The following is a 55,987-nucleotide window of genomic DNA, read 5'->3' as shown; positions in this document are numbered from 1 at the left end:
TCGGCCGCACGGCGGAACTGCAGCGCACGGCCTCCGATCCCGCGGGCTCCGCCTGGGTCTCGGCCAATGCCGGCTCCGGCAAGACCCATGTCCTGACCCAGCGCGTGATCCGGCTGCTGCTCGCCGGCGCCCGCCCCTCGGCGATCCTCTGCCTCACCTATACCAAGGCGGCGGCCTCGGAAATGTCGAACCGCGTCTTCGCCGAACTCGGTCGCTGGGTGACGCTGGACGACGAGGAACTGTCGCTGCGGATCGCGGCGATGGAGGGGAAGGCACCCGACGCGATCACGCTGCAGACGGCCCGGCGCCTGTTCACCAAGGCGCTCGAAACGCCGGGCGGCCTGAAGATCCAGACGATCCACGCCTTCTGCGAGGCGCTGCTGCACCAGTTTCCGCTGGAGGCCAATGTCGCCGGCCACTTCTCCGTTCTCGACGACCGCGCCTCCGCCGTGCTGCTCGCCGAGGCCCGCCGGCTGCTGCTGACGGCCGCGGCGAGCGAGGAGGACCCGGCGCTGGCGGCGGCCTTCGCCACGGTTCTCGACCTCGCCGACGACACAGGGCTCGAAAGGCTGCTGGCGGCGATCGTCGAGAAGCGGAGCGATCTCGGGCGTTTTCTCGATCATGCCCGGCGCGGTGCCGGCCTTGCGGCGACCCTGCGTGCCGGCCTCGGCATTGCGGTCTCGGAAACGCTGGACACGGCGCAGGCGCGCGCCTGGCCGCTGGACGGGCTCGAGGGGCCGGACTTCGACGCCTATGTCGCGATCGCGCGCGAGAAGGGCGGCAAGACCGTCCTCGATGTCGTCGAGACGCTCATGGCGGCGCGGCACGCCGCCACGCCGGCGGAGCGCTATCGCCTGCTGATCGCGGCCTTCTATTCCGGCGGCGACAGGCCGAAGCCGCGCGCCGACGGCGCCTTCTTCTCGAAGGCGATGCTGAAGGCCGATCCCGCGATCGAGGAGCGGCTCGGACGCGCCCGCGCCCGGATGGAGCGCTGCCGCCGCGCGGTCGATCTCTTCCATCTCTTCACCGCGACGGAAGCCGCGCTGACGCTCGCCGACCGTTTCCGGCACGACTACGAGGACCTGAAGAAGAGCCGAAGCCTGCTCGACTTCGACGACCTCGTCGAGCGCACCGCGCGTCTGCTCCTGCGCGGCGACGCCGGCGCCTGGGTGCACTACAAGCTCGACCAGGGCATAGACCACATCCTCGTCGACGAGGCGCAGGACACGAGCCCGGTGCAATGGGACATCATCGGCTCGCTCAGCGACGACTTCTTCGCCGGCGCCTCGGCCCGCCCCAGCCGGCGAACGATCTTCGCCGTCGGCGACGAGAAGCAGTCGATCTACTCCTTTCAGGGTGCGAGGCCGCAGCGTTTTCACGAGGAGCGCCTGGCGACGCAGGCGAAAGTCGCTGCCGCCGGGCTCGATTTCCACTCCGTCCGGCTGCAGCTGTCGTTCCGTTCCACCGAGGACGTTCTGTCGGCCGTCGATGCCGTCTTCGCCGATCCCGGCCATGCGCGCGGCGTCTCGGCCTCCGGCGAGCCGATCGTGCATGCCTCGAACCGGGTCCGCCAGCCGGGGCAGGTGGACCTCTGGGAGATGATCGCGCCCGCCCCGTCCTTGACGGACGAGGAGGACTGGACCGCCGCCTTCGACGCGATCCGCGAGAATGCGCCACCGAACCAGCTCGCCCAGCGCATCGCCGCCATCCTCGACCAGTGGATCGGCCGCGAGACGATCGCGACCCGCGACGGCGTGCGGCTGATCGAGCCGCGCGACGTCATCGTGCTGGTGCGCAAGCGCGACGCCTTCGTCAATGCGCTGACGCGGGCGTTGAAACGGCGCGGCACCATCCCCGTCGGCGGCGCCGACCGGCTGGTGCTGACGGGGCACATCGCCGTGCAGGACCTGATGGCGCTCGGCCGCTTCGCGCTGCTGCCGGAGGACGACCTGTCGCTCGCCGCCGCCTTGAAAAGCCCGCTCTTCCGCCTGAGCGAGGAGGAGGTCTTCACGCTTGCCGCCGGGCGGGGCGAGGGCGAAAGCCTCTGGGCCCATCTCGGACGCCAGGCGAGGGATGCGGACGGCCCGCTCGCGACGGTCCTGCAGCGTCTCGACGGCATCGTCGCCCTCGCACGCGACGCCGCGCCCTTCGATCTCTTCGCCGCGATCCTCGGCCCCGGCGGCGGCCGCGCGGCCTTCCTCGCCCGGCTCGGCAGCGAGGCGAGCGACATTCTCGACGAATTCCTCTCCTTCGCGCTCGCCCAGGAAAAGGCCGGCCTTCCCGGCCTGCAGGCCTTTCTTTCCGGGCTGGAGATGGAGGCGCCCTCGATCAAGCGCGAGCAGGACAAGGGCCGCAACGAGGTGCGCATCATGACGGTGCACGCGGCCAAGGGGCTCGAGGCGCCCGTCGTCTTCGTCGTCGACAGCGGCGGCAGGGCGCACGTGCCGCAGCACCAGCCCGGGCTGAGGCTGGTTCCGGGTGCAGGCAGCATCGACATTCCGGTCTGGCGCGCGCCCGGGGCACCGGCCGCGGAGCCGGTCGAGGCCGACACCGCCGCCCAGAAGCAGCGCGCCGAGGAGGAATATCGCCGTCTCCTCTATGTCGCCATGACCCGCGCCGCCGACCGTCTGGTGATCTGCGGCTATCGCGGCAAGACCGATCCCGGCGAAACCTGGCACGGCATGATCGGGGCCGGCCTTGGCGCCGACACGAAGGGTTTCCTCGCGCCGCACCGCTTTTCCGCCGGCGGGCTCGAATGGGACGGCGCGCGCTGGCGAAACCCGGCGCTCGGGCCGCAACCGGCGCCAGCCGAGAGGACGGTCCCCGATGCCTGCGCCGCCGCGCCGCTGCCCGCGCTTCTGTCCATCCCGCCCCGGGAGCCACCGCACCTGCCGCGACCGCTGGCCCCGTCGGGCGCCGGTGTCATGATCGACGACACCGATGCCGAGCGGATCGTGACGTCGCCGCTCTTCGGCGAACCGGAGCGACGCGGCCTGGCGCTGCAACGCGGCGCCATCCTCCACCGCTTCCTGCAGGTGCTGCCGACGCTTGCCCCCGAGGAGCGCCGGCCGGCGGCCGAACGCTATGTCGCCCGCTCGGTCCCCCATTGGCCGGAACGCGAGAGGCAGGCCGTCGTCCGCTCGGCGCTCGCCGTGCTCGACATGCCGGAGGCGCGCCCCCTTTTCGAAGGCCGCAGCCGCGCCGAGGTGTCGGTGATGGGCACGCTGACGCTCGGACGGCGCGCCTTCGCCGTTTCCGGCCGCATCGACAGGATCGCGGTGACCGCCGAAGCGGTAACAATCGCCGACTTCAAGACCGACCGCCACGTGCCCGCTTCGGCGGAAGCGGTGCCGGAGACGTACCGCGCCCAGCTCGCCATCTACCGGGCGCTGATGCAGCCCCTCTATCCGGGCCGCCGCGTCGACGCCCTTCTCGTCTTCACCGAGGGGCCCCTCGTCTGCGCCATTCCGGACGAACATCTCGACCGCAGCCTTGAAGCGCTTGCGACAAAGTGAGATACCCGGCATTGAAAAGGCCGGCCCCACCCCTCACATCTGATGAAACGTCGCCGCGCCGACATTGTCCGTCTTTCACCATCCCGCTTTCCAGGCAAGGAGCATGCCCATGGCCACCGTCAAAGTCGATGCCACCAATTTCAACGAGGAAGTGCTGAAGTCCGCCGAGCCCGTGGTCGTCGATTTCTGGGCCGAATGGTGCGGTCCGTGCAAGATGATCGCGCCGAGCCTCGAAGAGCTCGCCAACGAGTTCGCCGGCAAGGTCAAGGTCGCGAAGCTCAACATCGACGAAAATCCGGAGCTCGCCGCCCAGTACGGCGTCCGCTCGATTCCGACGCTGGCGATGTTCAAGGGCGGCGCCGTTGCCGACATCAAGGTTGGCGCCGCGCCGAAGACCGCGCTGACGAACTGGATTTCGACCGCAGCCGCGTAACGCCTGCGCCACTTAAAGCGTGTCGCGATCTTTCAGATTCGCTCTTACGCTTTAGGTTTTTGGTTTTACGCGTGTCTTTTCGCAAAGCCGCTGCACACCTTCGCGAGACACGCTCTAGATGAAAAGCCCGGCCGGATCCGTTCCCGCCGGGCTTTTCTTTGTCCCTGTTTTTCTTTGTCCGTGACGGAGAGCGTGTCAGGTGGGCGGCGTGCCGTTCAGCGCTAGCACCTCGCCGGCGAGATAGAGCGAGCCGCCGATCAGGATGCGCGGCGGCACCGTGTCGGCGCTGGTGAGCGCGGCGATCGTCGCAAGCGCATCCCCGACACTGTCGCAGGCGGTCGCCTCCAGCCCCGCGGTCGCCGCATCAAGGGCGAGCGCCGCCGGATCGAGCCCGGCATCGGACTGCTCAACCGGCACGGTGAAGACATGCTCGGCCAACCCCCGGAACGCCTCGAAATAGCCGACCGGTTCCTTTGTGTTGATCATGCCGGCAACGAGAAAGAGCGGGCGCGGCTCGCGCTCCTCGAGGTTCGCCATCGCCTCGGCGATGACCTGGCCGGCACCCGGATTGTGCCCGCCATCGAGCCAGAGTTCCGCGTTTCGCGGCGCCATGGCGATGAGATGGCCGCTGGTCAGCCGCTGCATGCGGGCCGGCCATTCGACGGTCGTCAGACCCTGTTCGATCGCGCGTTCCGAGACGTCGAAACCCGCCATCCGCACCGCGCGGATCGCGGCCGCGGCATTGGCATACTGGTGCCGGCCCGGCAGGCGCGGCAGCGGGAGGTCCATCAGGCCGGATTCATCCTGGTAGATCAGCCTGCCATGCTCCTCATACGCCAGATAATCCTGGCCGTAGACGGAGAGAGGGCATCCGAGCCGTTCCGCCGTGGAGACGAGCACGTCGCGCGCGCCGTCATACTCCTGATGGCCGATGACGACGGGGACGCCGCGCTTCATGATGCCTGCCTTCTCCGCCGCGATCAGTTCCACCCGGTCGCCGAGGAAGGCCTGGTGATCGAGCGAGATCGGCATCACCACGCTCACCGCCGGCCGGTCGATCACATTGGTGGAATCGAAACGTCCCCCGAGCCCGACCTCGATGATCGCGGCATCGGCGGGATGCTCGGAGAAAAGGACGAAGGCGACGGCGGTCAGGAGCTCGAAGACGGTGATCGCCTCGCCGGCATTCACATCGGCAACCCGGCGCACCGCCTCGGCCAGCACCGCGTCCGCCACCAGCAGGCCGCGCCCGCCGGCCCGGCCGAGGCGGTAGCGTTCGTGCCAGTTGACCAGATGCGGGGACGTGTCGACATGGACGGCAAGGCCCTCCGCCTCGAGAATCGCCCGGGAAAAGGCGGTGACCGATCCCTTGCCGTTGGTTCCGGCGACGTGGATCACCGGCGGCAGGCGGCGCTCGGGATGGCCGAGCGAAGCGAGAAGCCGTGTGATGCGTCCGAGGGAAAGGTCGAACCCTTTCGGATGCAGGCCGAGCAGCCGTTCGATCTCGCCCGCCGCCTCGCTGGATTTAAGGAGTGTCATCGGCTGCGTCTCCTGCGTCTCGGGCGGGCGGGGGCAGGCTCTCAGGCGGCCGGCACCAGCGCCTGCGATGCTTCGCCGGATTCGGAGACGACCATCGCTTCGCCGGCCGGCTCGCGCGTCAGGATCTTCAAGAGCCGGGCCAGCGTCGGAGCGATATCGTGGCGCTTGACGACCATGTCGACCATGCCGTGCTCCAGCAGGTATTCCGCAGTCTGGAACCCCTCCGGCAGCTTTTCGCGGATGGTCTGCTCGATCACCCGTTTGCCGGCAAAGCAGATCTCCGCCCCGGGTTCCGCGATGTGGATATCGCCGAGCATGGCGTAGGACGCGGTGACCCCGCCGGTCGTCGGATTGGTGAGGACGACGACATAGGGAAGGCCCGCCTCCTTCAGCATCTGCACGGCGACTGTGGTGCGCGGCAATTGCATCAGCGACAGGATGCCCTCCTGCATGCGGGCGCCGCCCGACGCCGGGAAGATCACCAGCGGGCAATGCTCCGCGATCGCGCGCTCGAAGGCCTTGACGATCGCCTCGCCCGCGGCGATGCCGAGCGAGCCGCCCATGAAATTGAACTCGTGCACCACGGCAACCAGCTTCAGCCCCTCGACGGTGCCGACGCCGGCGACGATCGTATCTTCCAGATCGGTCTTGACCCGGCTGTCGCGCAGGCGGTCGGTATATTTCTTCGAATCCCGGAACTTCAGCGGGTCCTGCGCCACCTTCGGCTGTGGCAGCGAATCGTAGGCGCCGTCATCGAACAGCGTCTTCAGCCGCGCCTTCGCCGGCATCTTCATATGGTAGCCGGATTGCGGGATGACCCAGAGGTTCTCCTCGAGATCCTTGTGGAAGACCATTTCGCCGGTTTCAGGGCACTTGATCCAGAGGTTTTCGGGAACCTCGCGCCGGCCGAGCATCGAGTTGATCTTCGGCCGGACATAATTGGTGATCCAGTTCATCGCAAGCTCCTCTGGCGCGCCCGGCGCCTGGACCGGGCGATCTCCATATGGGATCCCTATTCGGCCGCCTCAAGGCGAGCGGCGCGGACGCCGGCGGCAAGACTGCGCACCAGCGCCTCGACGCCGGGAATGGTGGCTTCCGTCGCCTTGCCGTCGGCGGCGAGGCTGGAGGCGATCTGGTTGACGATCGCCGTGCCGACGACGACACCGTCGGCCGCAGCGCCGATCGCCTGCGCATGCTCGGCCGTCTTGACGCCGAAACCGACGCAGACGGGCAGGTCGGTATGGGCCTTGATGCGGCCGACGGCGGCGCCGATCAGCGACGGATCCGGCAGCGCCGAACCGGTGATGCCGTTCATCGAGACGTAATAGACGAAGCCGGAGGTGTTCTGCAGCACCTTCGGCAGACGCTTCCCGTCCGTCGTCGGCGTGGCGAGACGGATGAAATTGACGCCCTTCCTCAGGGCGGGAAGGCAGAGTTCGTCGTCCATTTCCGGCGGCAGGTCGACGACGATCAGTCCGTCGATGCCGGAGGCCAAGGCATCGTCGAGGAAACGCTCGACGCCGTAGATGTAGATCGGGTTGTAATAGCCCATCAGCACGATCGGCGTATCCGCGTCGCTCTCGCGGAAGCGCCGCGCCATCTCCAGCGTCCGCTTCAGCGTCTGACCGGCCTTCAGCGAGCGCTGGCCGGCAAGCTGGATCGCCGGGCCGTCGGCCATCGGATCGGAAAAGGGCATGCCGAGCTCGATGACGTCGGCGCCGGACAGGGCCAGCGTCTTCATGATCGAAAGCGAGGTCTCGAATTCCGGATCGCCTGCCATGAAATAGGTGACGAGCGCCGGGCGGCCCTCGGCGCGCAGTGCCGCGAAACGTTGATCCATGCGTGCGGTCATCGGTTCAGAGCCCCATTCCGAGAATTTTGCCGACGGTGAAGATATCCTTGTCGCCGCGGCCGCAGAGATTCATGATGATGATCTGGTCCTTGCCCATGGTCGGCGCGCGCTTGATCACCTCGGCCAGCGCATGGCTGGGCTCCAGCGCCGGGATGATGCCCTCGACGCGGGTCAGGGTCTGGAAGGCGGCGAGCGCCTCGTCGTCCCTGATCGGCACATAGTCGACGCGGCCCGCATCCTTCAGCCAGGAATGCTCCGGACCGATGCCCGGATAATCGAGACCGGCCGAGATCGAGTGACCTTCCTTGATCTGGCCGTCGCCATCCTGCAGCAGATAGGTGCGGTTGCCATGCAGCACGCCGGGGGAACCGGCCGTCAGCGAGGCGCAGTGTTCCTCGCCGTCGAGCCCCTTGCCGCCCGCCTCGACGCCGACGATCCTCACGCTCTCGTCGTCGAGGAAGGGATGGAAGAGGCCGATGGCATTGGAGCCGCCGCCGACGGCGGCGATGATCAGATCCGGCAGCCGTCCCTCGGCCGCGAGAATCTGTTCACGCGCTTCCTTGCCGATGATCGACTGGAATTCGCGCACCATCTCCGGATAGGGATGCGGCCCCGCGGCCGTGCCGATCATGTAATAGGTGTCGTCGACATTGGTAACCCAGTCGCGCAGCGCCTCGTTCATCGCGTCCTTCAGCGTGCCCTGGCCTGCCGTTACCGGCTTTACCTCGGCGCCGAGCAGCTTCATGCGGAAGACGTTCGGTGCCTGCCGCTCGACGTCGGTCGCGCCCATGTAGACGACGCAGGGCAGGCCGAAGCGGGCGGCGACGGTCGCGGAAGCGACGCCATGCTGGCCTGCCCCGGTCTCGGCGATGATGCGCGTCTTGCCCATGCGCTTCGCCAGCAGGATCTGGCCGAGGCAGTTGTTGATCTTGTGCGAGCCGGTGTGGTTCAGCTCGTCGCGCTTGAAATAGATCTTCGCGCCGCCGAGTTCGGCCGTCAGCCGCTCGGCGAAGTAGAGCGGGCTCGGCCGGCCGGTGTAATGGGTGTTGAGATGTTCGAGTTCGGCGCGGAACAGCGGATCGGTCTTCGCCGCGTTCCACTTGTCCTCGAGATCGAGGATCAGCGGCATCAGGGTTTCCGCGACGAAGCGGCCGCCGAAAATGCCGAAACGGCCGTCCTCGTCCGGACCTTCACGGAAGGAATTCAGTTTTGGCGCCTGGTTCACCGCTCATCCCCTGTCGTGTCGATCGCCGCTTCCGCCCTGCGGAGCGCGGCGAAGAAATCCCGCATCAATGCCGGATCCTTGACGCCGGGGGCGGATTCGACGCCGGACGAGATGTCCACCGCCCTCGCCCGCGTCAAGGCCAGCGCCTCGGCGATATTGCCGGCGTTCAAGCCACCGGAAAGCATGTAATCGACGCCTTCGTCAAGCGCGGCCAAGAGCCGCCAGTCGAAGGCGACACCGTTGCCGCCGGGCAGATCCGCGCCCTTCGGCGGCTTGGCGTCGAAGAGAAACCGGTCGGCAATTCCGAGATAGGCGTCGATCCGCTTCAGATCGCCCGAATCGCTGACGGACAGGGCCTTGATCACCGGCAGGCCGTAGACGGCCTTTATGGTCAAAACGCGGTCGGGGCTTTCGGATCCGTGCAATTGCAGCATGTCGGGCGAAAGGCCGGAGACGATCTCGTCGAGCGCGTCATTGTCGGCGTCGACGGTGACGGCGACGATCTTCGCCCGGCCGCGTGCGGCCGCGGCGATCGCACCGGCATCGTCCGGCTCGATATGGCGCGGGCTCTTCGGAAAGAAGATGAAACCGGTGTGGCTCGCGCCGAGCGAGACCGCCGTCTCGACCGCTTCCCGCGTCTTCAGCCCGCAGATTTTCACGTCCGTCCTCATTCTTGCGACCTCGCATGAAACGGCGGTGAAGTCGAGCCGAAAAGCGCCTTGCGCCGGCCGATCGACGCCCCATATCTCCCCGAAAGAGAGATGATTTCGCGAGGTACGACCGGATGCGCCTTCTGCTTGCGCTGCTTCTTCCCTGGCTGCAATTCTTCACCATCGGCAGGCCTTTCGCCGGCATCATCTGCCTGATCCTGCAGGTAACGCTGATCGGCTGGATTCCGGCGGCGATCTGGTCCGTCTATGCGCTCAGCCAGTACAAGACCGACCGGAAGATCCGCGACGCGATCGGCGGCCGGTCGCTGCGCTGAAGGTGTTTCACGTGAAATCAATGGCATGCAGAAGCGTCCCATGACGCTTCAGCCAAGCCTGCGCCTCGTCCATGGCGGGGTGAAGGCTGCGGCAGAGCGCCCAGAAGCGCGGTCCATGGTTCATCTCGCGCAGATGCGCCACCTCATGGGCCGCGAGATAGTCAAGCACCATCGGCGGCGCCATCACGATGCGCCATGAGAAGCTCAGCGCACCCTCGGCTGAACAGGAGCCCCAGCGGCTGCGCGTATCCTTGATCGAGATCGACGCGACCCGGCGCCCGACCTTCGGTGCATGAACGGCAACGCGTGCCTCGAAATCACGCCTTGCCTCTTTTTTGAGGAAATCCGCGATCCGCCGGCGCAGATGTTCCGGCGCGCCGCCGACCTTCAGCACCGCTTCCCCCTCCTCCACCGCGCTTTCCGTCAGGCCACGCAGCCTGCCGGTGCGCACCACACGATGCGCTACACCGCGAAGGAGGATGGTCGATCCCTCCGCCAGCGGCCGGTCGTCGGCAAAGCGGGAAAGCTTCGTGGCGAGCCAGCCATGGTGGCGGTCGAGGAACGCGTTCACCTCGCGCTGCGCGAGGCCGATCGGCACCGTCATCTTCAGAGCCCGGCCGCCCGGCTCGATGCGCAGCGTCATGCGCGTCGACTGCGCGTGCTCGCGGATCGTCAGCGGGATCGGCCTGCCCTCCACGGTCAGAAGGCGCATCACCGGCGGCGCCGGCGCACGCGGCTTTCGGCGCGGTTTGCGAAGAAGCGAGATCATGGATCCTGATTAGCCGATTCGCCGCCGCGCGGCAGCAGACGTGAAAAGGCCGGCCCATGCTGTGATGGGCCGGCCGAGGGCGTATCGTCGCACGTTGCGTCAGACGGCCGGATAACCGGCGGGACCGTCCGTGCCGGAGGTCCGGCGCTCGCGCATGAAGCGATCGAATTCGTCCTGGTCCTTCGCCCGGCGCAGTTCGCGGACATAGGCGTCGAACTCCTCGCGCATCTCGTCCAGCTTGCGGCGCTCCTCGTCGAGGCGCTGAAGTTCCGCCTGGCGCCAGTCGTCAAAGGCGACGTTGCCGGTGTCTGCGGATCCGGTGCGCCAGGAAGGGCGGCGGCCACGGCCAAAGCCGCGGAAGGATGCGAATGTGCTGTCCATGACGTTGTTCGCCTCGCGCTTGAACGATTTGAGCCGCTCGCCGAAGAGGATATAGGCGAGGACGGCCAGGCCGAGCGGCCAGAAGACGACGAAACCCAGAACCATCAGTGCAATGGTCGCCGGCGTCCAGTCGGGTCGAATCAATGCATTTTGATGCATGGTGGCTTTCACCTCGTGTTGCAGAGGCCGCCACATGCGGCCTCATGCCCTCGATGTGGGAAATGCCGGGACGAACTACAAGAACAATCTCCAGTCAATCCTGCAAGCAATTGTTTGCAATCAGGAAAATCTGGAGGTTCCAGTCAGCCGGCCCGCCCGCCCCTGATGACGCCCTTGACCGGCCGGTTACGGCGCTGGTGGGCGCGCTGGAAGGCGGCGATGCGCGGCGCGATCTCGCGCCGGAAACGCGAACCGTTGAAGACACCGTAGTGGCCGACATCGGGCTGGACGTAATGCAGGCGCATCGCGTCGGGGATGCCGGTGCAGATCGTCTGCGCCGCCTCGGTCTGGCCGACACCGGAAATGTCGTCGTTCTCGCCCTCGACGGTCAGCAGCGCCACCTTGCGGATCGCCGTCGTATCGACACGGCGGTCGCGATGCATCATCTCGCCCTTCGGCAGGGCATGGTCCATGAAGACGGTGCGCACGGTCTGCAGATAGAATTCCGCCGTCAGGTCCATCACCGCCAGGTACTCGTCGTAGAAGTCGCGGTGCTTCTCGGCGGCGTCGCCATCGTTCTTGACCAGATGGGCGAAGAACTCCTTATGGGCGATTAGGTGCCGGTCGAGGTTCATCGACATGAAGCCGGAAAGCTGCAGGAATCCGGGATAGACCTCGCGCATAAAGCCCGGCTGCGGCCAGGGCACCGGCATGATGACATTGTCGCGGAACCAGTCGATCGGCCGTTCCTTGGCCAGCCGGTTGACGGCCGTCGGGTTGATGCGCGTGTCGATCGGCCCGCCCATCAGCGTCATCGTCGACGGCGAGAGCGGATCGTCGTCCGTCTCCATCAGCGCGACGGCGGCAAGTACCGGCACTGCGGGCTGGCAGACCGCGATCACATGGGTATCCGGCCCGATGAAGCGGATCATCTCGATCACGTAGTCGATATAGTCGTCGAGATCAAAGCCGCCTTCCGCGAGCGGCACCATGCGCGCATCGATCCAGTCGGTGATGTAGATGTCGGACGTCGGCAGCAGCGCCTCGACGGTTCCGCGCAGCAGCGTCGCGTAGTGTCCCGACATCGGCGCGACGATCAGCACCTTCGGGTCGGCGGCGCGCCCGCGCGGCAGCGAGCGCTCGAAATGAAGGAGGTTGCAGAAGGGCTGGCGCCAGACCACCCGTTCGGACACCGGAACAGTGACGCTGTCGATCATGGTCGAGGCGAGGCCGAATTCCGGCTTGCCGTAGCGGCGCGTCGCCCGCTCGAAGACCTCGAGGCCGGCGGCGGCGGTGCGGCCCAGATAGGTATGGGCCATCGGGTTCATGGGATTGCTGTAGGCGAGCCGCATCGCGTCCGCCGCCGCACGCCAGGGCGCCATCATCGCGTGATTGAGTTCGTAGAGCTGATAGAACATGGAATGCCTTCACTCCTTGAAGAACCGGGCAAGCCCTAAGACGCCGACGGGACGTTTGTTCCGCGCCGCCACGCTTTCACGCCGTCCGGGTCTGCCTTGCCTCGCATCGAAGCATGAATGCGTCGACATTCCGTAAAGCCTGCGCCCGTGTCAATTCTCCCTGATGGTGACGATCGCCTTGATCAGCCCGGCCTTTTCATGGGCCCAGCGCGGCAGGTCGGCGGGAAGCCCGTCGAGCGTCGTGCGATGGGTGACCAGCGCCTCGACCGGCACGTCCCCGGCACGCAGCGCCGCCATCACATGCTCGAAATCCACCTTCGTCGCATTGCGGCTGCCGATCAGCGTCATCTCGCGCTTGTGGAATTCCGGGTCGGAGAAGCGGATGTCGTCCTTGACCACGCTGACGAGCACCAGCGTGCCGCCATGGCCGACGAAGGAAAAGGCCGCCTCCATCGAGCCGGCATGGCCGGTTGCGTCGAAGACGACGTCGAAGCCGGCATCCTCCGTCGCGGCCAGCACCGCGGCCCGCGCGGAGTCGCCCGCGAGGATCCCCTCGGTGAAACCGAAGCGTTCGGCCGCCATGGCGAGCCGTTCGGCGCTGGCGTCGAGGAGCGTCACCCGGTGGCCGGCGACGCGTGAGAACAGCGCGGTGCCGAGCCCGATCGGGCCGGCGCCGATGACGAGCGCGCGGCTGCCGGCCTCGGCCTGCGAGCGGCGCACCGCATGGGCGCCGATCGCCAGGAATTCCACCGTCGCGGCCGCCTCCGGCGACAGGCCGTCCGCCGGATAGAGGTTGCCCGCCGGAACGAGTATCTCCTCGCAAAGCGCCCCGTCGGTATGGACGCCGAGCACCTTGATGTTGATGCAGCAATTCGGCTTGCCGCGCCGGCAGGCATGGCAGGTGCCGCAGGAGAGATAGGGGTTGACGACCACCCGCGTGCCAGGCCGGATGGCCACCCCTTCGCCGGACTCGCTGACGGTGCCCGAGAGTTCGTGACCCATCACGCGGGGATATTCGAGGAAGGGGTGCTTGCCCTCGAAGATGTGGTAGTCGGTGCCGCAGATGCCGACATGGCTGACGGCGAGCCGGACCCAGCCCGGCGGCGGAGATCCCGGCGCCGGTCTGTCGACGAGGGTGAGGTGGCCCGGCTGCGGGCAGAGTGCGGCTTTCATGGGCATCATTCCGGGAGGAGATGGAACGCCGCGCCCCGTTGAAGGGCGCGGGCGGTACGATCAGCGGGCGCCGCGACGGCGGAGCTGGTCGAAATAGACGATGACGATGATCAGCGCGCCGGTGATGATGCGCTGCCAGAACGAATTGACGTTCAGAAGGTTGGCGCCGTTGTTGATCGTCGCCAGGATGAAGGCGCCGAGCAGCGGTCCGTGCACCGAGCCGACCGCGCCGAACAGGCTGGTGCCGCCGATGACCGAGGAGGCGATCGCCTGCAGTTCCCAGCCTTCGGCCTGCGTCGCATTGCCGATGCCGATGCGCGAGGCGAGCAGCAGGCCGACGAAGGCGGCGCAGGTCGACGACAGGATGTAGGCCATGTAGATGGTGCGGTTGACGTTGACGCCGGAGAGCCGGGCCGCCTCGCTGTTTGAGCCAACGGCGAAGAGATAGCGGCCCCAGCGGCTCAGGTGCAGGAAGACATAGGCCGGCACCGCCACGACGATCACCATCCAGAACAGGCTCGGGATTCCGAGGAAATCGGCGCGCGAGAAGTTGGTGAAGGCCTCGTTGCTGATCGAGATCGTCGAACCGTTGGTGATCAGCAACCCGATGCCGCGCAGCGAGGTGAGCGTCGCCAGGGTGATGATGAAGGGCGGCAGGCCCATGCGGACGATGCCGAAGGCGTGGAAGGCGCCGATCGCCACGCCGATCAGCAGCGTCAGCAGCATGGCGAGCCAGAGCGGCACGCCGGCGGCGAGCAGCCAGGCGACGGCGACGCTGGAGAAGCCGACGACCGCGCCGACCGACAGGTCGATGCCGGCGGTGATGATGACGAAGGTCTGGCCGACCGCCAGGATCGCCGTCATCGCCCCCTGGCGGAGCAGGTTGCTGATATTGTTCGAGGTCCAGAAGCTTGCCGTCGACAGGCCGAGCAGCAGCCACAGGAAGAGCAGCAGCCCGAGCAGCGTCAGGCCGAACAGGATGTTCATGCCCTTCTTCGGCACCGGGGCCGATTCGGTCTGGGTATCAACGCTCATCATGTCCTCCACGCATTGTCTTGTCGCCCTCTTGCAGTCACACGCCGATCGCCTGCGTCAGCACGTCCTCGTGCGAGGCCGCATGGTAGTCATGGCTGGCGACGAGCCGCCCCTGCCGGAACACGTGCAGCCGGTCGGCCAGCTCGTAGACCTCGGGCAGATAGGACGAGATCAGGATGATGCCGGCCCCCTGCTCCAGAAGCCGGGCGAAGAGGCGGTAGATCTCCGCCTTGGTGCCGACATCGACGCCGACGGTCGGCTCGTCGAAGATGAAAAGCTTCGCGCCATGGCTCAGCCACTTGCCGATGACGATCTTCTGCTGGTTGCCGCCCGACATGGCCGAGGCGAGCACGCGCCGGTGCGGCGTCTTGATTTTCAGGTCGCGGATCTGCTTGTCCGCATTCTGCTGTTCGCGACCCCGGTTGATCGTCAGCCCGCTGGTCAGCCGGTCGAACACCGGCAGGTTGATGTTGAGGCCGATCGGCAGGTTGAGGCAGAGGCCCTGGTCGCGACGGCTTTCCGGCGCAAGCGCGATGCCGAGGTCCATCGCCTGACGCTCGTTCGCGATCTCGGTTCTGCGACCCTGCCAGTGGATCTCGCCGGAGCGGACCGGCTGCCGTCCGTAGAGGCCCATGACGAATTCGCTGCGGCCGGCGCCGATCAGGCCGTAAAGCCCGACGATCTCGCCGGCGCGCACCCTGATCGACACGTCCTCGAAGCCGGGCCCGGTCAGGCCGCGCGTCTCCAGGATGGTCTCGCCGATCGGGATCTTCTCCTTGTGATAGATCTGCTCGATCGTGCGGTTGATCATCAGCGCGATCAGCTCGGCGTCGTTGGTCTCGGCAATGTTGCGCGTGCCGACATGGGTGCCGTCACGCAGCACCGAGACGCGGTCGGCGAGCTCGAACACCTCCTCCATGCGGTGGCTGATATAGACGATGGTAACGCCGTCCGCCTGAAGCCGGCGAATGAGCCGGAAGAGCTGGGCCGATTCCTGCCGGGTGAGATAGGCGGTCGGCTCGTCGAAGATGAGGAACTGCGTGCCGCGCATCGCCGCGCGGGCGGTGGCGACGAGCTGCTGCTGGCCGATCGTCAGACTGCCGAGCATCGCCGCCGCCGGAAGGTTGAAGCCGAGGTCGTTCAGCACCGCCTGCGCCGCGTCGGTCATGGCACGCTGGCGCATGATGCCGGCGCCCGACGCCATCTCGTCGCCGAGGAACATGTTCGCCGCCACCGTCAGATGCGGGCAGAGCACCACTTCCTGGTGGACCGCATTGATGCCGCGGGCGATCGCCTCGTTCGGATCGGCAAGCGCGACCGGCTGGCCGCACCAGAGGACCTCGCCGGCCGTGCGGCGGATCACCCCGGTCAAGAGCTTGATCAGCGTCGATTTCCCGGCGCCGTTCTCGCCGACGATCGCGTGGATCTCGCCCGAAAGGAAGGTGACGGTCGCCGGCTTCAGCGCCTCGACGGTCCCGTATTTCTTCTGCAGGCCGCGGAGCTCCAGGATCGGCGCACCGCGCGGCACCGGATGGCCGGCAGCGACCATTCCCGGCCGCCGTGCCGCGGCCGCGTCAACATTCGACATGGTGTCCTCCCCGTCTTCCGCGACGTCCGCCGCGCCTTTCGTTCTGGCGCGGCGAGACATGTCCTTATGCATGCCGGCGAATGCGGGACATTCGCCGGGCGCGGGCGATCGATCAGTTGACCTTCGGGTTCAGCAGCGCGTCGATCTTCGGATCGGCCATGTTGGCCTTGGTCACCAGATTGGCGCCGGTGTCGACGAAGGTCTCGACCTTCTCGCCCTTGGAGACGGCGAGCGCCGTCTTCACGCCGTCATAGCCCATGCGGTAGGGATCCTGAACGACGAGGCCGGCAAGCACGCCTTCCTTGAGGAAGCCGACCGTCTTCTCGTCGCTGTCGAAGCCGATGACCTTGATCTTGTCGCCGAGCTTGTTTTCCGCGATCGCCTGGCCGACGCCCTGTGCCATGATCAGGTTCGAGGCGAAGACGCCGACGAGGTTCGGATTGGCGGTGATCAGGTCGGTCATCATGTTGAGGCCGGTGGTCGCCTGGCCGTCGGCATATTTGTCGGCGATGACCTTCAGGCCCGGATATTTCGCCTTGATCTGCTCCATGAAGCCTTCATGGCGCTGGTCGAGCGAGCCGACGCCCGGAAGCGAGGTGATGATGGCGACTTCGCCCTCTTCCTTGCCGGTCGCTTCCTTGATCGCCGCGGCGAGGCCGTCGGCGGCGATGCGCCCGCCCTGAACGTTGTCGGTGGTCAGGAACGAGGTGAAGGCCTTCGAGTCGGCGCTGGAATCGATGCCGATGATCGGAACGGCCTTGGCGGCCTCGTCGATCGGCTTGCCGAGCGCCTTGAATTCCGTCGGCGAGATGACGACGGCGGCAGGGCTGCCGGCGACGGCATTTTCGAGGATGCTGATCTGGCCGTTGATGTCGGCCTCGGACTGGGCGCCGAGTTCGGGAACGTTGACGCCGAGATCCTTGCCGGCGGCACGGGCGCCGGCGAGCACGATCTGCCAGTAGAATGACGTCGTGTCCTTGACGATGATCGGGATGGTGACGTCCTGGGCGAAGGACGCGACCGGCGACATCGTGGCGAAGAGCGCCGCTCCGGCGAGCGCCGTGAAGCTGCGGCGCGACAGCATGCTCTTGGTCAATTTCATGGATTCTCCTCCGACAGCAACCCTGTTCCGTCTCCTCGAATCCGGCCGGGGCGCGGCGACCGGATTTTATCGATAAAAAACACTTTACCGCGTCACGCTAGTCCCATCGCTGGCGAATTGCAAGGGAGCGGTTGCAGCGATCTGCGGATGCCCGTCGCCTCCCCGCGACCCCATCCGGTTCCTCCGCCGCGTCCTGACCGCGACTGGCCCTACGCTACCGCAGGTCGACAGAATTGCAAGCGAAATTCAGTTCATTCATTCCATTTTTTTCTATAACGGAATTTTCAATCCATTTTAGGTCGGCGCAACCGTGTGCGCGCCACGCCGGCCGAGGCGTCCCTACTCGCGGACCGCCTCGGTGCCGAGCGGCGGCGCGACCAGCGTGTGGGGCTCGAAGGCGGCAAAGTCGGCGGCGCCAAGCGGCGATTCGGTCAGGTCCATGTTGCGCGCGAGGCTCGCCGGCTTGGCGGTGCCGAGCAGCACGGAGGCGACAGCCGGATGGGACAGCGGAAACTGGATCGCCGGCGCGGCGAGCGGCAGGCCAAGGCCGGCCGCCGCGGCCTCCATGGCCTTCACCCTGGCGAGGACATCCGCGTCCGCCGGCCTGTAGTCGAAATGCGCACCCTCCGTCGCTCCAGTCGCGAGGATGCCGGAATTGAAGACGCCGCCGACGACGAGCGACGTGCCTGCCGCCACGCACGCCGGAATGAGCTCCGCCACGGCCGAGCGGTCGAGCAGCGTGTAGCGCCCGGCAAGCAGGATGCAGTCGAGCGCGGCCTGGCGCATCACCTCCAGGCAGACGGGCACTTCGTTGACGCCGAGCCCGTAGGCCCTGATCGCCCCGCTGGATTTCAACGCCTCCAGCGCCTTGAGGCCCGAGGAGAGGAGCTGATCGATCAGCACGGCGTTGCGCGCCGCCCCGTGGGTGTAGACGCCGATGTCATGGACATAGAGGATGTCGATCCGGTTCAGCCCGAGCCGGGCATAGCTGAACTCGACCGAGCGCATGATCCCGTCATAGCTGTAGTCGTAGTCGGCATCGAAGGAGAGCGGCTTGACGTAGGAATAATCCGGCACCTTGTCGTCGGGCACCGGGCGCAGCAGCCGCCCGACCTTGGTCGACAAGACGTAGCTGTCGCGCGGCTTGTCGCGCAGGAAGTCGCCGACCCGGCGTTCGGCGAGGCCGAGGCCATACCAGGGGGCGGTGTCGAAGTAGCGCAGGCCCCTGTCCCAGGCCGCCTGCAGCGTGTCGATCGCCGCCTCTCGCGTGCATTCGCGGTAAAGCCCGCCGAGCGCTGCAGTCCCGAAGGAATATTCGGTGACCGCCAGGTCGGTCCGGCCGATGGTTCTCGTCTTCATGCGTCTGTCCTTGAGCCCGCGCTGCCTGATCGCGCCGCCGGAGCGGCGGCATTCCTGTCTTTTATCGGCAATAGACAGTTGCGCGTCAACGGATAAGATGGGAACAGTGGGGAGGCCGCCGGCGGGCCGCACCCTGTCCTTCGAGAAGACCGAGCAGACCCATCATGGCAAAGCAGAACACCGTCTTCAAGGATGCGTTCAACCGCTGCCTCTCCCTGATCGCGGAAACCCGCACCCTGCCGTCCGAACCCGAACTCGGCGCGCAGCTCAAGGTGAGCCGTACGACGGTGCGCGCCATCCTGACGCGGATGGAGGCGCTCGGTCTCGTCGAATGGGACAAGCGGGCGAAAACGGTGCTGCGCGCGCCGAGGCCCGCCGACTACTTCCCGGCAGAGGAAACCGACTCGCTGTCGCAGATCATCGAGCGCAGCTTCATGCGCCGGATTCTCGCCGGCGGCGCCGAGCCCGGCATGCAGATCAACGAGCTGGAGCTTGCCCGCGACATCGGCATCGGCACGACGAGCGTGCGCGAATTCCTCATCCGTTTCAGCCGTTTCGGCCTGATCGAGAAGCGCCCGAACAGCCACTGGATCCTCAAGGGCTTCACCCGGGAATTCGCGCTCGAACTGACCGAGGTGCGCGAAATGTTCGAGCTGCGCTCCGCGCTCGGCTTCGCCGGCCTCGATGCACGCCATCCGGCCTGGGCCGAACTCGACGATATCGAGGACGTGCACCGGCGCCTCCTCCACGCGATCGACAGCCGCTACCTCGAATTCTCCGAACTCGACGAACGCTTCCACCTGCTCGTCCACCGCGCATCGAGCAACCGCTTCATCATCGATTTCTACGACATCATCGCGATCGTCTTCCACTATCACTACCAGTGGAACAAGACGAATCAGCGCGAGCGCAACGGGCGGGCGATCGAGGAACATCTCGACTATATCGCCGCACTGCGCTCGCGCGACGCCGCCGCCATCGAGACGGCCTGCCGACGCCATCTCCGTTCGGCGCGCGAGACGCTGCTGCACTCCATTTCCTGACGCCATGAAGCCGACGAAGGATTGACCATGCCCACACCGATCGTGCAATTCGGCACCAGCCGCTTCCTTCAGGCCCATGCCGACCTCTTCGTCAGCGAGGCGCTGGCGGCGGGCAAGGCGCTCGGACCGGTCACGGTGGTGCAGACGACCAGATCGGCCGAGCGGGCCGGCCGCCTTCCGGCGCTGGCCGCTCCGGGCGGCTTTCCCGTCATCGTCCGCGGCGTCGAGGGCGGCGAACGGGTGGAGAAACGGGTTCAGGTCAAAAGCATCACGCGTGCGCTCTCCGCCCAGGACGCCTGGCCCGAGCTTTGCCGGATCGTCGCCGAGGAGGCGGAGGTGCTGATTTCCAACACCGGCGACACCGGCTACCGGATCGGCGAGGACGACGCGGAAAAGACCGTGCCGCGCTCCTTTCCGGGCAAGCTCCTCGTGCTGCTGAAGGCGCGCTTCGATGCCGGGGCGCGGCCGTTGACGGTTCTGCCCTGCGAACTCGTCTCCCGCAACGGCGAAACGCTGCAGAGGCTGGTTGTCTCGCTGGCCGAGTCACGGATCGGCGGCCGGTCCTTTGCCGGATTCCTGAAGGATGGGGTCGTCTGGGGCAACACGCTGGTCGACCGTATCGTCTCGGAGCCGCTGGAACCCGCCGGTGCCGTGGCCGAACCCTATGCGCTCTGGGCGATCGAGCGGCAGCCCGGCCTTGTCGCCCCGTGCGAACACCCATCCATCGTGCTGACCGACGACCTGACGCCCTACGAGAAGCTGAAGCTGCACATCCTCAACCTCGGCCATACCGTGCTCGCCGACATCTGGCTGAAGGAGCACCGGCCCGAGGCGGAATTCGTCCGCGAGATCCTCGCCGTGCCCCGGATCGCCGGCACGCTGTCCGATCTCTACGCGGCGGAGGTCGTGCCCGCCTTCGCGGCGAAAGGGCTCGGGGCGGAGGCCTCCCGCTATGTCGCAACGACGCTCGAGCGCTTCGCCAATCCGTTCCTCGACCACCGGCTCGCCGACATCGCCAACCACCACGCCGACAAGCTCGTCCGGCGCATTGTCGATTTTCACCGGTGGAGCCCGGAGACACCCATGCCGCGCCTGCTGGCGATCGCCGGTCAGTAGCCGGAGGCAGAAGACGCAGGCTCGGGCCCTTCGCCAAGGAAGCTCTGACGCAAAGCCGTCGCCGCCTGGGCGAGCAGGGTCACGTCGGCGCCGATCGCCATGAAATCGGCGCCCATCGCGCGATAGGCATGGCACTGGGCGAGATCAAGGGACATGATGCCCCGCGCCTTGCCGGCGCGGCCGATGCGCCGGAAGGCGTCAACGATCGCCTGCTGCACCGGTTCGGCGCCGGACTGGCCGAGATGGCCCATGTCGGCGGCGAGATCGGAGGGGCCGATGAAGATGCCGTCCACGCCCTCGAGCGCCGCGATGCCGTCGAGCGCCGCAAGCCCCGCGCGGCTCTCGATCTGCAGGAGCAGGCAGATCTCCTCGTCGGCCGTCGTCAGATAGTCGCCGATGCGGCCGAAGCGGGAGGCACGGCCGAGCGCGGCGCCAACGCCGCGCATGCCGGCCGGCGGATAGCGCACCGCCCGGACGAGCGCCTCCGCCTGCGCCACGCTTTCGACCATCGGGATCAGCAGCGTCTGGGCACCGGCATCGAGCACCTGCTTGATCATCCAGGCCTCGCCGACCGGAAGGCGGACGATCGGATGGCTCGGCGCGGCGGCGGCGATCTGCGCCGAGATCAGCGGCAGGTCGTTCGGCCCGTGCTCGGCATCGATGAGCAGCCAGTCATAGCCGCTGCCCGAGAGGACTTCCGTCGTATAGGCATTGGCAAGCGCTGCCCAGAGGCCGACCTGGAAACGCCGTTCATGAAGGGCGGCCTTGAAGCTGTTCGGGGGCGCGGGCATGGCAAACGGCCTTCTTCATGTGTGGTGAGCGGCGACGCGGTCCCTGCGCCGCGCTCGAGCGTACGCATCCATCGGGGGCCGGATGCAAGCCCGCCTCAGGCGATGCCGCCGAGGCAGACATATTTGATCTCGGTGAACTCCTCGATGCCGTAGCGCGACCCCTCACGGCCGAGACCCGACAGCTTGACGCCGCCGAACGGCGCTTCCGCCGTCGAGATCAGCCCGGTATTGACGCCGACCATGCCATATTCCAGCGCCTCGGCGACGCGGAAGACACGGGCGAGGTCCTTGGCGTAGAAATAGGAGGCGAGGCCGAACTCCGTGTCGTTCGCCTGGGCGATCACGTCCGCCTCGTCGTCGAAGCGGAAAAGCGGCGCGAGCGGGCCGAAGGTCTCCTCGCGGGCGACCGCCATGTCGGACGTGACGTCGGCGAGGATGGTCGCCTCGAAGAAGGTGCCGCCCAGCGGGTGGCGCTTGCCGCCCTGGAGGATGCGGGCGCCCTTGCCGAGCGCGTCGGAAATGTGCTCCTCGACCTTTTCCAGCGCCGGCGCGTCGATCAGCGGGCCGAGCACGACGCCCTCGTCGAGGCCGTTGCCGGTCTTGAGCTTGCCGACGGCAACAGCGAGCTTGTCGGCGAAGGCATCGTAGACGTCGGCCTGCACGTAGATCCGGTTGGCGCAGACGCAGGTCTGACCGTTGTTGCGGAACTTGGCGATCAGCGCCCCTTCGACGGCCGCATCGAGATCGGCATCGTCGAAGACGATGAAGGGCGCGTTGCCGCCGAGCTCGAGGCCGAGCTTCTTGATGGTCGGCGCCGACTGGCGGTAGAGCTCGGTGCCGATCTCCGTCGACCCCGTGAAGGTGAGCTTGCGCACGACCGGGTTCGACGTCATCTCGGCGCCGATCTCGCGGGCGGAGCCGGTGATGACGCTGAAGAGCCCCTTCGGCAGGCCGGCGCGCTCGGCGAGGACGGCAAGCGCGATCGCCGAGAACGGCGTCTGCGAGGCGGGCTTCAGCACCAAGGCGCAGCCGGCGGCGAAAGCGGGGCCTGCCTTGCGCGTGATCATCGCGTTGGGGAAGTTCCAGGGCGTGATCGCCGCGACCACGCCGATCGGCTGCTTCATGACGAGGATGCGCTTGTCCTTCTGGTGGCCGGGCACGATGTCGCCGTAGATCCGGCGGGCTTCCTCGGCGAACCATTCGATGAAGCTCGCGCCGTAGACGATTTCGCCCGTCGCCTCGGCCAGCGGCTTGCCCTGCTCGAGCGTCAGGATGCGCCCCAGATCGTCCTTGTTGGCGATCATCAGGTCGAACCAGGCGCGCAGGATGCCGGAACGTTCCTTGGCCGTGCGCGCCGCCCATTCCACCTGCGCGGCTTGCGCGGCAGCGATCGCCGCCTTCGTCTCGGCGGCGCCGAGCTTCGGCACATGGCCGAGGATCTCCCCGGTGGCGGGATTGTTGACGGCGATCGAGGCGCCCGGAACCGCCTCGACCCACTCGCCGCCGACACGCGCGGCCTGGCGGAAGAGAGTCGGATCTTTGAGCGGCGTGTTGAACGGCATAACGGGCCTCCTCGTGGCAATATTTGCAGGAAGGTATAGAACTTTTTTCAGAAGAACGGCAATCCGCCCGCCGGCCCGTAAAGCCCCTGTTGACGCAGCGTTCAACCGCAGGCGCGCTCCCCGATGTTGCAGCGCAAAAGGATCGGCCTACATTGATTGTCTCGAAAAGGCCGGTCTCTTTCAGGGACGGGCGAATGACGGACCCTCATGATGACCGAAAGCAACCACCGCATCTCCGAATACGACGTCGATCCGCTCTTCCTCAATCGCTGGTCGCCGCGCGCCTTCAGCGGCGAGGCGCTCGACGAGCAGGCCTTGCTGACCATCCTCGACGCCGGGCACTGGGCGCCGTCGGCCTTCAATTCACAGCCCTGGCGCTTCGTCTACGCCCTGCGCGACACGCCGGAATGGGACAAGCTGTTCCCGATCCTCAACGATTTCAACCAGAGCTGGGCAAAGACGGCCTCCGCCATCGTCATCCTCCTGTCGAAGACGCATTTCGCCGCGCCCGGCAGCAGCGAGGAAAAGCTTTCCTACAGCCACTCCTTCGACGCCGGCGCCGCCTGGGGCGCGATCGCGCTGCAGGCGCAGCTGCTCGGACTTCAGGCCCATGGCATGACCGGTATCCATCTCGACAAGGCCCGCGAGATCCTCGCCATTCCGGAAGACGGTTTCCGCGTCGAGGCCGCGATCGCCATCGGCCGCCCCGGCGACAAGACACAGCTTCCGGACCACCTCCAGGGCCGCGAGACGCCGAGCCCGCGCCGACCCCTGGCGCAGGTCGCCTTCAACGGGTCCTTCGCCGGCTGATCGTGAAAAAGCCCCGGAGCGATCCGGGGCTTTTCGTCGGGAACCACGATCAGATATCGAGATTGGCGACGCTCAGGGCGTTTTCCTGGATGAAGTCGCGCCGCGGCTCGACCTCGTCGCCCATCAGCCGCGCGAAAAGGCCGTCGGCGTCGGTGGCGTCGCTGATCTTCACCTGCAGAAGCGAGCGGACGTTCGGATCGAGCGTCGTCTCCCAGAGCTGCTCGGCATTCATCTCGCCGAGACCCTTGTAGCGCTGCATCGACAGACCCTTGCGGCCGCTGGCGAAGATCGCCTCCAGCAGCGCGCGCGGGCCGCTGATTTCCTGCTGGCCTTCCTTGCGGCGCAGCACCGGCGGCGTGGCGTAGATCTCCTTCAGCCGCGGCGCGAGCTGGTCGATGTGGCGGGCGTCGGACGAGCCGAGCAGCGCCATGTCGATGAAGGCAGCTTCCTTGACGCCGCGCACCATGCGCTCGAACTTCAGGCCGCCATCGGCAAGCACGCCACCGCTCCAGCCGCGCTCGGTTTCCTCGGCGATCAGGTCGAGCCGCGCGGCGACCTCCGATGCCATGGTCTCGCCGCGATCGGCGCCGATCTCGGGATTGAGCGCGCCGGCGATCGCCGCCTGCTCCACGACGTTTCGACTGTAGCGCGAATGAAGGCCCTCGATCAGGGCGCGCAGACGCAGGGCGTCGGTGATCACCTCACGCAGGTCCTGCCCGGCCCTCACCTCGCCCGTGCCGAGCTCCAGCGTCGAATCCTCCAGCCCCATCGACACGAGGTAGTCTTCGAGCGCCTTCTCGTCCTTCAGGTACTGCACCGACTTGCCGCGCGCGACCTTGTAGAGCGGCGGCTGGGCGATATAGAGGTGGCCGCGCTCGATCAGTTCCGGCATCTGCCGGAAGAAGAAGGTGAGCAGCAGCGTGCGGATATGGGCGCCGTCGACATCGGCATCCGTCATGATGATGATCTTGTGGTAGCGCAGCTTGTCCGGGTTGAACTCGTCCTTGCCGATCGAGGTGCCGAGGGCGGTGATCAGCGTGCCGATCTCCTGGCTCGACAGCATCTTGTCGAAGCGGGCGCGCTCGACGTTGAGGATCTTGCCGCGCAGCGGCAGGATCGCCTGGTTCTCGCGCGAGCGTCCCTGCTTGGCCGAGCCGCCGGCCGAATCACCCTCGACGAGGAAGACTTCCGATTTCGCCGGGTCCCGTTCGGAACAGTCGGCGAGCTTTCCGGGAAGCGACGAAATGTCGAGCGCACCCTTGCGCCGCGTCAGTTCCCGCGCCTTGCGCGCCGCCTCGCGGGCGGCGGCGGCCTCGACCACCTTGCCGACCAGCGTCTTGGCTTCCGAGGGATGCTCCTCCAGCCAGACGCTGAGCGCCTCGTTGACAAGGCTCTCGACCACGGGCCGGACCTCCGAGGAGACGAGCTTGTCCTTGGTCTGCGAGGAGAACTTCGGGTCCGGCACCTTGACGGAAAGCACGGCGGTCAGGCCCTCGCGGCAGTCCTCGCCCGAGAGCGTCACCTTTTCCTTCTTCATGATGCCGGAACTGTCGGCATAGCCGACGATCTGGCGGGTCAGCGCGCCGCGGAAACCCGCCATATGGGTGCCGCCGTCGCGCTGCGGGATGTTGTTGGTGAAGCAGAGCACGTTCTCGTGGTAGCTGTCGTTCCACCACATCGACACTTCGACGGTGATGCCGTCGCGTTCGCCGCGGATCGAGACGGGCTTGGGAACCAGAGGTTTCTTTGCCCGGTCGAGATAGGCGACGAAGGCGTCGAGACCGCCGTCATAGAGCATCTCGGTCTGCTTCACGTCGGTATGGCGCCGGTCGGTCAGGAGGATGCGCACGCCCGAATTGAGGAAGGCGAGCTCGCGCAGCCGGTGTTCCAGCGTATTGAAGTCGAATTCGGTCCGGCTGAAGGTGTCGCCGCTCGGCAGGAAGGTCACCTCGGTGCCGGTCGCCCCGCCGGACTCGCCGGTGACCGCGAGCGGCCCGTCGGGGACGCCGTGGGTGAAGCTCATCTCGTGGATGCGGCCGGCCCGGCGGATCTTCAGCTTCAGCGTCACCGACAGGGCATTGACGACCGAGACGCCGACGCCGTGCAGGCCGCCGGAGACCTTGTAGGAATTCTGGTCGAACTTTCCCCCGGCATGGAGCTGCGTCATGATCACCTCGGCGGCGGAAACGCCCTCCTCGCGGTGAATGTCGGTCGGGATGCCGCGGCCATTGTCGGTGACGGTGACGGAGCCGTCGGCATTGAGCGTCACGGTGACGATGTCGGCATGGCCGGCCAGCGCCTCGTCGATCGCATTGTCGACGACCTCGTAGACCATGTGGTGCAGGCCCGAGCCGTCGTCCGTATCGCCGATATACATGCCCGGCCGCTTGCGCACGGCATCGAGGCCCTTCAGGACCTTGATCGAATCGGCGCCATATTCGGCCTCGGCGGCCGGTTCCTGGGAGGGAATATCCGTCATACGGTCTACTGTCTTTCCAGAGGTTCAAGGGGACCCGAACGGATGCCGAATCATCGCCGGAGGTCCCCGGCGACTATAGGCAAGAGGGCCCCGGTTCGGAATGCCGCGGAAGCGCGCGACAGCCGTTTTCCGGTGGATCATCGCTCCTCCTTATCAGGAAATCGGCGTTTCTCCAAAACCTCCTCCATCTCGGCGATGACGGAGGCGGGAATCTCGCGAAACTCGGCCTTCAGCCGGTTCAGGAAGGCAAGATGGGCGGCGGAAAGGCCGGCCGCATCGATGACCACGCGCGGGTCGGACAGGCGCGCCAGGCGGAAGAGGTCGTCGGCCTCGTCCCAGATGACGTTGAAGAAGCCGGCGACGCGCTGCAGGAACTCGAAACTCGGTGCGCCGCGCCGGCCATGCTCGAGCGCGGAGAGATAGGCGGCCGAGACGCCGATCGCCTCGGCCATCTCCTTCTGCGAGACGCCCTTGCGGCGCCGGAGTTCCTGCACCGCCGCGCCGAAGGGCGTGATCACGGCACGCTCCCGGGACGGCGGGCAAGGCGGACATAGAGCGCGCCCTCGCCGCCATGATTGCGCGCCGCCGGTTCGTAGGACGAGATCATGTGGCGGAACTCCGGCAGGGAGAACCAGAGCGGCACTGCCCGCTTCAAGGCCCCATCGCTGCCGAAGGAGGTTCCTTTGCCGGTGATGACGAGGACATGGCGCAAGCCCCGTCCATGGGCGCGGCGGATGAAATCGAGGAGGAGAAAATGCGCCTCGCCCTGGAACATGCCGTGCAGGTCGAGGCGCGCCTCCAGCTCCAGGCGGCCCTTGGCGATCTTGCGCTTCACCGGCCGCTCCAGCGGATGGTGCACCGGCGCCGCGCGGCCGCTGCCCTCGGCGGGACGGCCGGCCTCCGCCTTGAGGGAGGATGCAGGCTGGGCCGGAGCCGCAGGCTCGACGGCGGCCTTCTCCACCGTCGTGGACGGCACCTCCGCGTCGACAGCCCGCCCCTTCAGCGGCTTGGTATGGCGCATCACCCGCCCCCAGAGGATGCGGTCCTCGTCGGAAAGCGTCTTACTGCGTGCCATGGCCGCCATACCGCTCCGCCGCCGCCCGCGGGATCAGGACGACGACGTCGGCCGCGTTTCGCACACCGCCCGCAAGCCGGCCGGCCGCGTCGCCGGAACCGGTGAAGATATCGCCGCGCGCCGGGCCGACGATCGCGGACCCGGTGTCGAGCGCCAGCATCAGCCGCCGGAACGGCCGGCCTCCGTCCATGTGGGTGAGCGTGTCGCTGCGGACGAAGAAGGGCGTGCCGAACGTGTGGATCAGGCGATCGACCGCGAGCGACCGGCCGGGCTCCAGCGCCACCTTTGCCGCTGCGACCGGCCCGAGGCCGGCATCGTCGACCTCTGCCTCGCGGAAGAAAATGTAGGAGCGATTGTGCCAGAGGACGCGGTCGACATCACCCGGGTGATCGGCGAGATAGGCGCGGATCGTCGCCATAGACACGGTCTCCGGATCGATCCTGCCCTCGTCGATCAGCAGCCGGCCGATCGCGGAAAAGGGGTGGCCGGTCTTTGCCGCATAGGTCACCCGCCGTATCGTTCCGTCGGGAAAGACGAGCCGCGCCGCGCCCTGCACATGGGCGAAGAAAACATCGACCTTCGACCGCGCCCAGGCGATCTCGAGACCGCGTCCCTCCAGAAACCCCTCGTCGATCGCGCGCCGGTCGGGATAGGCGGTCAGACTGTCTCCGACCCGGCGGGCGAAGGCGAAGGCGGGATCGAGACCGGGAGGACGGTCCTGCCCCTCGACATCGACGAGATCGGCGGGACGCCGGTAGAAAGCATAGCGGAACTCATCGTCCGGCCGCCCGGCAACCGGAACCTCCGGCTCGTAGAAAGCGGTGACGAACCCGGTCTTCCCGTCGGGCAGGGTCACCCGGAACGGCACGAACGCCGCCTCGAAGAACCGCCGGGCGACCTCCGCCGACGCATCGAGATCGAAGGATCGCGCGGCATCGAGCGCAGGCAGCAGTTCGGCGCTGGTCACGCCCAGCGCACCGGTCCGATAGGGTTTCACGCCGGTGACATGGGCATGGCAGCGCCGCATCGCGCGGATGACGGGGCGCGGGTCATCCTCCGCCCAGCCGGGCAGGTCGTCGAAGCGGACAGGCTGGAGGGCGAAGGCCGGCGCCATGGCACGCGTCAGGTTTCGGATTCGGTGGCGATCAGCTTCCAGTTCGGATCGCGCGAGCGCAGGTCGCGCGAGAAGGTCCAGAGGTCGTTGACCTCGGCCACCGCCTCCGCATCGCCCTCGATCAGCGTTCCCGCCTTGTCGTAGGTCGCCGAGATCAGCTGGCTGACGATGCGCAGCGTCAGGCTCGCCTCGGTCTTGCGCATCTCGGCATGGGTGATGTCGGCCTTCTCGATGCCGACAAAGGTGGACTTCATCACCTCGCCGCGCGACTCGCGTTCGGCGATCGCCGCCTCGAACCCGTCATAGACCTCGCGCGACAAGAGGCCCTTCAGCGTCTTGCGGTCGCCATCGGCGAAGGCGAGCACGATCATCTCGTAGGCGATGCGGGCACCGTTGACGAATTCCTTCGGATCAAAGGTCGGATCCGCGTCGACGATCTGGCGCAGGCTGGCATTCAGCGGCGTGCCGGCGGGGGCGAAGCTGTCGACGCGCTGATAGCGGGTGTCGGTTTCCTCGCCATTGCCATCGCGCCGCGGCAGCTGGATCACTTTCCCGTTATCCTGCGCCTCGGGCCGCTCGGCGGCATCGCGCGGGGAAAAAGGGTCGAAGGGTGGCCGCTCGCGCCCGGTGCGCCGGCCGAGAACGCTGCGCAACTGCAGAAAGATGATGACAGCGGCCACGAGAAAAAACAATGTGATGAAATCAAATGAGCCCATGTCGATCCGCTACCGCTGTTCATTCTATTTTCTCCACCCCATATAGTCTGCAAGGAAAGATCATTCAAATGCGATATCGGACGGGGGCGCGCGTGGCGGCAGGCGGGACGGGCAGGATCATCGGGGCGGGCCGGACGCGATGATGCGCGGGCTCCTCCCTCTCGTTGTCCTGGCGCTGCCGCTCGCCGAGATCGCCGGCTTTATCGTCGTCGGTAAGGCGATCGGGCTCCTGCCGACGCTCTGCCTCGTCGTTGCCGGCGTCTTCGTCGGCGTGGCGCTGCTGCGCCACCAGGGTTTCGGCCTGATCAATCGCCTGCGCAGCAAGGCGGCCTCCGGCGGCGACCCGGGCCGCGAACTCGTGCACGGCGCGCTTCTCGCCGTCGCCGCGGTGCTTCTGATCATCCCCGGCTTCATCAGCGACATTGCCGGCCTCGTCCTCTTCCTGCCGGCCGTGCGCGACGCGATCTGGAAGCGCATGGCCCTGAGCGCAACCGCCACCGGCGGGCGGGCCGGCTTCTCCTGGTCGACCAGCCGGAGCACCGGCCGCCCCGATGCGCACGACCCGCGCGTCATCGATCTCGACGCCGGCGAATTCTCCCATGGCGCGCCGCGCGACCTGCCGCCGGGCGACCCGAAGGGCTGAGGCGCCAGGGTTGTAAGGGTTCCGGCGAAGTGCTAGGTCACCTCACCCTCATTACAGACCAGACTTCTCAAGGGCGAGGAAACCTCATGAGCACCGATACCGCCACGTCGCCGAACGGCACCACGGCCGAAAGCCCGTCCCTCAACATTCTCGCGCAGTATACCAAGGATTTCTCCTTCGAGAATCCGGGCGCTCCCCGGTCGCTGCAGGCGCGCGAGCGGGCGCCGGCCATCGGCATCAACGTCAACGTCAACGCCAATCCGCTGTCGGAGACCGAGTTCGACGTGGTCCTGTCGCTGACGGCCGAGGCGAAGGAAGGCGACAAGGTTCTCTTCAACGTCGAGCTCGCCTATGGCGGCGTCTTCCGCGTCACCGGTTTCCCGCAGGAGCATATGCTGCCGCTGCTCTTCATCGAGTGCCCGCGCCTGCTCTTCCCCTTCGCCCGCCAGATCGTTTCGGACGCCACGCGCAATGGCGGCTTCCCGCCGCTGCTGATCGATCCGATCGACTTCGCCCAGATGTTCACGCAGCGCATGGCCGAGGAAAAGGTTCGCGCGCAGGTCGCCAATACGAATGTGACCAACTGATCGCGGCGGATTGTCGGATCTCGACGACACGAACCCCCGGTGTCACGCGATGCCGGGGGTTTTTCATGCGCCGCGTTCAGACATCGGTGTAGCGCCGCCAGATCGCCTTGTCGCCGATCCGCTTGAGGAGCGCGTGATGCGCCTCGATCTGGGCCGTATCCAGCCGCGCGGGAAGCGGTTCCGGACGGGCGAGCGATACCGGCCCGTCGCTCTCGGCCTCCGCGCGCGCGTCGCGATCCTGACGCGCCGTCAGGCCGAGTGCTGCCTGCCGCCCGCCGAGCATCTCGATATAGACTTCGGCGAGAAGCTCGCAGTCGAGCAGCGCGCCGTGCCGGGTCCGGTGCGAATTGTCGATGCCGTAGCGCCGGCAGAGCGCGTCGAGCGAGTTCGGTCCCATCGGATGCTTGCGCCGGGCCAGCGCCAGCGTGTCGGTCACCCGGTCCGGGGCGACCGGCGGCCGGCCGAGGCGCTGCAGTTCCGCATTGATGAACCCCATGTCGAAGGTGGCGTTGTGCGCCACCCAGCGGGCATCTCCGAAGAAGGCGAGCATCGCCTCGACGATGTCGGCGAAGACCGGCTTGTCTTTGAGGAACTCGTCGGTGATCCCGTGGATCGCCAGGGCGTCCGGATGCACCTTGCGGTCGGCCGGGTTGATGTAGACGTGAAACGTGCGGCCGGTCGGGAACTGCCGGTCGAGCTCGACGCCGCCGATTTCGATGATCCGGTCCTCGCGTGCATCGAGGCCGGTGGTTTCCGTGTCGAAGATGATCTCGCGCATGCTCAGTCTCCCTCGCTGTCAAGGTCGCGCAGGATCGCATCGACCCGGGCGCGCGCCGCATCCATTCCCCGACCCGTGTCGATGATATAGTCGGCGCGGGCGCACTTGTCGCGGTCGGCCATCTGCCGGCCGAGCACGAGGGCGAATTTCTCCGCCGTCATCCCCGGTCGCGCGAGAACGCGCTGCCGCTGGATCGCGGGATCGCAGGTGACGACGACGACGCGGTCGACGCGCGCCTCTGCCCCCGTCTCGAAGAGGAGCGGTATGTCGAGGAGCACCAGCGGCGCCCCGGCGGCGCGATGGGCGTCAAGAAACGCCGTCTCCCGCGCGCGGACCAGCGGATGGATCATCCGTTCCAGTTCGGCGAAGCGATGCGGCTCGGCGGCAAGCCGTCGTGAGAGCAGCGCACGGTCGACGACGCCGTCGCAGACGACGCCGGGAAACGCCGCTTCCACAGGCTGAACGGCCGCACCGGCATAGAGGGCATGCACCGCCTGGTCCGCATCGTGTACGGGCACGCCGCGCTCGGCAAAGAGGGCGGCAGTCGTCGTCTTTCCCGTGCCGATCGATCCGGTGAGGCCGAGCACGATCATGCGTGGCGGGTCATGTCGTCGACGATCAGGGCCCGCAGCGTCTCGTCGATCACGGGGCGGCGGCCGAACCAGCGCTCGAAGCCGGGTGCTGCCTGATGCAGCAGCATGCCGAGACCATCGGCGGTGCGCAGCCCCTGGGACTGCGCCTGCTGCAGGAAGGGCGTCATCAGCGGCACGTAGACGATGTCCGTCACCACGGCATCGGGTGCCATGTCGCGGAAATCGAGCACCGGCGCCGCGTCTCCGTCCATGCCGAGCGAGGTGGTGTTGACGAAAAATCCGGCCCCGTGCAGCAGCTCCGGCAGCGCCGCCACGGGATGAGCGCTGACCGCCGCGCCGAAGCGGTCCGCCAGTTCGCGCGCGCGCGCCACCGTGCGGTTGACCACGCGGATGTCGCGGATGCCGCGGTCGCGGATGGCCTGGATGACCGCCCGGCTCGCTCCGCCGGCGCCGAGGACCACGGCGGACGTCGCCCTGTCCCAGCCGGGCGCGCGTTCATCGAGATTGGCGACGAAGCCATGGCCGTCGGTATTGGTCGCATGCAGCCTTCCCTCCTCGCGCCAGAGCGTGTTGGCGGCGCCGAGCTCGCGGGCGATGTCGTCCGGCCGTTCGGCGAGGGCGAAGGCGGTCTCCTTGTGCGGGATCGTGACATTGCCGCCGACGAGGCCGCGTTCGCCCGCCGCAAGGCCCTGGAGAAACCCGGGAAACTCTGCCGGTGCCACCTCGATCGCCCGGTAGCTGCCGGGAAGACCGAAGGTCTTCAGCCAGTGGCCATGGATCAACGGCGACCGGGAGTGACGGATCGGATAGCCGGCAACGAAGGCATGGTTAATGATTGTTTCACGTGAATCATGCATCGATGACGCGAAGCTCCCGCAATTTCGCCAGCAAGGGCAGCATCGGCAAGCCGATGATGGTGAAATAGTCGCCCTCGATCCGCTCGAAGAGCTGCACGCCCTCCGCCTCGAGCTGGTAGGCGCCGACACTTGCGAAGACCCGCGGGCCCACCCTGTCGAGGTAGCGGGCGATGAAATCCTCGCCCAGCGGCCGCATCGTCAGGTCGGCAAGGGACACGTGGCGCCACAGCACGGCCCCGTCCTGCGCCAGCGCGACCGCGCTGTTCAGCCGATGGGTTTGCCCCGACAGGCGTCGAAGGGTCCGGAGCGCGCCTTCGCGGCCGTCGGGCTTGTGCAGGATATCCGATCCGACCGAGAGCGTCTGGTCGGCGCCGATGACAAGCGCGCCCGGTGAGCGGCGGCTGACATCCAGGGCCTTTTCATCCGCGAGACGCTGGGCGATCCCGTCCGGCGGCATAGCGCTTTCTTCCAGAGGCGCACCGATCGCCCGTTCATCGATCGTCGCGGCGGCAGTCTCGAAGACGAGGCCTGCCTGTGTCAGAAGGGCGCGTCGAAACGGACTGGTCGAGGCGAGAACAAGGGAGGACATCGGTGGCTCCGGCTCGTAAGGGAGGTGACCCGCCTTAGCGCAGCCTCGGCCGCAGCGCAACGATCGCGGCCGCGGTTTCCTCGATCGAGCGCCGCGTCACGTCGATGATCGGCCAGCCGTTGCGGGCGCACAGCGCCCGGGCATATTTCAGCTCTTCGGCGATAACCGCCCGGTCGATATAGTCGTCGCCGTGAAACCCTTTCGCCGTGCCGAGGATGCGATGCTGGCGCACCTGCGAGATGCGGTCGACCGTGGCGATCAGGCAGACGACGAGCGGCTTGGTTGCCTGCATCAGCCGCTCCGGCAGCGGCACGCCGGCGATGATCGGAATGTTCGCCGTGCGGATGCCGCGATTGGCGAGGTAGATGCTGGTTGGCGTCTTCGATGTCCGGCTGATGCCGAGCAGGACGACGTCGGCATCGTCGAAATCGGCCGGCATCTGGCCGTCGTCGTGGTCCATGGTGAAGTTCAGTGCGTCGATGCGGGCAAAATAGTCGGCGTCCATGACATGCTGCGCACCGGAACGACGACGCGACGGCGAGCCGAGATAGGTCTGGAACAGGTCGATCACCGGATCGAGCACCGAGACGGAGGGCACGCCCATCTCCCTGCAGCGCTGGTCGATCAGGCTCGCGAGCTCCCGCTCGACGATGGTGTAGAGCACGATGCCGGGCTTGGCGTCGATCGCCTCCAGCACCTGGCCGACCTGCTTGCGATTGCGGATCAGCGGATAGACATGCTCGAGCGCCTGGTAGGATTGGAACTGCGCCGCCGCCGCGCGGCCGGCGGCGATCAGCGTCTCTCCGGTCGAATCGGAGATCAGGTGAAGGTGAAAGTAGTTTTTCGAACTCTCCACGATAATCTCCTCGGCATGTGGACAAGGCGGGATGAACAGGGGTGAAGGTGCGGCCGATGCCTTCGCTGCGGGAAAACCGAGCGTTCATCCACAGCGCCACTGCGACGGAACAGTGTCCCGGCGCGCCTGTGGAGAAGACTCATGGCGCGACATGCCGCATCGCCGATATCCCCTTCCCATCCACAGGCTCCCCCGCATCTCCCTACCATCGAAAGCCTTGTTTCGACAGATGTTTCTTTCTCATCACCGTTTTTCGACGATCAGAACAGGGCTTTGTTCACAGCCTGCGTCCGGATTGCGCGCGCGACGTGGACAGGCGGCGGATTTCGTTTAATCCTTGATAGACACCGACTCTAAGAAATAGAAATCTTCTGAGATCGGATTTCTTTTTTAAGACTGGAACCACCGTGAGCCTCGCAGCGAGACGACGCCTCCTTGACGTGATGGACGGCAAGACCCTGAGCCCCCCTCCGGTCTGGCTGATGCGGCAGGCCGGACGCTACCTTCCCGAATACCGTGCGACGCGGGCCGAGGCCGGGAGCTTTCTCGACCTCTGCTACAATCCGGCGCTGGCGACGGAGGTGACGCTGCAGCCGATCCGCCGCTATGGTTTCGACGCGGCGATCCTCTTTTCCGACATCCTGGTGATCCCGGATGCCTTGTCGCGCCATGTCCGCTTCGAGGAAGGCCACGGGCCGCGCCTCGATCCGATCGATGTGGCGGGGATCGCGGCGCTGGATCCGGAGGGTGTCATGGCGCATCTCGCCCCGGTCCTCGAGACGGTCGCCCGGATCCGCAGCGCCCTGCCGCCGGAGACGGCGCTGCTCGGCTTCTGCGGCGCCCCCTGGACGGTCGCGACCTATATGATCGCTGGCCAGGGGACACCGGACCAGGCGCCGGCCCGCCTTTTCGCCTATCGCGAGCCGGAGGCGTTCGCCCGGCTGCTCGCGCTTCTCGCCGATATCTCCGCCGACTATCTGGTTGCCCAGATCGATGCCGGGGCGGATGCGGTGCAGATCTTCGATTCGTGGGCCGGCGTCCTCGGCCCCGAGGAATTTTCAGCCTTCGCGATCGAACCGGTCCGCCGGATGATCGCGTCGGTCCGGGCGCGACGCCCGCAGGCGAAGATCATCGCCTTCGCCAAGGGCGCCGGCCTGCTGCTGAAGGACTATCGCCGGCTGACCCGCGCGGATGTCGTCGGCCTCGACTGGACCGTTCCTCTCGACTTCGCCCGGGAACTGCAGGAGGAGGGCGCAGTCCAGGGCAATCTTGATCCGATGCGCGTGGTTGCCGGCGGACAGGCGCTGGACGAGGGCGTGGACCGCATCCTGGAAGCGCTGGGTTCGGGACCGCTGATCTTCAATCTCGGCCATGGAATCACGCCCCAGGCAGACCCTGCGCATGTGACGCGCCTCGTGGAGCGCGTCCGCGGCGGGCGAAACGCATGACGGAGGAGCGGCAGGCGGGGGCATCCGCCGGCCGGAGGGCGCGGTTGCGCGCAGCGACGGCCATCGTCGTCTTCGTCCTGGCGATTGCCGTCCTGCTCCACACCGATCCGGCAGATCTCTATCTCTGGGCCAAGGCCCTGCACATCATCGCGGTGATCTCCTGGATGGCCGGCCTCCTCTACCTCCCGAGGTTGTTCATCTACCATTGCGACGCGGAACCGGGTTCACGGCAATCGGAAACGTTCAAGGTCATGGAACGGCGACTGATGACGGTGATCATGTGGCCGGCACTGGTGATCTCCTGGGCGATCGGCCTCTATCTGGCCGCCTCGGTCTATGGCTTTCAGGGCGGATGGCTGCATCTCAAGCTTCTCGCGGTGCTCGCGCTCAGTGTCACACACTTGTATTTCGCCTCGGCGGTCGCGTCCTTCAGCCGCGACGAGCGGCGGCACGCGCCGCGCCACTGGCGGCTGATGAATGAAGTGCCGACGCTGCTGATGATCGTCATCGTCATCATGGCCGTGGTGAAGCCCTTCTGACAGACGCCTCCCGCGGCTATTTTCCGCGACCCCCTTGCGGCCGATCCGGGGAATCGCTATTTTCCGCGAACCCCTCTCTCGTGGCCTGTGTCCGCGCCTGACCCGATGTCTCTATCGGGGCGCATTCCCTGAATACACGCCTGTCCTTCCCATACCAGTCTGCACGGTATCATTCATGGCTGAAATGAAGCTTCAAGATTTGAAGAACAAAACTCCGACCGATCTCCTGGCATTTGCCGAATCGCTCGAGGTCGAGAATGCAAGCGTCATGCGCAAGCAGGAGCTGATGTTCGCGATCCTGAAGATGCTGGCGAGCCAGGACGTCGAGATCATCGGCGAGGGCGTGGTGGAACTGCTGCAGGACGGCTTCGGCTTCCTTCGTTCGGCGAATGCGAACTACCTGCCCGGCCCCGACGATATCTACATCTCACCCTCGCAGATCCGCCGCTTCTCGTTGAAGACCGGCGATACCGTCGAGGGGCCGATCCGGGGCCCGAAAGAAGGCGAGCGCTATTTCGCGCTGCTCAAGGTCAACACGATCAATTTCGACGATCCGGAAAAAATCCGCCATAAGGTCCATTTCGACAATCTGACGCCGCTCTACCCGAACGAGCGCTTCAAGATGGAACTCGAAGTGCCGACCTCGAAGGACCTGTCGCCCCGCGTCATCGATCTGGTGGCGCCGCTCGGCAAGGGGCAGCGCGGCCTGATCGTCGCGCCGCCACGCACCGGCAAGACGGTGCTTCTGCAGAACATCGCGCATTCGATCACGGCAAACCATCCGGAATGCTATCTGATCGTGCTGCTGATCGACGAGCGGCCGGAAGAAGTCACCGACATGCAGCGCTCCGTCAAGGGCGAGGTCATCTCCTCGACCTTCGACGAGCCGGCGACGCGCCATGTCCAGGTCGCCGAGATGGTGATCGAGAAGGCGAAGCGTCTCGTGGAACATGGACGCGACGTCGTCATCCTGCTCGACTCGATCACGCGCCTCGGCCGGGCCTACAATACCGTGGTGCCTTCGTCCGGCAAGGTCCTGACCGGCGGTGTCGACGCCAATGCCCTGCAGCGGCCGAAGCGGTTCTTCGGCGCCGCTCGCAACATCGAGGAGGGCGGCTCGCTGACGATCATCGCCACCGCCCTGATCGACACGGGCAGCCGCATGGATGAAGTGATTTTCGAAGAGTTCAAGGGAACCGGCAACTCCGAAATCGTGCTCGACCGCAAGGTGGCAGACAAGAGAATCTTCCCTGCGATGGACATTCTGAAATCCGGCACGCGCAAGGAAGACCTGCTGGTGCCGCGTCAGGACCTGCAGAAGATTTTCGTTCTTCGCCGGATTCTTTCGCCGATGGGAACGACGGATGCGATCGAATTCCTCATCGACAAGCTGAAACAGACCAAGACCAATGGCGATTTCTTCGACTCGATGAATACGTAATCCACGATCGGTTTCATTAGCCGGATTCTCTATCGTCGGTCCCCGTCTTGGAGGCCGAGTCTGGACAACGTTCGCGATTGAACCACAGGGAGCCATGGGGCGGATGGCCCTGGACGATACGATCTATGCGCTGTCGAGCGGCGCCCTGCCATCCGGTGTGGCCATCATTCGCGTGAGTGGACCGGCGACCCGGGCGGTGCTTGAAAATGTGGCGGCGGGTGTGCCGTCGCCACGAAAGGCGACCCTGCGCAGGCTCCGGAGTCGCGATGGCTCGACGATTGACAGGGGTCTGGTTCTTTTCTTTCCCGCTCCGACTTCGTTTACGGGTGAAGACGTCGCAGAAGTGCACCTTCACGGCGGTCGGGCTGTCGTCGAGAAACTGGTCAATGAACTTGCCGCGATACCCGGTCTAAGGCTTGCGGAACCAGGCGAATTTTCGCGGCGGGCCTTCTTGCTCGGAAAGATGGACCTCGTGGAGGTCGAAGGACTTGCCGATCTGATCGCTGCGGAAACAGAAGTTCAACGACGCCTTGCGCTGGAACAGCATTCGGGCAAGACGTCTGATCTTTATCAGGCATGGGCCGATCGACTGACCCGCGCGCGTGCGATGATCGAGGCAGAGCTCGACTTTGCCGACGAGGACGACGTTCCCGGATCGATTGCCGAGACGATCTGGCGGGATATGTCGGACCTGGTGTCGGACATCGAGCGTCACATCGACGGACAGCAGATCAGTGCGATTATCCGCGACGGCTTTGACGTCGTGCTTGTCGGTAAGCCGAATGCCGGCAAGTCGAGTCTCCTCAATGCCCTAGCGGGTCGAGACGTGGCGATCGTTACGCCTATTGCCGGGACGACTCGGGACACGATCGAGGTCGAACTGAACATTGCCGGCTTTCTCGTCCGCCTCACGGATACGGCAGGCGTTCAGGAGACATCCGATATTGTCGAGCAGGAAGGCATCAAACGGGCCAAGGCGGCGCTGGCGAAAGCCCATCTGGTTCTTTCGCTTTCCGAAGAGCCATCCGACTTTATCGACACGAGTGAATGCTTGGTCCCGGTGATCTGGGTTCGCACGAAAGTCGACATATCTACAGCGGCGGAAGAACCCGGAAGTTTCGGTGTGTCGGCCGTCACGGGACGGGGATTGACGGAACTGGTGGGCGTTATTGAAGCACATCTTCCGAAATTGCCGGCCACGGGTGGACTCGCCCTGCCCGGTCGAAGGCGGCATCATGATCGTCTGAAGGAGACCGTGGCGTCGGTGCGCGCGTCACTCGCGCATCGCAACCGTGGCCTGGATATTGCAGCGGAGGAGCTTCGCCAAGCCGGAGACAGCCTCGGGCGTATCACTGGCAGGGTGGATGTCGAAAATCTGCTTGATGTGATATTCTCGGAGTTCTGTATCGGCAAGTAGCGCTGTACAACGCAGCCGAGTCCCGATGAAGGTTTCACGTGAAACGATTCGCGACCACCTTCCGGGTCGTATAGTGAGGTAGATCGTGCTCTATGATGTCATCGTCGTCGGCGGCGGCCACGCCGGGTGTGAAGCCGCAAGTGCTGCTTGCCGCTTGGGCGCGCGAACTGCATTGATCACGCACAAACGTGAGTCCATCGGCGTCATGTCCTGCAATCCCGCGATCGGAGGCCTGGGCAAAGGTCACCTTGTCCGTGAGATCGATGCCCTGGATGGTCTGATGGGGCGCGTGGCGGACCGCGCCGGGATCCAGTTTCGCCTTCTGAACCGCAAGAAGGGACCGGCCGTACGTGGACCGCGAACACAGGCGGATCGCAAGCTTTATCGTGAAGCGATGCAGGCGGAACTGGCGGAGATCGACACGCTGGACATCGTGGAGGGTGATGCGTTTGACCTTGAGCAACATGAGGGCGAGGTCACGGGTGTCGTTCTTCAAGATGGCCGGATCCTACGCGCGGGTGCCGTGGTCATCACAACCGGGACATTTCTGCGTGGGCTGATCCATATCGGCCAGCAGAAAATTCCGGCGGGGCGCGTGGGTGAGAAGCCGTCGCTCGGGCTGTCGGCGACATTTTCCCGCTTTCAGCTTCGTCTCGGTCGATTGAAGACAGGGACGCCAGCGCGCCTTGATGGAAGAACAATCAACTGGGGCGCTATAGGCAGCCAAGCGGCGGACGAAGACCCTGTACCCTTCTCTTTCATGACGGATCGGATCGTGAATCCGCAGATCGATTGCGGTGTGACCCGAACGAATGAGCGAACGCATAAGATCATTGCAGACAATGTGCATCTGTCCGCCATGTATTCCGGTCAGATCGAAGGGGTTGGACCGCGCTATTGCCCCTCGATTGAGGACAAGATCGTCCGTTTCGGCGAACGAGATGGTCATCAGATCTTCCTTGAACCGGAAGGTCTTGATGACCATACCGTCTATCCCAACGGCATCTCGAGTTCTCTTCCCGCCGATGTCCAGGAGACGTTTATTCGGTCGATCACCGGTCTTGAACGGGTGAAAATCCTGCAAACCGGGTATGCGATAGAATATGACTGTGTCGACCCAAGGCAATTGTCGCAAACACTCGAAGTTCTTCGCGTTCCCCGCCTGTTCCTTGCCGGCCAGATCAATGGTACGACGGGATATGAGGAGGCGGCGGCGCAAGGGCTTGTTGCGGGGCTGAATGCCGCGCGGCGGGCGGCGGGCGATGCGCCGATCACCTTTAGCCGCAGTCAGAGCTATCTCGGCGTCATGATCGACGATCTGACCAGTCGCGGCATTGAAGAACCCTATCGCATGTTTACCTCGCGCGCGGAATATCGGCTGACGCTCCGCGCCGACAATGCGGATTTGAGACTGACCCCTCTGGGAATTCGGCTCGGTTGCGTTGGACCTGCACGGCGAGAGCGATTCATGCAATGGCAGACGGAGCTTGATACAGCGAGAGTTGCACTGAAGGGTGTTGATATCACACCCACAGAAGCCGGTCGCCACGGGCTTCAGTTGAATCAGGATGGCGTTCGACGATCCGCCTATGATCTTCTGTCACATCACGAGATCGCGCTGGCGCAACTGCAACAGATCTGGCCTTCTCTGCTGACCGAAGTATCGTCGAGGACGGCGGAGGCGATTGAGATCGAGGCTAAGTACTCCGTCTATCTGGATCGGCAGAAAGCTGACATTCGTAGTCTCTCGGCGGATGAGGGGATTGAAATTCCGATGGATTTCTCTTTTGGTGGCATTCCCGGTCTCTCGATCGAACTGCAGCAAAAACTCGGGCGTGCCCGCCCGCGAAATATGGCGCAGGCCATGCGCATCGATGGCATGACCCCTGCGGCAGTGATGTTACTGACGGGAATTCTCCAGCGTGCAAATGCATTGCATGGAAGGCCGCATGCCGGGCACGCGCACTGATGCCGAGTCCTGCTCAGGAAATAAACGGAGTGCGTGTTTCACGTGAAACGGCGGAACGGCTGTCAATTTTCGTATCGCTCTTCGAACGATGGTCTGCAAAGATAAATCTCATCGCGCCCTCGACAAAAGCATCTCTGTGGCAACGCCATGTCGCAGACAGCGCGCAGATTTTCCAATTGTCTCCTGAGCCCCAGACCTGGGTCGACCTCGGAAGCGGCGGAGGCTTTCCCGGCATCATCACGGCGATTTTTCTGACCGAAATGGGCGACGGGCATGTTCATCTTGTCGAGAGCAACAATAAGAAAGCCGCGTTCCTGCGCTCTGCGATCGCCGAAACCGGCGCCCGCGCGACGGTTCATGCCCATCGGATTGAGAGTGCTGTGCTCGACCTGCCTGTCCCCAATGCGATATCGGCGAGAGCGCTCGCGGATCTTGCAACGTTGCTTGAGCTTAGCCTTCCGTTGTTTCAACGGTCACCGCGCTGCCGCGGTTTCTTTCACAAAGGCAGGGATTATCCGTCAGAGCTCGACAAAGCGATTGGCCGCTTCCACTTCGATCTGTTAGAACATCGAAGCGTGATCGAAAGTGACTCGGTTATCCTCGAGATCAGCAACGTCTCCCGGCAACCCGTTCGTGGATAAGCGCTCATGATTGCCTCTCGAAATCGCATCATTACCATCGCCAATCAGAAAGGCGGTGTCGGCAAGACGACGACAGCGATCAACCTGGCGACCGCACTGGCGGCGATCGGCGAAAATGTCCTGATCGTCGATCTCGATCCGCAGGGCAACGCCAGCACCGGCCTCGGCATTCAGCGTCGCGACCGGCGGGTGTCGTCCTATGAATTGATGATCGGGTCGCACGGTGTGAGGGATACGGCTCAGGAGACCGCCGTCCCCAATCTCTCGATCGTTCCATCGACGATGGACCTGCTTGGTATCGAAATGGAAATCTCGAAGGATGCCGACAGGGTCTTTCGTCTAAGGAAAGCTTTGCAGGGCGCCGATGCTTTGCGCTACAGTTATATTCTGGTGGACTGCCCGCCTTCGTTTAATCTCCTGACGATGAATGCAATGGCGGCGGCGCATTCCGTCCTCGTTCCCTTGCAATGCGAATTCTTTGCACTTGAAGGTTTGAGCCAGTTGCTCGAGACCGTCGACCAGATTCGGCGGACCGTGAATCCCGGTCTTGACATTCAGGGCATCGTGTTGACGATGTTCGACTCGCGCAACAACCTGGCGCAGCAGGTCGTCAATGATGTGCGGACGCATCTCGGGGAAAAGGTCTACCACACCCTGATCCCAAGAAATGTTCGCGTTTCGGAGGCGCCGTCCTATGGTAAGCCAGCCATCCTGTATGATCTGAAATGTGCGGGAAGCCAGGCTTATCTTCAATTGGCGTCGGAAGTGATCCAGCGGGAGCGGCAGCGGAAGGCCGCATGACGGATGCGGGCGATCCCGAGACCAATGAGTATCGACCATGAATGATGATCATTCCAAGCGACGCCTGGGGCGAGGTCTGGCCGCATTGATCGGTGAGATGGATCAGCCCGTTGCGGAGACGGTTGCGTCCCGTGTCACTGCGGACCGGACGGTTCCGATCGAATTCGTCAGCCGGAATCCGCGCAACCCTCGTCGCTATTTTGACGAAGACGACCTGCAGGATCTGGCGAGTTCCATACGGCAGCATGGAATTGTACAGCCGGTCGTTGTGCGATCCGTGGGAACGGATCGCTATGAGATTATCGCAGGGGAACGACGCTGGCGTGCGGCACAGCTCGCCGGACTGGCGGATATCCCCGTCATCCTCCGGGAGGTCGATGACCGCACGGCACTGGAACTCGCCATCGTGGAGAATGTTCAGCGGGCCGACCTGAACCCTCTCGAAGAAGCGCTGGGTTACGAACAACTGATCGCCGAACATGGGTATACACAGAATGACCTCGGTGAAATCATCGGGAAAAGCCGGAGTCATGTCGCAAACAGCCTTAGGTTGCTGAAGCTGCCCGAGCCCGTCCGTGATATGCTGTCCTCCGGAGAACTGTCGGCAGGGCATGCGCGTGCCCTGATCCCGACCTCTGATCCGGTCAGCCTTGCGCGGTCCATTGTTGCAAAAGGAATGTCGGTTCGTGATGCCGAGCGGATCGCGCAGAACGATATAAAGGCGCAAAGCGATCCCAGTGGCGCAGCAGCGGGGCCGCGGCCGGCGAAGGATGCCGATACGTTGGCGCTGGAGCGCACCTTGTCGGACAGCCTTGGACTTGAGGTGACCGTCAATCACAAGGCGTCGGGCGGACACCTGCGGATCGCCTACAGGACCCTCGAACAGCTCGAGGAAATCTGCAGATTGCTGGAACGGCGTTAGCACCTGAAGAACATTCGGTGGATACCGGTTCACCGAACATGCTTTCTCCGCCTTGTTTTTCTGCATTATCGGACGTTGAAGCGATCCCGCTTGGGCCGAAAATGCCTCAGCGCCGTGCCGACTGAAGCGTCAAGGAAAGCAATGTCTGCATGACGATGCTTTCTTCGAGGGCTGGGCGAAGGCGTGACTGGAGCAAGGTTGAATTTAGCCGGCTTATTTCCCGTTGCAACGCTTCCGCCGTCCAGCGGCGCAGCGCCGTCTCGATCAAGGGCTTCCGGCGGAAGTGGATATGCCGGCCGATCGTCGAAAGTACGGTTGCCGATGATTGTTGCTGTGCATCCATCTCGACGCGCATCTGTTGCAGCAGCTGGAATTGCCTGAGGCAGCCGTTCAGCACGAGAAAGAGCGGTGTCTTCGACCGGGTGATCCGCGCGACTGCCTGATGCAGGGCGTCGGGGTTGCCGGTAAGGACGGCATCGATGGCGTCGTCGGCAGATGTGCTGCCGGCATCGCCGACGATCGCGAGCACATCCTCCTCTGACACCTGTTGAAGCCCGTCACAGTAGAGAGCGAGCTTGCGCACCTCGTTGCGTGAGGCCATGCGGTCCCCACCGATCAGCTCCATCAGCCGGGCCCGCGCCTCCGGCGTGATCGACAGGCCGGCCTCGCCCAGTTCGCCATCGATCAGGGCATTGAGCGCCCGCCGGTCATCCGCGTAGCACGGAATCGAGGCTGCGCTCGTCGCCTGCTCGGCGAGCTTGCGCAGGCTGGAACCCTTTTTCAGGTCCCCGGCCTCGATCAACAGGAAACTGTCTTCCGGAGGCTTTGCGGCGAGCTGTTGCAGCCCGTCGACCAGCACCTTCTCGTTCATGGCATTCCGGATCCAGACAAGCTTTGACCCGCCGAAGAGGCCGATCGCCCGGGCCTCGTCGATCAGCCGCCCGGGGGAGGCCTGCAGATCGGCGGCGTCGAGTTTCACGACGCAAAACGGATCGTCGAGCGCGACGCCCGTGCGCCGGGCGATGTCCGCCGCCCGTTCGGCCACCAGGCCTCTGTCCGGTCCGTAGACGAGATTCAGCCGTTTCGGAGCCTCGCCCTTGCGAAGATAGCCGTCGACGTCGTGAGACTTGATCTCGACCATCCGACCGTCAGCGTGCCAGCGCCGAGGCGACGTCCGCACGGATGATTTCCGCGACCTCCCGTGCCGCACGGTTCTCGCCGTCGCGGATGGCACGAAGCTTTGAGAATTCCTGGACCGGGAAATCGACCAGGGCGACGCTGGACCGGCTGCCGGAGACGACGGTGCGACCGTCGGAGACGCGGGTCAGGTTGAAATCCGCCTTGACGGTGATCCGCCCGGCCGCGGCGCGATCGCTTTTCCTGTCGTAGAGGACGTTCATCGTGCGGGTGCTGACCGTCAGCGCAAGGCGATATTCCGGGTTCGCCGGCTCTCCGGCGCCGCCGGCAAGCGCGAAGATCAGGGCGTTGCGCACGGCCTGCTCCACCCTGTCTCCGGCCTCGCTGATCTCGATCGCAGCGAGACGGCCGGCGACGGGTGCCGGGGTTTCATAGAGGGGGCGAACCTGGCAGCCGGCGAGCAGCAACGCGACCGCCGCCAGAGCCAGTGCAGGTGCCCTTATGACCTTAGACGACGACATTGACGATCCTCTGGGGCACGACGATGACCTTCTTCGGCGTCTTTCCGCCGAGCGCGGCCTGCACGGCGTCGATCGCCAGCACCGCAGCCTCGATGGCGATCTGATCGGCATCGCGGGCGATTGTCAATTCCGCCCGCTTCTTGCCGTTGACCTGCACCGGCAGCAGCATCTCGTTCTCGGCGACCAAGGCGGGATCGAAGGTCGGCCATGGCATGCGGGCCACGAGCCCCGTTCCGCCAATCGCGCGCCAGCACTCTTCCGCCAGATGCGGCATGATCGGCGCCATCAGCGCGATAAGGATCTCCACGGCCTCCCGGGCGGCTGCAACCGTGGCAGCCTCGGACTTTCCGGCCGCGACGTCGGCCAGCGGCGCGGCCAGCGTGTTGACGAGGTCGTAGAGCCGGGCAACAGCCTTGTTGAAGGCGAGCTTGTCATAGTCGGTACCGATCGCCTTCAACGTCTTGTGCGCGGCCTGGGAGATGGCCAGGGCCTCGCCGCCGGCGCCGGATACGGGCGCGATGTCGGTCAGGGCCGGTGCCGCTTCGCCGATCAGCCGCCAGACCCGCTGGACGAAGCGATGGGCACCAACGACGCCGGCCTCGGTCCAGATCACGTCGCGGTCCGGCGGCGAATCCGACAGGACGAAGAAGCGGGCAGTGTCGGCGCCGTAGGAGGCGATGATGTCGTCCGGATCGACCACGTTCTTCTTCGACTTCGACATCTTCTCGATAGAGCCGATCGCGACCTCGTCGCCGCCGTCGAGGAGGAAGGCCCTGCGCTTGCCCTCCTGTTCCTCGATGCGGATCGAGGCGGGCAGGAGCCATTCACGGCCGGCGCCCTCGCCGCGGCTGTAGGTCTCGTGCACGACCATCCCCTGCGTGAAAAGGCCGCGGAACGGTTCGGACAGGCCGAGATGACCGGTCTCGCGCATGGCGCGCGTGAAGAAGCGGGAATAGAGCAGATGCAGGATCGCGTGCTCGATGCCGCCGATATACTGGTCGACCGGCAGCCAGCGATCGGCAATCGCCGGGTCGGTCGGCGCATCCTGGTGCGGTGCCATGAAGCGGGCGAAATACCACGAGGAATCGACGAACGTATCCATCGTGTCGGTTTCACGGCGCGCGGCCTTGCCGCAGTGCGGACAGGCGACATGCCGCCAGGTCGGATGGCGGTCGAGCGGATTGCCGGGACGGTCGAAGGTGACGTCGTCGGGCAGTTTCACGGGAAGATCGCGCTTCGGCACCGGCACCGTGCCGCAATCGTCACAATGGATGACCGGGATCGGGCAACCCCAGTAGCGCTGGCGGGAAATGCCCCAGTCGCGCAGGCGGAAATTGACCTTGCGTTCAGCCTGCGGTGCCTCGTGCAGCGTGGTCGCCGCGAGCCGGGTCGCGACCGCCTCGAAAGCCTCGCTGGTCGACATCCCGTCGAGGAAGCGCGAGTTGATCATCACGCCGTCGCCGTCATTGGCGGTGTCGCCGATCGAGAAAGTGGCAGCATCCGCATCGCGCGGCAGCACGACGGGCGTGACGGGCAGCCCGTATTTGCGGGCGAAATCGAGGTCGCGCTGGTCATGGGCGGGGCAGCCGAAGATCGCCCCGGTGCCATAATCCATCAGGACGAAATTGGCGATGTAGACGGGCAGCTCCCACGCCGCGTCGAAGGGATGGCGGACACGGATGCCGGTGTCGAGGCCCTTCTTTTCCGCCGTCTCGAGCGCGGCAAGCGACGTGCCGGCGCGGCGGCATTCCTCGCAGAAGGCCTCGATCTCCGGCGACATGGCGGCCGCGGCGCGCGCCAGTGGATGGTCGGCGGCAATCGCGATGAAGGACGCGCCGAAGAGCGTGTCCGGACGGGTGGTGTAGACGGTGATGTCCGGCGTGTTCGCGGCGAAGGGATCTTGCGCGATGTCCCAGCGCAGCAGCAGGCCTTCCGAGCGGCCGATCCAGTTGCGCTGCATCAGCCGCACCTTTTCCGGCCATTCCGGCAGGTCGTCGAGCGCGTCGAGCAGGTCCTGGCTGAAATCGGTGATGCGGAAGAACCACTGGGTCAGCTCGCGCTGTTCGACCAGCGCGCCCGAGCGCCAGCCGCGCCCGTCGATCACCTGCTCGTTGGCGAGCACGGTGTTGTCGACCGGATCCCAGTTGACCTTCGACTGCTTGCGGTAGACCAGACCCTTTTCGAGGAAATCGAGGAAGAGGTGTTGCTGGCGCTGGTAGTATTCCACGTCGCAGGTGGCGAATTCCCGGCTCCAGTCGAGCGACAGGCCCATCAGCTTCAGCTGCGCCCTCATGGAATCGATGTTCTGATACGTCCAGGCGGCCGGATGCACGCCCCGTTCCATCGCGGCATTCTCCGCCGGCATGCCGAAGGCGTCCCAGCCCATTGGATGCAGCACGTTGTAGCCGCGGGCACGCTTGTAGCGGGCGACGACGTCGCCCATGGCATAGTTGCGCACATGGCCCATATGGATGCGGCCGGACGGATAGGGGAACATCTCCAGGACGTAGTATGTCTCGCGCGGATCGGCCGTGTCGGTCTCGAAGACCTTGTTCTCGTCCCAGACCGTCTGCCAGCGCGGTTCGGCGTCGCGGGGATTGTACCGTTCAATAGCCATGTCGATGAATATCCGGAGTCTTCGGGAGCCTGAAGGGCTCGAATGCCTGGCCCGACCTTCACCATGAAACCGGCGGCAGGTCAAGTTTTCGCCGGCTCCGGTGCCGATTCCGCCCGGCTTGGCAAGGCGGGCGACTTCCTCTAGGCCTTGCCGGCAACGGAACGCGGAAACGGAAGGTGGGCCATGGAGATCGAGCAACGCTGGGGGGAGGTCATAAGCCGGATTCGCGAGGCGTCGAAGGCGGCGCGTCGCGAGGAGGGTGCGGTGAGGCTGGTCGCCGTTTCGAAGACCTACGACGCCGACGACATCCGCCCGGTGATCGCCGCGGGCCAGCGCGTGTTCGGCGAGAACCGGGTGCAGGAGGCGCAGGCCAAATGGCCGGCGCTGAAGGCCGGGACGCCCGATCTCGAGTTGCACCTGATCGGCCCGCTGCAGTCGAACAAGGCGGCCGACGCCGTGGCCCTGTTCGACGTCATCGAGACGGTCGATCGCGAGAAGATCGCCCGGGTGCTGGCGGACGAGATGAAACGGCAGGGCCGCACGCTGCGCGTCTATGTCCAGGTCAACACCGGGCTCGAACCGCAGAAGGCCGGCATCGATCCGCGGGATGCGGCGCGTTTCGTCGCCTTCTGCCGCGACGATCTCGGCCTCGTGGTCGAGGGGCTGATGTGCATTCCGCCGGTGGACGAGAATCCCGGTCCGCATTTCGCCCTTCTCGCCAGGCTCGCCGGCGAATGCGGCCTGTCGAAGCTGTCGATGGGCATGTCCGGCGACTTCGAGACGGCGATCGCCTTCGGCGCCACGAGCGTGCGGGTCGGTTCGGCGATTTTCGGCCCGCGAAGCTGAGAAAGAGCGGAGCGCACGCGAATGCGGAGCCTCGTTCACGGTTACCGCTTTCGTCTAGGTTTTTCCCATCCCGCCGATGGCCTATGGTCCCGCTCCAGTCGAAGGGCTGAGCGCGACGGGAGGGAACACGATGAGCGCCTATCAGGCAACCTATCAGGCATGGGCGGAGGCCCCGGAGGCGTTCTGGAAGGCGGCGGCGGAGGGCATTGACTGGATCGAGGCGCCGAGCCGGGCGCTGGACCCCGCCCAGGGCCTTTACGGCCGCTGGTTCGCCGATGGCACGCTGAACGCCTGCTTCAACTGCATCGACCGCCATGTGATCGCCGGCCATGGCGCGCGTACGGCGATCCTCTACGACAGTCCGGTTACCGGCACCGTCGAGCACTGGAGCTACCAAGCGGTCCTCGAAGAGGTCGAGGCCGTCGCGGCGGTCTTTCTCGATCTCGGCGTCACGCGCGGCGACCGCATCATTCTTTACATGCCGATGATCCCGCAGGCGCTGTTCGCCATGCTGGCGGCGGCGCGCATCGGCGCGGTGCATTCCGTCGTCTTCGGCGGCTTCGCGGCGAACGAGCTTGCCACGCGCATCGACGACAGCGGTGCGGTGCTTCTCGTCTGCGCCAGTTGCGGCGTCGAACCGTCACGGCTCGTCGCCTACAAGCCGCTGGTCGAGCATGCGCTGGAACTGGCGACGCACCAGCCGCGCCATTGCCTGGTGCTGCAGCGGCCGATGCTCGAAGCCGGGATGGTCGAGGGGCGGGACGTCGATTTCGCCGCCGCCGTCGCCGCAGCGAAAGGTCGGCGGGTCGACTGCGTACCGGTCGCTGCCACCGATCCGCATTATATCCTCTATACGTCAGGGACGACGGGAAAGCCCAAGGGGGTCGTGCGCGACACGGGCGGGCATCTGGTCGCGCTTGCCTGGACTATGCGGCATTTCTTCGGAATGGCGCCCGGCGAGGTGTTCTGGGCGGCGTCCGACATCGGCTGGGTCGTCGGGCATTCCTACATCGTCTATGGCCCGCTGGTCGCCGGCTGCACCACGGTGCTTTACGAGGGAAAGCCGGTCGGAACGCCGGATCCGGGCGCCTTCTGGCGGATCATCAGCCAGCATGACGTCCGTGCACTGCTGACGGCTCCGACGGCGATCCGGGCGATCCGCAAGGAGGATCCGGCCGGCGATTTCCGCAAGGATTACGACCTTTCGACGCTTCGCGCGCTGTTTCTCGCCGGCGAGCGCGCCGATCCGGACACGATCCGGTGGGCCGAGCAGCTTCTTGGCGTTCCGGTGATCGATCACTGGTGGCAGACCGAGACGGGCTGGCCGATCGCCGGAAACCCGCTCGGCCTCGGGCTGATGCCGGTGAAATACGGCTCGCCGACCAAGCCGATGCCCGGCTATGCGATCGACATCCTCGACGATGCCGGCCACACGGTGGAGGCGGGAACCCTCGGCAATGTCGCGATCCGCCTGCCGCTTCCGCCCGGTTGCCTGCCGACCTTCTGGAACGCCGACGAGCGGTTCCACAGCGCCTGCCTTGCCGAGTATCCCGGCTACTACAAGACGGCCGATGCCGGCTATCTGGACGAGGACGGGTATCTGTTCATCATGGCCCGCACCGACGACATCATCAACGTCGCCGGCCACCGCCTGTCGACGGGGGCGATGGAGGAAGTCTGTGCAAGCCACCCCGACATCGCCGAATGCGCCGTCGTCGGCATCGCCGACGAGCTGAAGGGGCAGATCCCGGCCGGGCTCCTCGTCGTCAATGCCCGTGTTTCACGGGAAACATCCGAGATCGAACGCGAGGTGATCGCGCTCGTGCGCGACCGGATCGGACCGGTCGCCGCCTTCAAGACCGCGATCTGCGTCAAACGGCTGCCGAAGACGCGATCGGGCAAGATCCTGCGCGCCACCGTGCAGAAGATCGCCGACCGGATACCCTGGACAATGCCGGCGACGATCGAGGACCCGGCGGTGCTCGACGAGATCCGCGACGCGCTCCATGCGCGTGGCATCGGCCTCTGAAGAATGAGAAAGGGCCGGAGATGCTCCGGCCCTTATCCATGCCATCAGGCGTTCGCGCCTTTTCAGAAACGTTGGTCGTCCTCGTCCTCGTCGTCCTGCCGGGTCGACTTCAGCGACTTCAGCTTGGCGAAGACGGCGTCCGCGTCGATTTCCTTCTCTTCCTCGCGGTCATAGCTGAAGCCGAGCTTCTCTGTCTCCTGCGCCGATTCGAGCGTCGCGCCGAGTTCGGCGGCGGACGGCAGCGGCCGGCTCTTGGCGGCGCGCTCGACCTCGAGATCAAGGTCGATCTGGGTGCAAAGGCCGAGCGTCACCGGATCCATCGGCGTCAGGTTGGCGGAATTCCAGTGGGTGCGATCGCGGATCTGCTCGATCGTCGATTTCGTCGTGCCGACGAGGCGGGAAATCTGCGCGTCCTTCAGTTCCGGATGGTTGCGCACTAGCCAGAGGATGGCGTTCGGCCGGTCCTGCCGCTTCGACACCGGCGTGTAACGCGGACCCTTGCGCTTGGAATCCGGCACGCGCACCTTGGGGTCGGAAAGTTTCAGCTTGTGACCCGGATTCTTCTCCGCGCGCGCGATCTCGTCACGCGACAATTGCCCGGTGGAAATGGGGTCGAGGCCCTTGATGCCCTGCGCCGATTCGCCGTCCGCGATTGCCTTCACTTCGAGCGGATGTAGCTTGCAGAACTGGGCGATCTGCTCGAAGGACAAGGCGGTGTTGTCGACGAGCCAGACGGCGGTGGCTTTCGGCATGAGCAGTTGTTGAGCCATTGTTATAGTCCTCTTGACGTCCGCGCCGGTGTCGCGGGCCGTGGGTCGAAACCACCAATTTCCGGGAAATCAGCGCCTCTATAGCCCCTCGGTCGCAAAAATGCAATTCTTCTTGGGCTCGATCATCTTTTGTCTAATTGCTCCATGGGCTTGACCTGTTATGTATGCGCCACGCATCGTTCAAGGCGATGTCGACGCATCGCATGCCTAGCAAGTCCCGGGAGGAGATCTCATGTCCGCGCATGTTTATCCGGTCGAGAAATCGGTGCAGACCCGTGCACTGATCGACAACGAGAAATATCTGAAGTGGTACCAGGAAAGCGTCGAGGAGCCGGAGCGTTTCTGGGGCAAGCACGGCCGCCGCATCGACTGGTTCAAGCCTTACACCAAGGTGAAGAACACCTCCTTCAAGGGCAAGGTTGCGATCAAGTGGTTCGAGGACGGGCTGACCAACGTTTCCTACAACTGCATCGACCGCCACCTGAAGACGCATGGCGAACGCACCGCCATCATCTGGGAAGGCGACAATCCCTATATCGACAAGAAGATCACCTACAACCAGCTCTACGAGCAGGTGTGCCGGCTGGCCAACGTGCTGAAGAAGCACGGCGTGAAGAAGGGTGACCGCGTCACCATCTACATGCCGATGACCCCGGAGGCGGCCTATGCGATGCTCGCCTGCGCCCGCATCGGCGCTGTCCATTCCGTCGTCTTCGGCGGCTTCTCGCCGGAAGCGCTGGCGGGACGGATCGTCGACTGCCAGTCGACCTTCGTCATCACCTGCGACGAGGGTGTGCGCGGCGGCAAGCCGATCCCGCTCAAGGAGAATACCGACACGGCGATCGACATCGCCGCCCGCCAGCACGTTATCGTCAACAAGGTTCTGGTGGTGCGCCGCACCGGCGGCAAGACCGGCTGGGCGCCCGGCCGCGACCTCTGGTACCATCAGGAAACCGCAACGGTGAAGCCGGACTGCCCGCCGGTCAAGATGAAAGCGGAGGATCCGCTGTTCATCCTCTACACCTCGGGTTCGACCGGCAAGCCGAAGGGCGTGCTGCACACGACGGGCGGTTACCTCGTCTATGCGTCGATGACCCATGAATATGTCTTCGATTATCACGACGGCGACATTTACTGGTGCACGGCGGATGTCGGCTGGGTCACCGGCCACTCCTACATCGTCTACGGGCCGCTTGCCAATTGCGCGACGACGCTGATGTTCGAGGGCGTACCGAACTTCCCCGATGCCGGCCGGTTCTGGGAAGTGATCGACAAGCACAAGGTCAACATCTTCTACACCGCGCCGACGGCGATCCGTTCGCTGATGGGGCTCGGCGACGCCTATGTGAAGCGCTCCTCGCGCTCCTCGCTCAGGCTTCTCGGTTCGGTCGGCGAGCCGATCAATCCGGAAGCCTGGGAGTGGTATTACAACGTCGTCGGCGACAGGCGCTGCCCGATCGTCGACACCTGGTGGCAGACCGAGACCGGCGGCATCCTGATCACGCCGCTGCCCGGCGCGACCGACCTGAAGCCCGGTTCGGCGACGCGGCCCTTCTTCGGCGTGCAGCCGCAACTCGTCGACAACGAGGGCAAGGTGATAGAAGGCGCCGCCGATGGCAATCTCTGCATCACCGACAGCTGGCCCGGGCAGATGCGAACGGTCTATGGTGACCACAAGCGTTTCATCGAAACCTACTTCTCCACCTACAAGGGCAAGTACTTCACCGGCGACGGCTGCCGCCGAGACGAGGACGGCTATTACTGGATCACCGGCCGCGTCGACGACGTGCTCAACGTTTCCGGCCACCGTCTGGGTACGGCGGAGGTCGAATCGGCGCTTGTATCGCATCACCTCGTCTCGGAAGCGGCCGTCGTCGGCTATCCGCATGACATCAAGGGGCAGGGCATCTATTGCTACGTGTCGCTGATGGCCGGCCAGGAAGGCTCGGACGAGCTGCGCAAGGACCTGATCAAGCATGTCCGCAGCGAGATCGGCCCGATCGCCTCGCCGGACAAGATCCAGTTCGCCCCCGGCCTGCCGAAGACGCGTTCCGGCAAGATCATGCGCCGGATTCTCCGCAAGATCGCCGAGGATGATTTCGGCGCTCTCGGTGATACGTCGACGCTCGCCGATCCCGGCGTCGTCGACGATCTGATCGCGCAGCGGCAGAACAAGAAGCCGGCCTGACCCGTCGACAACCGGACGGGTGACGATCGTCGCCCGCCCGGCCTTATGCTCACCCCCGTCGTCCGGGCGTCCGGTCGCAGGAAGACCGGCTAGGATCGGGCGCGCCATAGGCCGTCGCGAGATCGGCCGCCAGCAGTTCGTGAGCCGGATTCAAGCCGTCGTCCAGAGCGACGTCCGCCACGACCCGGCCGAAATACTTATCGGCGGAGATATTTTCCAGCAGAACGGTGGCATGGTCGGCGATCATTGCTGCGAGATGGTCCCGCGCCGCGATGGCGGCATCCCGCTCGCTCCGGCAGCGCGAGCGGATTTCCGGCGCATCGATCCCGCGCAACCGGACATAAACCTCGATCATCTGTTGCGGCCAGGGTCGCGCATGAACAAGAAGCGTGTCGCCGTCGACCACATGCACGACGTCCGCCCGAACCGGCCCGGAGATTGCGAAGGCATCGGCTGCCGGCAGGAAATCCGGCAACAGCACGGAAAAGACGGGGAGAAGCGTGAAGAGAGCCGCACGGGAGGTCATGAAAGGAAAATATTCCATAATTTACGCGTGGTAAATAGGAATAATATCCTTTTTTTGATTGAGAGCATGTCCGGTGGTCACCGGATCACAGAACATGCTCTCAATCGGTTCTCTTGCCGCATTCTCCGACGCCGAAACGACCACGCTTCGGCTGGAAATGCTCTAGAAATCGATGGCGCGACCGTTGATTTCCCAGTCGCCGAAGCGGGCCGGGTCCAGGCCGCCGCGACCGCCGATTTCTGTCGCTTCCCTGGCCTCGCCCTTGGCGGCGCGCCGCTCCGCCGCTTCCTTCAGCGCGCGTTGTGCCGCCGCAGTTCGCGTTCTGCGGGGCTCGCTTTCGGGCGGCGGTGCGGAGTTGGTTGTCATGGAAAGCCTCCCCACTTCGGGCAATATTGAAGTCAAACGGGTGTCGCCCCATTCTATAGGCATCCTTGGCGTTGACTCCAAGGGCAACGATTCACGTGAAACGGTCCGATTGCGGAGATTGAAGATGAACATCGTTCGAACGGCCATGTTGCTTGCCTTCATGACGGCCCTGTTCATGGCCGTCGGCTTTCTCATCGGCGGGCGCGGCGGTATGATGGTCGCATTGGTCGTCGCCGCGGCGATGAACCTGTTTTCCTACTGGAATTCGGACAAGATGGTGCTGCGCATGTACAATGCGCAGGAGGTCGACGCCCGCACCGCACCTGAATATTACGGCATCGTCCAGCGTTTGGCGCAGCAGGCGGGCCTGCCCATGCCGCGCGTCTACGTCATCGACAGTCCGCAGCCGAACGCCTTCGCCACGGGGCGCAATCCGGAGAATGCCGCCGTCGCCGCCTCGACCGGCCTGCTTCATGCCCTGAGCTACGAGGAGGTGGCGGGCGTCATGGCGCACGAGCTCGCCCATATCCAGAATCGCGACACGCTGACGATGACCATCACCGCGACGCTCGCCGGCGCCATCTCGATGCTCGGCAATTTCGCCTTCTTCTTCGGCGGCAATCGTGACAACAACCATCCGATCGGCATCGTCGGTACGCTGCTTGCCGTGATCGTCGCGCCGCTTGCCGCCATGCTGGTGCAGATGGCGATCAGCCGCACGCGGGAATATTCCGCCGATCGGCGCGGCGCGGAAATCTGCGGCAATCCGCTGGCGCTCGCCTCGGCCCTCTCCCGCATCGCATCTGCGGCCGGCCGCGTGCCCAATTATAGTGCAGAACGCAACCCGGCCACGGCCCATATGTTCATCATCAATCCGCTCTCCGGTGAGCGGATGGACAATCTGTTCTCCACCCATCCGAATACGGAGAACCGGATCGCCGCGCTCCAGCGGCTGGCCGCGGAGATGAATTTGTCCTCGACGCCGGCGCGCCCGGCTGCTACTCCCGCCCGCAGATCGCGCTCCGTTCCCACAGCCGGCTGGGGCCGCGGTGGCTCGGAACCACCGAAAGGCCCATGGTCCTGATGGCAGGAAACAGCAGAAACAAGCCCCGGAAACCCGCGAAAGACGACGCGCGCGCCAGCGAGCCTGCCCTGAAGCCCGGCCTTGCCGCGCGGATCGTCGCCGCGCGCATTCTCGGCGCCGTCATCGACAAGCGCACGCCGCTCGACGGCATGCTCGATGCCGAACACGGCAACCCCGCCTATCGCGCGCTCGGCGAGGCGGACCGGGCCCTGGTTCGCGCGATCGTTCATTCCTCGCTTCGCCACCTGCCGCAGCTGGAAGCGATGATTTCCGCCCTTCTCCAGACGCCGCTGCCGGACGGGGCCCGCGCGCTTCAGCATGTTCTGGTCACGGCCGCGGCGCAGATCGTCCATCTCGACGTTCCCGACCATTCCGCCGTCGATCTCGCCGTCGAGCAGGCCCATGGCGACCCGCGCAACCGCCGCTTCGCCAATCTGGTCAACGCGGTGCTGCGCCGCCTGTCGCGTGAAAAAGACGCGCTTCTGGAGACGATTGCCGCAAACACCCCTGCCCTTCCTCGCTGGCTCATGGAACGGCTGGTCGCGCAGTATGGGGCCGCGGCGGCGGATGCGATCGGCAAGGC

At 65.4% G+C, this 55,987-nt stretch carries 52 protein-coding genes (2 of these 52 only partly in view); 21 read left to right on the top strand and 31 right to left on the bottom strand.

Annotation, left to right across the window (positions count from 1 at the left end):
* On the top strand, positions 1-3,515 hold the 3' portion of the coding sequence (addA, locus tag ACEVQ6_RS18055; protein ID WP_374890430.1) for a double-strand break repair helicase AddA. The gene continues 37 nt to the left of window position 1, outside the view; 3,515 of the gene's 3,552 nt are visible here — the last part of the coding sequence; the start codon falls outside the window, past its left edge; it ends in the stop codon at positions 3,513-3,515.
* A 109-nt stretch (positions 3,516-3,624) separates the two neighbouring features.
* Positions 3,625-3,948 carry a thioredoxin gene (gene trxA / locus ACEVQ6_RS18050; protein WP_374890429.1) on the top strand — a complete coding sequence of 108 codons (324 nt, stop codon included), beginning with the start codon at positions 3,625-3,627 and terminating at the stop codon, positions 3,946-3,948.
* A 195-nt stretch (positions 3,949-4,143) separates the two neighbouring features.
* Here trxA and ACEVQ6_RS18045 read toward each other — a convergent pair whose 3' ends face one another.
* Genes ACEVQ6_RS18045 through ACEVQ6_RS18025 form a run of 5 tightly spaced genes read right to left on the bottom strand, consistent with a single transcriptional unit; the run spans position 4,144 to position 9,235 of the window.
* A complete protein-coding gene (locus ACEVQ6_RS18045; protein WP_374890428.1) occupies positions 4,144-5,487 on the bottom strand; it encodes a bifunctional folylpolyglutamate synthase/dihydrofolate synthase in 1,344 nt (447 codons plus the stop codon).
* 41 nt (positions 5,488-5,528) lie between these two features.
* The gene (gene accD, locus ACEVQ6_RS18040; protein ID WP_374890427.1) at positions 5,529-6,443 is read right to left on the bottom strand and encodes an acetyl-CoA carboxylase, carboxyltransferase subunit beta; all 915 of its coding nucleotides are present in this window, start codon (positions 6,441-6,443) and stop codon (positions 5,529-5,531) included.
* A gap of 56 nt (positions 6,444-6,499) precedes the next feature.
* On the bottom strand, positions 6,500-7,339 hold the full coding sequence (gene trpA / locus ACEVQ6_RS18035; RefSeq protein WP_374890426.1) for a tryptophan synthase subunit alpha: 840 nt from the start codon (positions 7,337-7,339) through the stop codon (positions 6,500-6,502).
* A 4-nt stretch (positions 7,340-7,343) separates the two neighbouring features.
* Positions 7,344-8,564: a tryptophan synthase subunit beta gene (gene trpB, locus ACEVQ6_RS18030; protein WP_374890425.1), complete on the bottom strand. Its 1,221-nt coding sequence runs from the start codon at positions 8,562-8,564 to the stop codon at positions 7,344-7,346.
* Complete coding sequence (locus ACEVQ6_RS18025; RefSeq protein ID WP_374890424.1) at positions 8,561-9,235, bottom strand: phosphoribosylanthranilate isomerase; 675 nt, start codon at positions 9,233-9,235, stop codon at positions 8,561-8,563. The genes trpB and ACEVQ6_RS18025 overlap by 4 nt, the downstream gene beginning before the upstream one ends.
* A 113-nt stretch (positions 9,236-9,348) precedes the next feature.
* On the opposite strand from ACEVQ6_RS18025, the gene ACEVQ6_RS18020 reads away from it, so the two are divergent.
* Positions 9,349-9,549 (top strand): YqaE/Pmp3 family membrane protein, encoded by a 201-nt coding sequence (locus ACEVQ6_RS18020; RefSeq protein ID WP_374890423.1) that lies wholly within the window; start codon positions 9,349-9,351, stop codon positions 9,547-9,549.
* A gap of 7 nt (positions 9,550-9,556) precedes the next feature.
* Here the strand turns inward: ACEVQ6_RS18020 and ACEVQ6_RS18015 are convergent, their stop codons facing one another.
* From ACEVQ6_RS18015 to ACEVQ6_RS17980, 8 genes are all read right to left on the bottom strand, one after another.
* On the bottom strand, positions 9,557-10,318 hold the full coding sequence (locus ACEVQ6_RS18015; RefSeq protein WP_374890422.1) for a M48 family metallopeptidase: 762 nt from the start codon (positions 10,316-10,318) through the stop codon (positions 9,557-9,559).
* A gap of 99 nt (positions 10,319-10,417) precedes the next feature.
* Positions 10,418-10,858, bottom strand: a complete 441-nt coding sequence (locus ACEVQ6_RS18010; RefSeq protein ID WP_374890421.1) for a DUF2852 domain-containing protein — start codon at positions 10,856-10,858, stop codon at positions 10,418-10,420.
* A 143-nt stretch (positions 10,859-11,001) separates the two neighbouring features.
* The gene (phaZ, locus tag ACEVQ6_RS18005) at positions 11,002-12,276 is read right to left on the bottom strand and encodes a polyhydroxyalkanoate depolymerase (RefSeq protein WP_374890420.1); all 1,275 of its coding nucleotides are present in this window, start codon (positions 12,274-12,276) and stop codon (positions 11,002-11,004) included.
* A 150-nt stretch (positions 12,277-12,426) separates the two neighbouring features.
* On the bottom strand, positions 12,427-13,449 hold the full coding sequence (locus ACEVQ6_RS18000; protein ID WP_374890419.1) for a zinc-binding alcohol dehydrogenase family protein: 1,023 nt from the start codon (positions 13,447-13,449) through the stop codon (positions 12,427-12,429).
* A gap of 60 nt (positions 13,450-13,509) precedes the next feature.
* Complete coding sequence (locus ACEVQ6_RS17995) at positions 13,510-14,484, bottom strand: ABC transporter permease (RefSeq protein WP_374890418.1); 975 nt, start codon at positions 14,482-14,484, stop codon at positions 13,510-13,512.
* A 37-nt stretch (positions 14,485-14,521) separates the two neighbouring features.
* The gene (locus ACEVQ6_RS17990) at positions 14,522-16,072 is read right to left on the bottom strand and encodes a sugar ABC transporter ATP-binding protein (protein ID WP_374890417.1); all 1,551 of its coding nucleotides are present in this window, start codon (positions 16,070-16,072) and stop codon (positions 14,522-14,524) included.
* Positions 16,073-16,184: 112 nt separating this feature from the next.
* Positions 16,185-17,174, bottom strand: a complete 990-nt coding sequence (locus tag ACEVQ6_RS17985) for an ABC transporter substrate-binding protein (RefSeq protein WP_374890416.1) — start codon at positions 17,172-17,174, stop codon at positions 16,185-16,187.
* Positions 17,175-17,513: 339 nt separating this feature from the next.
* Positions 17,514-18,533, bottom strand: a complete 1,020-nt coding sequence (locus ACEVQ6_RS17980; RefSeq protein WP_374890415.1) for an aldo/keto reductase — start codon at positions 18,531-18,533, stop codon at positions 17,514-17,516.
* A gap of 164 nt (positions 18,534-18,697) precedes the next feature.
* On the opposite strand from ACEVQ6_RS17980, the gene ACEVQ6_RS17975 reads away from it, so the two are divergent.
* Together ACEVQ6_RS17975 and ACEVQ6_RS17970 are read left to right on the top strand one after the other, a co-directional pair.
* Entirely contained in the window at positions 18,698-19,576 is an 879-nt protein-coding gene (locus ACEVQ6_RS17975) for a GntR family transcriptional regulator (RefSeq protein ID WP_374890414.1), read from the top strand.
* 27 nt (positions 19,577-19,603) lie between these two features.
* Positions 19,604-20,692 (top strand): mannitol dehydrogenase family protein, encoded by a 1,089-nt coding sequence (locus ACEVQ6_RS17970; RefSeq protein WP_374890413.1) that lies wholly within the window; start codon positions 19,604-19,606, stop codon positions 20,690-20,692.
* On the opposite strand, the gene ACEVQ6_RS17965 is transcribed toward ACEVQ6_RS17970, so the two are convergent.
* Together ACEVQ6_RS17965 and gabD are read right to left on the bottom strand one after the other, a co-directional pair.
* Positions 20,686-21,483: an aldolase/citrate lyase family protein gene (locus ACEVQ6_RS17965; protein WP_374890412.1), complete on the bottom strand. Its 798-nt coding sequence runs from the start codon at positions 21,481-21,483 to the stop codon at positions 20,686-20,688. The genes ACEVQ6_RS17970 and ACEVQ6_RS17965 overlap by 7 nt on opposite strands.
* A 95-nt stretch (positions 21,484-21,578) precedes the next feature.
* The gene (gene gabD / locus ACEVQ6_RS17960) at positions 21,579-23,045 is read right to left on the bottom strand and encodes an NADP-dependent succinate-semialdehyde dehydrogenase (protein WP_374890411.1); all 1,467 of its coding nucleotides are present in this window, start codon (positions 23,043-23,045) and stop codon (positions 21,579-21,581) included.
* Between the two features lie 210 nt (positions 23,046-23,255).
* Between gabD and ACEVQ6_RS17955 the strand changes: the two genes are divergently transcribed.
* Complete coding sequence (locus tag ACEVQ6_RS17955; RefSeq protein WP_374890410.1) at positions 23,256-23,855, top strand: nitroreductase family protein; 600 nt, start codon at positions 23,256-23,258, stop codon at positions 23,853-23,855.
* Between the two features lie 49 nt (positions 23,856-23,904).
* On the opposite strand, the gene gyrB is transcribed toward ACEVQ6_RS17955, so the two are convergent.
* The 5 genes from gyrB to ACEVQ6_RS17930 form a co-directional block, all read right to left on the bottom strand.
* On the bottom strand, positions 23,905-26,334 hold the full coding sequence (gyrB, locus tag ACEVQ6_RS17950; protein ID WP_374890409.1) for a DNA topoisomerase (ATP-hydrolyzing) subunit B: 2,430 nt from the start codon (positions 26,332-26,334) through the stop codon (positions 23,905-23,907).
* A gap of 137 nt (positions 26,335-26,471) precedes the next feature.
* Entirely contained in the window at positions 26,472-26,849 is a 378-nt protein-coding gene (locus ACEVQ6_RS17945; RefSeq protein WP_374890469.1) for a helix-turn-helix domain-containing protein, read from the bottom strand.
* Positions 26,849-27,409 carry a Smr/MutS family protein gene (locus ACEVQ6_RS17940; RefSeq protein ID WP_374890408.1) on the bottom strand — a complete coding sequence of 187 codons (561 nt, stop codon included), beginning with the start codon at positions 27,407-27,409 and terminating at the stop codon, positions 26,849-26,851. The genes ACEVQ6_RS17945 and ACEVQ6_RS17940 overlap by 1 nt, the downstream gene beginning before the upstream one ends.
* On the bottom strand, positions 27,396-28,523 hold the full coding sequence (mltA, locus tag ACEVQ6_RS17935; RefSeq protein WP_374890407.1) for a murein transglycosylase A: 1,128 nt from the start codon (positions 28,521-28,523) through the stop codon (positions 27,396-27,398). The genes ACEVQ6_RS17940 and mltA overlap by 14 nt, the downstream gene beginning before the upstream one ends.
* Before the next feature lie 8 nt (positions 28,524-28,531).
* A complete protein-coding gene (locus tag ACEVQ6_RS17930; protein WP_374890406.1) occupies positions 28,532-29,239 on the bottom strand; it encodes a Tim44/TimA family putative adaptor protein in 708 nt (235 codons plus the stop codon).
* A 142-nt stretch (positions 29,240-29,381) separates the two neighbouring features.
* On the opposite strand from ACEVQ6_RS17930, the gene ACEVQ6_RS17925 reads away from it, so the two are divergent.
* Both ACEVQ6_RS17925 and secB read left to right on the top strand, forming a co-directional pair.
* Positions 29,382-29,882, top strand: coding sequence for an FxsA family protein (locus ACEVQ6_RS17925; RefSeq protein WP_374890405.1), 501 nt, complete (start codon positions 29,382-29,384; stop codon positions 29,880-29,882).
* Between the two features lie 86 nt (positions 29,883-29,968).
* Positions 29,969-30,469, top strand: coding sequence for a protein-export chaperone SecB (gene secB / locus ACEVQ6_RS17920; protein WP_374890404.1), 501 nt, complete (start codon positions 29,969-29,971; stop codon positions 30,467-30,469).
* Positions 30,470-30,545: 76 nt separating this feature from the next.
* On the opposite strand, the gene dnaQ is transcribed toward secB, so the two are convergent.
* Genes dnaQ through ACEVQ6_RS17895 form a run of 5 tightly spaced genes read right to left on the bottom strand, consistent with a single transcriptional unit; the run spans position 30,546 to position 34,142 of the window.
* Positions 30,546-31,247 (bottom strand): DNA polymerase III subunit epsilon, encoded by a 702-nt coding sequence (gene dnaQ, locus ACEVQ6_RS17915; RefSeq protein WP_374890403.1) that lies wholly within the window; start codon positions 31,245-31,247, stop codon positions 30,546-30,548.
* A 2-nt stretch (positions 31,248-31,249) separates the two neighbouring features.
* Entirely contained in the window at positions 31,250-31,840 is a 591-nt protein-coding gene (gene coaE, locus ACEVQ6_RS17910) for a dephospho-CoA kinase (protein WP_374890402.1), read from the bottom strand.
* Positions 31,837-32,697 carry a shikimate dehydrogenase gene (locus ACEVQ6_RS17905; RefSeq protein ID WP_374890401.1) on the bottom strand — a complete coding sequence of 287 codons (861 nt, stop codon included), beginning with the start codon at positions 32,695-32,697 and terminating at the stop codon, positions 31,837-31,839. The genes coaE and ACEVQ6_RS17905 overlap by 4 nt, the downstream gene beginning before the upstream one ends.
* On the bottom strand, positions 32,690-33,286 hold the full coding sequence (locus tag ACEVQ6_RS17900) for a Maf-like protein (protein WP_374890400.1): 597 nt from the start codon (positions 33,284-33,286) through the stop codon (positions 32,690-32,692). The genes ACEVQ6_RS17905 and ACEVQ6_RS17900 overlap by 8 nt, the downstream gene beginning before the upstream one ends.
* Before the next feature lie 34 nt (positions 33,287-33,320).
* The gene (locus tag ACEVQ6_RS17895; protein ID WP_374890399.1) at positions 33,321-34,142 is read right to left on the bottom strand and encodes a pyruvate, water dikinase regulatory protein; all 822 of its coding nucleotides are present in this window, start codon (positions 34,140-34,142) and stop codon (positions 33,321-33,323) included.
* Between the two features lie 407 nt (positions 34,143-34,549).
* On the opposite strand from ACEVQ6_RS17895, the gene hemE reads away from it, so the two are divergent.
* The 8 genes from hemE (at position 34,550) to ACEVQ6_RS17855 (ending at position 43,320) form a co-directional block, all read left to right on the top strand.
* Positions 34,550-35,590 carry a uroporphyrinogen decarboxylase gene (gene hemE, locus ACEVQ6_RS17890; protein WP_374890398.1) on the top strand — a complete coding sequence of 347 codons (1,041 nt, stop codon included), beginning with the start codon at positions 34,550-34,552 and terminating at the stop codon, positions 35,588-35,590.
* Positions 35,587-36,129, top strand: a complete 543-nt coding sequence (gene hemJ / locus ACEVQ6_RS17885; RefSeq protein ID WP_374890397.1) for a protoporphyrinogen oxidase HemJ — start codon at positions 35,587-35,589, stop codon at positions 36,127-36,129. Before hemE ends, hemJ begins: the two co-directional genes overlap by 4 nt.
* Positions 36,130-36,304: 175 nt before the next feature.
* The gene (rho, locus tag ACEVQ6_RS17880) at positions 36,305-37,570 is read left to right on the top strand and encodes a transcription termination factor Rho (RefSeq protein WP_374890396.1); all 1,266 of its coding nucleotides are present in this window, start codon (positions 36,305-36,307) and stop codon (positions 37,568-37,570) included.
* 103 nt (positions 37,571-37,673) lie between these two features.
* Positions 37,674-38,987, top strand: a complete 1,314-nt coding sequence (gene mnmE / locus ACEVQ6_RS17875; RefSeq protein WP_374890395.1) for a tRNA uridine-5-carboxymethylaminomethyl(34) synthesis GTPase MnmE — start codon at positions 37,674-37,676, stop codon at positions 38,985-38,987.
* Positions 38,988-39,069: 82 nt separating this feature from the next.
* Positions 39,070-40,956: a tRNA uridine-5-carboxymethylaminomethyl(34) synthesis enzyme MnmG gene (mnmG, locus tag ACEVQ6_RS17870; protein WP_374890468.1), complete on the top strand. Its 1,887-nt coding sequence runs from the start codon at positions 39,070-39,072 to the stop codon at positions 40,954-40,956.
* Positions 40,956-41,597, top strand: coding sequence for a 16S rRNA (guanine(527)-N(7))-methyltransferase RsmG (gene rsmG, locus ACEVQ6_RS17865; protein ID WP_374890394.1), 642 nt, complete (start codon positions 40,956-40,958; stop codon positions 41,595-41,597). The genes mnmG and rsmG overlap by 1 nt, the downstream gene beginning before the upstream one ends.
* Positions 41,598-41,603: 6 nt before the next feature.
* Entirely contained in the window at positions 41,604-42,398 is a 795-nt protein-coding gene (locus tag ACEVQ6_RS17860) for a ParA family protein (RefSeq protein ID WP_374890393.1), read from the top strand.
* Positions 42,399-42,435: 37 nt separating this feature from the next.
* Positions 42,436-43,320, top strand: coding sequence for a ParB/RepB/Spo0J family partition protein (locus ACEVQ6_RS17855; protein WP_374890392.1), 885 nt, complete (start codon positions 42,436-42,438; stop codon positions 43,318-43,320).
* Between the two features lie 106 nt (positions 43,321-43,426).
* On the opposite strand, the gene holA is transcribed toward ACEVQ6_RS17855, so the two are convergent.
* From holA to leuS, 3 genes are read right to left on the bottom strand one after another with little or no spacing between them, the layout of a single operon-like run.
* Positions 43,427-44,461 carry a DNA polymerase III subunit delta gene (gene holA / locus ACEVQ6_RS17850; RefSeq protein ID WP_374890391.1) on the bottom strand — a complete coding sequence of 345 codons (1,035 nt, stop codon included), beginning with the start codon at positions 44,459-44,461 and terminating at the stop codon, positions 43,427-43,429.
* A gap of 7 nt (positions 44,462-44,468) precedes the next feature.
* Positions 44,469-44,978, bottom strand: a complete 510-nt coding sequence (gene lptE / locus ACEVQ6_RS17845) for an LPS assembly lipoprotein LptE (RefSeq protein ID WP_374890390.1) — start codon at positions 44,976-44,978, stop codon at positions 44,469-44,471.
* Positions 44,965-47,595, bottom strand: a complete 2,631-nt coding sequence (gene leuS / locus ACEVQ6_RS17840; protein ID WP_374890389.1) for a leucine--tRNA ligase — start codon at positions 47,593-47,595, stop codon at positions 44,965-44,967. The genes lptE and leuS overlap by 14 nt, the downstream gene beginning before the upstream one ends.
* A gap of 183 nt (positions 47,596-47,778) precedes the next feature.
* Between leuS and ACEVQ6_RS17835 the strand changes: the two genes are divergently transcribed.
* Together ACEVQ6_RS17835 and ACEVQ6_RS17830 are read left to right on the top strand one after the other, a co-directional pair.
* Positions 47,779-48,441: a YggS family pyridoxal phosphate-dependent enzyme gene (locus ACEVQ6_RS17835; protein ID WP_374890388.1), complete on the top strand. Its 663-nt coding sequence runs from the start codon at positions 47,779-47,781 to the stop codon at positions 48,439-48,441.
* Positions 48,442-48,571: 130 nt separating this feature from the next.
* A complete protein-coding gene (locus tag ACEVQ6_RS17830; RefSeq protein WP_374890387.1) occupies positions 48,572-50,470 on the top strand; it encodes an AMP-binding protein in 1,899 nt (632 codons plus the stop codon).
* 62 nt (positions 50,471-50,532) lie between these two features.
* Here ACEVQ6_RS17830 and ACEVQ6_RS17825 read toward each other — a convergent pair whose 3' ends face one another.
* On the bottom strand, positions 50,533-51,240 hold the full coding sequence (locus ACEVQ6_RS17825) for a DUF1013 domain-containing protein (RefSeq protein WP_374890386.1): 708 nt from the start codon (positions 51,238-51,240) through the stop codon (positions 50,533-50,535).
* Positions 51,241-51,472: 232 nt separating this feature from the next.
* Between ACEVQ6_RS17825 and acs the strand changes: the two genes are divergently transcribed.
* Positions 51,473-53,428, top strand: coding sequence for an acetate--CoA ligase (gene acs, locus ACEVQ6_RS17820; RefSeq protein ID WP_374890385.1), 1,956 nt, complete (start codon positions 51,473-51,475; stop codon positions 53,426-53,428).
* Between the two features lie 49 nt (positions 53,429-53,477).
* Here the strand turns inward: acs and ACEVQ6_RS17815 are convergent, their stop codons facing one another.
* Both ACEVQ6_RS17815 and ACEVQ6_RS17810 read right to left on the bottom strand, forming a co-directional pair.
* On the bottom strand, positions 53,478-53,909 hold the full coding sequence (locus ACEVQ6_RS17815; protein ID WP_374890384.1) for a thermonuclease family protein: 432 nt from the start codon (positions 53,907-53,909) through the stop codon (positions 53,478-53,480).
* Positions 53,910-54,116: 207 nt separating this feature from the next.
* On the bottom strand, positions 54,117-54,320 hold the full coding sequence (locus ACEVQ6_RS17810) for a DUF1674 domain-containing protein (protein WP_374890383.1): 204 nt from the start codon (positions 54,318-54,320) through the stop codon (positions 54,117-54,119).
* Positions 54,321-54,444: 124 nt separating this feature from the next.
* Between ACEVQ6_RS17810 and htpX the strand changes: the two genes are divergently transcribed.
* Entirely contained in the window at positions 54,445-55,404 is a 960-nt protein-coding gene (htpX, locus tag ACEVQ6_RS17805; protein ID WP_374890382.1) for a zinc metalloprotease HtpX, read from the top strand.
* Positions 55,395-55,987 carry the 5' end (the start) of an RsmB/NOP family class I SAM-dependent RNA methyltransferase gene (locus tag ACEVQ6_RS17800; protein ID WP_374890381.1) on the top strand. Its footprint extends 805 nt past the window's final position, so only the first 593 of its 1,398 coding nucleotides appear in the window; its start codon is at positions 55,395-55,397; its stop codon lies off the right edge, out of view. Before htpX ends, ACEVQ6_RS17800 begins: the two co-directional genes overlap by 10 nt.

Origin of the sequence: Ensifer soli (assembly GCF_041928815.1) — a bacterium.
Lineage (GTDB): Bacteria > Pseudomonadota > Alphaproteobacteria > Rhizobiales > Rhizobiaceae > JBHFEI01.
This window is presented reverse-complemented; position numbering and strand designations above follow the sequence as displayed.

Bases quoted from the DNA above. Each gene is read 5' to 3' on its own strand.
- trxA (WP_374890429.1), top strand. From the start codon at position 3,625: ATGGCCACCGTCAAAGTCGATGCCACCAATTTCAACGAGGAAGTGCTG.
- ACEVQ6_RS18045 (WP_374890428.1), bottom strand. From the start codon at position 5,487: ATGACACTCCTTAAATCCAGCGAGGCGGCGGGCGAGATCGAACGGCTG.
- accD (WP_374890427.1), bottom strand. From the start codon at position 6,443: ATGAACTGGATCACCAATTATGTCCGGCCGAAGATCAACTCGATGCTC.
- trpA (WP_374890426.1), bottom strand. From the start codon at position 7,339: ATGACCGCACGCATGGATCAACGTTTCGCGGCACTGCGCGCCGAGGGC.
- ACEVQ6_RS18025 (WP_374890424.1), bottom strand. From the start codon at position 9,235: ATGAGGACGGACGTGAAAATCTGCGGGCTGAAGACGCGGGAAGCGGTC.
- ACEVQ6_RS18020 (WP_374890423.1), top strand. From the start codon at position 9,349: ATGCGCCTTCTGCTTGCGCTGCTTCTTCCCTGGCTGCAATTCTTCACC.
- ACEVQ6_RS18015 (WP_374890422.1), bottom strand. From the start codon at position 10,318: ATGATCTCGCTTCTTCGCAAACCGCGCCGAAAGCCGCGTGCGCCGGCG.
- ACEVQ6_RS18010 (WP_374890421.1), bottom strand. From the start codon at position 10,858: ATGCATCAAAATGCATTGATTCGACCCGACTGGACGCCGGCGACCATT.
- phaZ (WP_374890420.1), bottom strand. From the start codon at position 12,276: ATGTTCTATCAGCTCTACGAACTCAATCACGCGATGATGGCGCCCTGG.
- ACEVQ6_RS18000 (WP_374890419.1), bottom strand. From the start codon at position 13,449: ATGAAAGCCGCACTCTGCCCGCAGCCGGGCCACCTCACCCTCGTCGAC.
- ACEVQ6_RS17995 (WP_374890418.1), bottom strand. From the start codon at position 14,484: ATGAGCGTTGATACCCAGACCGAATCGGCCCCGGTGCCGAAGAAGGGC.
- ACEVQ6_RS17990 (WP_374890417.1), bottom strand. From the start codon at position 16,072: ATGTCGAATGTTGACGCGGCCGCGGCACGGCGGCCGGGAATGGTCGCT.
- ACEVQ6_RS17985 (WP_374890416.1), bottom strand. From the start codon at position 17,174: ATGAAATTGACCAAGAGCATGCTGTCGCGCCGCAGCTTCACGGCGCTC.
- ACEVQ6_RS17980 (WP_374890415.1), bottom strand. From the start codon at position 18,533: ATGAAGACGAGAACCATCGGCCGGACCGACCTGGCGGTCACCGAATAT.
- ACEVQ6_RS17975 (WP_374890414.1), top strand. From the start codon at position 18,698: ATGGCAAAGCAGAACACCGTCTTCAAGGATGCGTTCAACCGCTGCCTC.
- ACEVQ6_RS17970 (WP_374890413.1), top strand. From the start codon at position 19,604: ATGCCCACACCGATCGTGCAATTCGGCACCAGCCGCTTCCTTCAGGCC.
- ACEVQ6_RS17965 (WP_374890412.1), bottom strand. From the start codon at position 21,483: ATGCCCGCGCCCCCGAACAGCTTCAAGGCCGCCCTTCATGAACGGCGT.
- gabD (WP_374890411.1), bottom strand. From the start codon at position 23,045: ATGCCGTTCAACACGCCGCTCAAAGATCCGACTCTCTTCCGCCAGGCC.
- ACEVQ6_RS17955 (WP_374890410.1), top strand. From the start codon at position 23,256: ATGACCGAAAGCAACCACCGCATCTCCGAATACGACGTCGATCCGCTC.
- gyrB (WP_374890409.1), bottom strand. From the start codon at position 26,334: ATGACGGATATTCCCTCCCAGGAACCGGCCGCCGAGGCCGAATATGGC.
- ACEVQ6_RS17940 (WP_374890408.1), bottom strand. From the start codon at position 27,409: ATGGCACGCAGTAAGACGCTTTCCGACGAGGACCGCATCCTCTGGGGG.
- mltA (WP_374890407.1), bottom strand. From the start codon at position 28,523: ATGGCGCCGGCCTTCGCCCTCCAGCCTGTCCGCTTCGACGACCTGCCC.
- ACEVQ6_RS17930 (WP_374890406.1), bottom strand. From the start codon at position 29,239: ATGGGCTCATTTGATTTCATCACATTGTTTTTTCTCGTGGCCGCTGTC.
- ACEVQ6_RS17925 (WP_374890405.1), top strand. From the start codon at position 29,382: ATGCGCGGGCTCCTCCCTCTCGTTGTCCTGGCGCTGCCGCTCGCCGAG.
- secB (WP_374890404.1), top strand. From the start codon at position 29,969: ATGAGCACCGATACCGCCACGTCGCCGAACGGCACCACGGCCGAAAGC.
- dnaQ (WP_374890403.1), bottom strand. From the start codon at position 31,247: ATGCGCGAGATCATCTTCGACACGGAAACCACCGGCCTCGATGCACGC.
- coaE (WP_374890402.1), bottom strand. From the start codon at position 31,840: ATGATCGTGCTCGGCCTCACCGGATCGATCGGCACGGGAAAGACGACG.
- ACEVQ6_RS17905 (WP_374890401.1), bottom strand. From the start codon at position 32,697: ATGCATGATTCACGTGAAACAATCATTAACCATGCCTTCGTTGCCGGC.
- ACEVQ6_RS17900 (WP_374890400.1), bottom strand. From the start codon at position 33,286: ATGTCCTCCCTTGTTCTCGCCTCGACCAGTCCGTTTCGACGCGCCCTT.
- hemJ (WP_374890397.1), top strand. From the start codon at position 35,587: ATGACGGAGGAGCGGCAGGCGGGGGCATCCGCCGGCCGGAGGGCGCGG.
- rho (WP_374890396.1), top strand. From the start codon at position 36,305: ATGGCTGAAATGAAGCTTCAAGATTTGAAGAACAAAACTCCGACCGAT.
- mnmE (WP_374890395.1), top strand. From the start codon at position 37,674: ATGGCCCTGGACGATACGATCTATGCGCTGTCGAGCGGCGCCCTGCCA.
- rsmG (WP_374890394.1), top strand. From the start codon at position 40,956: ATGCCGAGTCCTGCTCAGGAAATAAACGGAGTGCGTGTTTCACGTGAA.
- ACEVQ6_RS17860 (WP_374890393.1), top strand. From the start codon at position 41,604: ATGATTGCCTCTCGAAATCGCATCATTACCATCGCCAATCAGAAAGGC.
- ACEVQ6_RS17855 (WP_374890392.1), top strand. From the start codon at position 42,436: ATGAATGATGATCATTCCAAGCGACGCCTGGGGCGAGGTCTGGCCGCA.
- holA (WP_374890391.1), bottom strand. From the start codon at position 44,461: ATGGTCGAGATCAAGTCTCACGACGTCGACGGCTATCTTCGCAAGGGC.
- lptE (WP_374890390.1), bottom strand. From the start codon at position 44,978: ATGTCGTCGTCTAAGGTCATAAGGGCACCTGCACTGGCTCTGGCGGCG.
- leuS (WP_374890389.1), bottom strand. From the start codon at position 47,595: ATGGCTATTGAACGGTACAATCCCCGCGACGCCGAACCGCGCTGGCAG.
- ACEVQ6_RS17835 (WP_374890388.1), top strand. From the start codon at position 47,779: ATGGAGATCGAGCAACGCTGGGGGGAGGTCATAAGCCGGATTCGCGAG.
- ACEVQ6_RS17830 (WP_374890387.1), top strand. From the start codon at position 48,572: ATGAGCGCCTATCAGGCAACCTATCAGGCATGGGCGGAGGCCCCGGAG.
- ACEVQ6_RS17825 (WP_374890386.1), bottom strand. From the start codon at position 51,240: ATGGCTCAACAACTGCTCATGCCGAAAGCCACCGCCGTCTGGCTCGTC.
- acs (WP_374890385.1), top strand. From the start codon at position 51,473: ATGTCCGCGCATGTTTATCCGGTCGAGAAATCGGTGCAGACCCGTGCA.
- ACEVQ6_RS17810 (WP_374890383.1), bottom strand. From the start codon at position 54,320: ATGACAACCAACTCCGCACCGCCGCCCGAAAGCGAGCCCCGCAGAACG.
- htpX (WP_374890382.1), top strand. From the start codon at position 54,445: ATGAACATCGTTCGAACGGCCATGTTGCTTGCCTTCATGACGGCCCTG.